This window comes from Shewanella sp. POL2 (assembly GCF_000282755.1).
In the GTDB taxonomy this organism is placed as follows: domain Bacteria; phylum Pseudomonadota; class Gammaproteobacteria; order Enterobacterales; family Shewanellaceae; genus Shewanella; species Shewanella xiamenensis.
On record NZ_AKZL01000038.1, the window covers coordinates 1 to 44,241 of the forward strand.

At 47.2% G+C, this 44,241-nt stretch carries 43 protein-coding genes, 1 other RNA gene and 2 pseudogenes; 14 read left to right on the forward strand and 32 right to left on the reverse strand.

Annotation, left to right across the window (positions count from 1 at the left end; all coding sequences use genetic code 11):
• The 6 genes from gcvP to SHEWPOL2_RS11820 form a co-directional block, all read right to left on the reverse strand.
• Positions 1 to 2,036, reverse strand: a 2,036-nt coding sequence (gene gcvP / locus SHEWPOL2_RS11795; protein ID WP_037428459.1) for an aminomethyl-transferring glycine dehydrogenase, incomplete at its 3' end; no start/stop codon positions are given.
• A 122-nt stretch (positions 2,037 to 2,158) separates the two neighbouring features.
• On the reverse strand, positions 2,159 to 2,548 hold the full coding sequence (gene gcvH / locus SHEWPOL2_RS11800; protein ID WP_011071083.1) for a glycine cleavage system protein GcvH: 390 nt from the start codon (positions 2,546 to 2,548) through the stop codon (positions 2,159 to 2,161).
• A 25-nt stretch (positions 2,549 to 2,573) separates the two neighbouring features.
• Positions 2,574 to 3,668: a glycine cleavage system aminomethyltransferase GcvT gene (gene gcvT / locus SHEWPOL2_RS11805; protein ID WP_037428462.1), complete on the reverse strand. Its 1,095-nt coding sequence runs from the start codon at positions 3,666 to 3,668 to the stop codon at positions 2,574 to 2,576.
• Positions 3,669 to 4,066: 398 nt separating this feature from the next.
• On the reverse strand, positions 4,067 to 5,284 hold the full coding sequence (locus SHEWPOL2_RS11810) for an FAD-dependent monooxygenase (RefSeq protein ID WP_037428463.1): 1,218 nt from the start codon (positions 5,282 to 5,284) through the stop codon (positions 4,067 to 4,069).
• Positions 5,285 to 5,320: 36 nt separating this feature from the next.
• A complete protein-coding gene (gene ubiH, locus SHEWPOL2_RS11815; RefSeq protein WP_037428466.1) occupies positions 5,321 to 6,544 on the reverse strand; it encodes a 2-octaprenyl-6-methoxyphenyl hydroxylase in 1,224 nt (407 codons plus the stop codon).
• 106 nt (positions 6,545 to 6,650) lie between these two features.
• Positions 6,651 to 7,226, reverse strand: a complete 576-nt coding sequence (locus tag SHEWPOL2_RS11820) for a UPF0149 family protein (protein ID WP_037428468.1) — start codon at positions 7,224 to 7,226, stop codon at positions 6,651 to 6,653.
• Between the two features lie 225 nt (positions 7,227 to 7,451).
• Between SHEWPOL2_RS11820 and zapA the strand changes: the two genes are divergently transcribed.
• The 3 genes from zapA to SHEWPOL2_RS11830 all read left to right on the forward strand — a co-directional run bounded on the left by zapA (position 7,452) and on the right by SHEWPOL2_RS11830 (position 8,761).
• The gene (zapA, locus tag SHEWPOL2_RS11825; RefSeq protein ID WP_037414335.1) at positions 7,452 to 7,754 is read left to right on the forward strand and encodes a cell division protein ZapA; all 303 of its coding nucleotides are present in this window, start codon (positions 7,452 to 7,454) and stop codon (positions 7,752 to 7,754) included.
• A 114-nt stretch (positions 7,755 to 7,868) separates the two neighbouring features.
• Positions 7,869 to 8,049: non-coding RNA, 6S RNA (gene ssrS, locus SHEWPOL2_RS22485), on the forward strand.
• A gap of 7 nt (positions 8,050 to 8,056) precedes the next feature.
• Positions 8,057 to 8,761 (forward strand): 5-formyltetrahydrofolate cyclo-ligase, encoded by a 705-nt coding sequence (locus SHEWPOL2_RS11830; protein ID WP_037428521.1) that lies wholly within the window; start codon positions 8,057 to 8,059, stop codon positions 8,759 to 8,761.
• A gap of 143 nt (positions 8,762 to 8,904) precedes the next feature.
• Here SHEWPOL2_RS11830 and folM read toward each other — a convergent pair whose 3' ends face one another.
• A complete protein-coding gene (gene folM / locus SHEWPOL2_RS11835) occupies positions 8,905 to 9,624 on the reverse strand; it encodes a dihydromonapterin reductase (RefSeq protein WP_037428524.1) in 720 nt (239 codons plus the stop codon).
• Positions 9,625 to 9,835: 211 nt separating this feature from the next.
• On the opposite strand from folM, the gene SHEWPOL2_RS11840 reads away from it, so the two are divergent.
• Positions 9,836 to 10,225, forward strand: a complete 390-nt coding sequence (locus SHEWPOL2_RS11840; RefSeq protein WP_037428472.1) for a DUF393 domain-containing protein — start codon at positions 9,836 to 9,838, stop codon at positions 10,223 to 10,225.
• Between the two features lie 95 nt (positions 10,226 to 10,320).
• Here SHEWPOL2_RS11840 and mdh read toward each other — a convergent pair whose 3' ends face one another.
• Positions 10,321 to 11,256 (reverse strand): malate dehydrogenase, encoded by a 936-nt coding sequence (gene mdh, locus SHEWPOL2_RS11845; RefSeq protein WP_037414331.1) that lies wholly within the window; start codon positions 11,254 to 11,256, stop codon positions 10,321 to 10,323.
• 290 nt (positions 11,257 to 11,546) lie between these two features.
• On the opposite strand from mdh, the gene argR reads away from it, so the two are divergent.
• Complete coding sequence (gene argR / locus SHEWPOL2_RS11850) at positions 11,547 to 12,017, forward strand: transcriptional regulator ArgR (RefSeq protein WP_011071072.1); 471 nt, start codon at positions 11,547 to 11,549, stop codon at positions 12,015 to 12,017.
• Between the two features lie 121 nt (positions 12,018 to 12,138).
• Here argR and SHEWPOL2_RS11855 read toward each other — a convergent pair whose 3' ends face one another.
• Positions 12,139 to 12,771 carry an NAD(P)-dependent oxidoreductase gene (locus SHEWPOL2_RS11855; RefSeq protein WP_037428474.1) on the reverse strand — a complete coding sequence of 211 codons (633 nt, stop codon included), beginning with the start codon at positions 12,769 to 12,771 and terminating at the stop codon, positions 12,139 to 12,141.
• Positions 12,772 to 12,890: 119 nt separating this feature from the next.
• Here SHEWPOL2_RS11855 and SHEWPOL2_RS11860 point away from each other — a divergent pair, with 119 nt between their 5' ends.
• A complete protein-coding gene (locus SHEWPOL2_RS11860) occupies positions 12,891 to 13,793 on the forward strand; it encodes a LysR family transcriptional regulator (protein ID WP_037428477.1) in 903 nt (300 codons plus the stop codon).
• A 64-nt stretch (positions 13,794 to 13,857) separates the two neighbouring features.
• On the opposite strand, the gene SHEWPOL2_RS11865 is transcribed toward SHEWPOL2_RS11860, so the two are convergent.
• The 5 genes from SHEWPOL2_RS11865 to SHEWPOL2_RS11885 all read right to left on the reverse strand — a co-directional run bounded on the left by SHEWPOL2_RS11865 (position 13,858) and on the right by SHEWPOL2_RS11885 (position 20,604).
• Positions 13,858 to 14,799 carry a Dyp-type peroxidase gene (locus SHEWPOL2_RS11865; protein ID WP_037414323.1) on the reverse strand — a complete coding sequence of 314 codons (942 nt, stop codon included), beginning with the start codon at positions 14,797 to 14,799 and terminating at the stop codon, positions 13,858 to 13,860.
• 203 nt (positions 14,800 to 15,002) lie between these two features.
• Complete coding sequence (gene ggt / locus SHEWPOL2_RS11870; RefSeq protein WP_037428480.1) at positions 15,003 to 16,715, reverse strand: gamma-glutamyltransferase; 1,713 nt, start codon at positions 16,713 to 16,715, stop codon at positions 15,003 to 15,005.
• A 142-nt stretch (positions 16,716 to 16,857) separates the two neighbouring features.
• Positions 16,858 to 17,907, reverse strand: a complete 1,050-nt coding sequence (locus SHEWPOL2_RS11875; RefSeq protein ID WP_037428482.1) for an ABC transporter ATP-binding protein — start codon at positions 17,905 to 17,907, stop codon at positions 16,858 to 16,860.
• The gene (locus SHEWPOL2_RS11880; RefSeq protein WP_037428484.1) at positions 17,904 to 19,538 is read right to left on the reverse strand and encodes an iron ABC transporter permease; all 1,635 of its coding nucleotides are present in this window, start codon (positions 19,536 to 19,538) and stop codon (positions 17,904 to 17,906) included. Before SHEWPOL2_RS11880 ends, SHEWPOL2_RS11875 begins: the two co-directional genes overlap by 4 nt.
• 58 nt (positions 19,539 to 19,596) lie before the next feature.
• Positions 19,597 to 20,604 (reverse strand): Fe(3+) ABC transporter substrate-binding protein, encoded by a 1,008-nt coding sequence (locus SHEWPOL2_RS11885; RefSeq protein ID WP_037428486.1) that lies wholly within the window; start codon positions 20,602 to 20,604, stop codon positions 19,597 to 19,599.
• A 215-nt stretch (positions 20,605 to 20,819) separates the two neighbouring features.
• On the opposite strand from SHEWPOL2_RS11885, the gene SHEWPOL2_RS11890 reads away from it, so the two are divergent.
• Positions 20,820 to 21,239, forward strand: coding sequence for a hypothetical protein (locus SHEWPOL2_RS11890; RefSeq protein WP_037428488.1), 420 nt, complete (start codon positions 20,820 to 20,822; stop codon positions 21,237 to 21,239).
• 6 nt (positions 21,240 to 21,245) lie between these two features.
• On the opposite strand, the gene SHEWPOL2_RS11895 is transcribed toward SHEWPOL2_RS11890, so the two are convergent.
• The 3 genes from SHEWPOL2_RS11895 to SHEWPOL2_RS11905 form a co-directional block, all read right to left on the reverse strand.
• Positions 21,246 to 21,842, reverse strand: a complete 597-nt coding sequence (locus SHEWPOL2_RS11895) for a glutathione S-transferase N-terminal domain-containing protein (protein ID WP_037428490.1) — start codon at positions 21,840 to 21,842, stop codon at positions 21,246 to 21,248.
• Between the two features lie 71 nt (positions 21,843 to 21,913).
• On the reverse strand, positions 21,914 to 22,663 hold the full coding sequence (locus tag SHEWPOL2_RS11900; RefSeq protein WP_037428492.1) for a ferredoxin--NADP reductase: 750 nt from the start codon (positions 22,661 to 22,663) through the stop codon (positions 21,914 to 21,916).
• Between the two features lie 109 nt (positions 22,664 to 22,772).
• The gene (locus SHEWPOL2_RS11905; RefSeq protein WP_037414307.1) at positions 22,773 to 23,378 is read right to left on the reverse strand and encodes a DUF5610 domain-containing protein; all 606 of its coding nucleotides are present in this window, start codon (positions 23,376 to 23,378) and stop codon (positions 22,773 to 22,775) included.
• 183 nt (positions 23,379 to 23,561) lie between these two features.
• Here SHEWPOL2_RS11905 and SHEWPOL2_RS11910 point away from each other — a divergent pair.
• From SHEWPOL2_RS11910 to SHEWPOL2_RS11920, 3 genes and pseudogenes are all read left to right on the forward strand, one after another.
• Positions 23,562 to 24,156: pseudogene (locus SHEWPOL2_RS11910) on the forward strand (phosphoglycerate mutase family protein).
• Between the two features lie 11 nt (positions 24,157 to 24,167).
• On the forward strand, positions 24,168 to 25,658 hold the full coding sequence (locus tag SHEWPOL2_RS11915) for an FMN-binding glutamate synthase family protein (protein WP_037428495.1): 1,491 nt from the start codon (positions 24,168 to 24,170) through the stop codon (positions 25,656 to 25,658).
• Between the two features lie 145 nt (positions 25,659 to 25,803).
• Entirely contained in the window at positions 25,804 to 26,010 is a 207-nt protein-coding gene (locus SHEWPOL2_RS11920; protein WP_037414301.1) for a hypothetical protein, read from the forward strand.
• 23 nt (positions 26,011 to 26,033) lie between these two features.
• On the opposite strand, the gene SHEWPOL2_RS11925 is transcribed toward SHEWPOL2_RS11920, so the two are convergent.
• Both SHEWPOL2_RS11925 and SHEWPOL2_RS11930 read right to left on the reverse strand, forming a co-directional pair.
• On the reverse strand, positions 26,034 to 26,291 hold the full coding sequence (locus SHEWPOL2_RS11925) for a hypothetical protein (RefSeq protein WP_037414299.1): 258 nt from the start codon (positions 26,289 to 26,291) through the stop codon (positions 26,034 to 26,036).
• Between the two features lie 110 nt (positions 26,292 to 26,401).
• Positions 26,402 to 28,192 carry an ABC transporter ATP-binding protein/permease gene (locus tag SHEWPOL2_RS11930; protein ID WP_037428496.1) on the reverse strand — a complete coding sequence of 597 codons (1,791 nt, stop codon included), beginning with the start codon at positions 28,190 to 28,192 and terminating at the stop codon, positions 26,402 to 26,404.
• Between the two features lie 503 nt (positions 28,193 to 28,695).
• On the opposite strand from SHEWPOL2_RS11930, the gene SHEWPOL2_RS22725 reads away from it, so the two are divergent.
• Complete coding sequence (locus tag SHEWPOL2_RS22725; protein ID WP_011624090.1) at positions 28,696 to 28,872, forward strand: hypothetical protein; 177 nt, start codon at positions 28,696 to 28,698, stop codon at positions 28,870 to 28,872.
• Between the two features lie 50 nt (positions 28,873 to 28,922).
• On the opposite strand, the gene aroG is transcribed toward SHEWPOL2_RS22725, so the two are convergent.
• The 5 genes from aroG to SHEWPOL2_RS11960 all read right to left on the reverse strand — a co-directional run bounded on the left by aroG (position 28,923) and on the right by SHEWPOL2_RS11960 (position 33,657).
• Positions 28,923 to 29,981 carry a 3-deoxy-7-phosphoheptulonate synthase AroG gene (aroG, locus tag SHEWPOL2_RS11940; protein ID WP_037414295.1) on the reverse strand — a complete coding sequence of 353 codons (1,059 nt, stop codon included), beginning with the start codon at positions 29,979 to 29,981 and terminating at the stop codon, positions 28,923 to 28,925.
• Positions 29,982 to 30,288: 307 nt separating this feature from the next.
• The gene (locus SHEWPOL2_RS11945; protein ID WP_037428499.1) at positions 30,289 to 31,476 is read right to left on the reverse strand and encodes a hypothetical protein; all 1,188 of its coding nucleotides are present in this window, start codon (positions 31,474 to 31,476) and stop codon (positions 30,289 to 30,291) included.
• A 118-nt stretch (positions 31,477 to 31,594) separates the two neighbouring features.
• Positions 31,595 to 31,942 (reverse strand): hypothetical protein, encoded by a 348-nt coding sequence (locus SHEWPOL2_RS11950; RefSeq protein ID WP_037428501.1) that lies wholly within the window; start codon positions 31,940 to 31,942, stop codon positions 31,595 to 31,597.
• Positions 31,943 to 32,057: 115 nt separating this feature from the next.
• Positions 32,058 to 33,308: an ammonium transporter gene (locus tag SHEWPOL2_RS11955; protein ID WP_037414289.1), complete on the reverse strand. Its 1,251-nt coding sequence runs from the start codon at positions 33,306 to 33,308 to the stop codon at positions 32,058 to 32,060.
• Between the two features lie 10 nt (positions 33,309 to 33,318).
• Entirely contained in the window at positions 33,319 to 33,657 is a 339-nt protein-coding gene (locus SHEWPOL2_RS11960) for a P-II family nitrogen regulator (protein WP_011071066.1), read from the reverse strand.
• 326 nt (positions 33,658 to 33,983) lie between these two features.
• Between SHEWPOL2_RS11960 and SHEWPOL2_RS11965 the strand changes: the two genes are divergently transcribed.
• Positions 33,984 to 34,526, forward strand: a complete 543-nt coding sequence (locus SHEWPOL2_RS11965) for a hydrolase (protein WP_037414286.1) — start codon at positions 33,984 to 33,986, stop codon at positions 34,524 to 34,526.
• Positions 34,527 to 34,577: 51 nt separating this feature from the next.
• Here SHEWPOL2_RS11965 and SHEWPOL2_RS11970 read toward each other — a convergent pair whose 3' ends face one another.
• From SHEWPOL2_RS11970 to SHEWPOL2_RS23190, 6 genes are all read right to left on the reverse strand, one after another.
• Complete coding sequence (locus tag SHEWPOL2_RS11970; RefSeq protein ID WP_037428504.1) at positions 34,578 to 35,312, reverse strand: DUF1566 domain-containing protein; 735 nt, start codon at positions 35,310 to 35,312, stop codon at positions 34,578 to 34,580.
• Between the two features lie 97 nt (positions 35,313 to 35,409).
• Positions 35,410 to 36,219: a hypothetical protein gene (locus tag SHEWPOL2_RS11975; RefSeq protein WP_037428507.1), complete on the reverse strand. Its 810-nt coding sequence runs from the start codon at positions 36,217 to 36,219 to the stop codon at positions 35,410 to 35,412.
• A 134-nt stretch (positions 36,220 to 36,353) separates the two neighbouring features.
• Positions 36,354 to 37,058 carry a LysE family transporter gene (locus SHEWPOL2_RS11980; protein ID WP_037428509.1) on the reverse strand — a complete coding sequence of 235 codons (705 nt, stop codon included), beginning with the start codon at positions 37,056 to 37,058 and terminating at the stop codon, positions 36,354 to 36,356.
• 102 nt (positions 37,059 to 37,160) lie between these two features.
• On the reverse strand, positions 37,161 to 37,991 hold the full coding sequence (locus SHEWPOL2_RS11985) for an AraC family transcriptional regulator (RefSeq protein ID WP_037428512.1): 831 nt from the start codon (positions 37,989 to 37,991) through the stop codon (positions 37,161 to 37,163).
• An 858-nt stretch (positions 37,992 to 38,849) separates the two neighbouring features.
• Positions 38,850 to 40,544 (reverse strand): TonB-dependent receptor, encoded by a 1,695-nt coding sequence (locus SHEWPOL2_RS11990; RefSeq protein ID WP_239642759.1) that lies wholly within the window; start codon positions 40,542 to 40,544, stop codon positions 38,850 to 38,852.
• A complete protein-coding gene (locus tag SHEWPOL2_RS23190; RefSeq protein WP_239642760.1) occupies positions 40,519 to 40,932 on the reverse strand; it encodes a Plug domain-containing protein in 414 nt (137 codons plus the stop codon). The genes SHEWPOL2_RS11990 and SHEWPOL2_RS23190 overlap by 26 nt, the downstream gene beginning before the upstream one ends.
• A 456-nt stretch (positions 40,933 to 41,388) precedes the next feature.
• Here SHEWPOL2_RS23190 and SHEWPOL2_RS11995 point away from each other — a divergent pair, with 456 nt between their 5' ends.
• On the forward strand, positions 41,389 to 42,189 hold the full coding sequence (locus SHEWPOL2_RS11995; protein ID WP_037428515.1) for a hypothetical protein: 801 nt from the start codon (positions 41,389 to 41,391) through the stop codon (positions 42,187 to 42,189).
• 34 nt (positions 42,190 to 42,223) lie between these two features.
• Here the strand turns inward: SHEWPOL2_RS11995 and SHEWPOL2_RS12000 are convergent, their stop codons facing one another.
• Positions 42,224 to 43,174, reverse strand: a complete 951-nt coding sequence (locus SHEWPOL2_RS12000) for a hypothetical protein (RefSeq protein WP_037428518.1) — start codon at positions 43,172 to 43,174, stop codon at positions 42,224 to 42,226.
• Position 43,175: 1 nt separating this feature from the next.
• On the reverse strand, positions 43,176 to 43,532 hold the full coding sequence (locus SHEWPOL2_RS12005) for a helix-turn-helix transcriptional regulator (RefSeq protein WP_037414271.1): 357 nt from the start codon (positions 43,530 to 43,532) through the stop codon (positions 43,176 to 43,178).
• Between the two features lie 304 nt (positions 43,533 to 43,836).
• On the opposite strand from SHEWPOL2_RS12005, the pseudogene SHEWPOL2_RS23195 reads away from it, so the two are divergent.
• Positions 43,837 to 44,241, forward strand: a pseudogene (locus SHEWPOL2_RS23195) (cold shock domain-containing protein); the annotation flags it as partial.

Below are 44,241 nucleotides of genomic sequence, written 5' to 3' on the forward strand. Positions count from 1 at the left end.
ACTTGACCACCGTGCTGGTGCACAATGTTGCAGATTTCGCGGATAGATTCTTCGTACACACCGTGGGTCGATGGGTAAGTGATCATGATACATGACAGGTTTTCTGCCACTTCAGCCGCTTTGGCCTTCAGATCGTCTAAATCCACGTTACCTTGCTTATCACAGGCAGTCACAACAACTTGCATACCCGCTAATTGCGCCGATGCGGGGTTAGTACCGTGGGCAGATTGTGGGATTAAGCAGATGTTTCTGTGGGCCTGCCCGCGAGACTCGTGGTATTTACGAATCGCCAGCAGACCCGCGTATTCACCCTGAGCGCCTGAGTTAGGTTGGATACACACGGCATCGTAACCTGTGACATTCACTAACCATGAAGACAGTTCTTCAATCAGTTGAGTGTAACCCTTGGCTTGATCCAGTGGGCAGAATGGGTGCATGTTGGCAAATTCTGGCCAGCTGACTGGGATCATTTCAACCGCAGCGTTTAACTTCATGGTGCATGAACCCAATGAAATCATTGAGTAGTTCAGTGCTAAGTCTTTGCTTTCGAGACGCTTGATATAACGCATCATCTCGGTTTCGCTTTGGTAGCGATTGAAGGTTGGGTGGCTCAGGATGGCATCTTGACGCACTAAAGAGGTAGGAATCGATTGGCTACCTTGCGCCACGATTTGCGCATCTAATGCGGCAACGTCTAAGCCATGGCCAGCACCTAAAATCACATCGAACAGCGCTTCGATATCGCTGCGGATAGTGGTTTCATCTAAGCTCACGCCGACGATGCCGTCAGCATCGAAACGCAGGTTCATTTCAGCAGCCAGCGCGCGTGCATTGACTGCTGCAACGTCTAAGCCTTTGATGCTGATGGTATCGAACCAAGTTGTGTTCACTAAGCTCACGCCTTTAGCTTGTAAGCCCGCGGCTAAGATATCAGCAAAGCGGTTGATGCGTGATGCGATGGTTTTCAGGCCCTGTGGGCCGTGGAATACGGCGTAGAAAGACGCCATGTTCGCTAACAGAATTTGCGCGGTACAAATGTTTGAGTTGGCTTTTTCGCGGCGGATATGCTGCTCGCGAGTTTGCATCGCCATACGCAGTGCGCGGTTACCACGGGTGTCCTTTGACACACCGATGATACGGCCAGGCATAGAGCGTTTGTGCTCGTCACGGGCCACGAAGAAGGCTGCATGTGGACCACCAAAGCCCATTGGCACGCCAAAACGCTGCGCGCTACCGAAGACCACGTCGGCACCCATGGCACCCGGTGACTTGAGTAACACTAATGCCATGATGTCGGCAGCCACAGTCACAATCACGTTTTTCGCGCGTAATTCGGCGAATAAGTCGGTGAAGTCAGTGATTTGACCGAAACGGTTTGAATATTGGAACAAAGCACCAAACAGCTCGTGGTTTACCGCTTCATGGGCAGGACCCACCACCACTTCAAAACCAAAACACTCAGCGCGAGTCTTCACTACGTCTAAGGTTTGTGGGAATACGTCATCGGCTACGAAGAAAATGTTGGCTTTTTTGGCTTTAGATACACGCTTAGCCAGCGCCATCGCTTCGGCGGCGGCGGTCGCTTCGTCCAGCAGTGAAGCTGATGCTAAATCTAAACCGGTTAAATCCATCGACACTTGTTGGAAGTTTAGAATGGCTTCTAAACGGCCTTGGGCGATCTCTGGCTGATAGGGCGTGTACGCCGTGTACCAACCTGGATTTTCTAAGACGTTACGTAAAATCACATTAGGCACTTGGGTACCGTAGTAACCCATACCAATGTAGCTTTTGAAGACTTGGTTTTGTTTGGCTAAACCACGAATGTAGGCCAAACCTTCGGCTTCGCCGCAGGAATCACCAATGCTCAACTCTTGGCTTAAACGGATCGACTCAGGCACGATTTGCGCGGTCAGATCGTCCAAAGACTCAGCACCAACGTAGTTCAACATTTCTTGTTGTTGGCTGCTATCTGGGCCGATATGGCGACGTAAGAATAAATCGTGCTGTTCTAACTGAGTGAGGGTTTGCTTGGTCATGATAAACCTTGTTCCAGATTTGCCGTCGCTCAGGACTGTAGGGTACTGATAAACGGGCTATTGTTATGTCAAACTTGCGCTAAAACAAACGAAGCCCCTGAGGGCTTCGTTAGCGTCGACGATTATTCTTCGTCGATTACAGCTTGGTAACCTTCTGCATCGAGCAGAGCGTCAACTTCTGATTCATCAGAAGGCATAACGCGGAAGAACCAGCCTTCGCCGTAAGCGTCGCTGTTTACCAGCTCTGGAGAATCTTCCAGTGCTTCGTTGACGGCAATCACTTCACCAGAGATTGGCGCGTAGATGTCAGAAGCCGCTTTCACTGATTCCGCCACTGCACAGTCGTCGCCCGCCGTGACAGTGTCACCCACTTCTGGCAGCTCAACGAAAACCATGTCACCTAACAGCTCTTGAGCGTGCTCAGTGATACCCACAGTGTAGCTACCGTCTTCTTCCTTGCGGATCCATTCGTGTGAAGAGGCGTATTTCAGTTCTGTCGGAATATTGCTCATTGTTCTTGTTCCTTGTTCCGTTTTTTTAAAATGCTTGTTTACCGTTGCGCACAAAGTTTGGCGCTACTACTCTAACAGCCACGCGCTTTTTACGCATCTCGACTTCCGCCGTATCCCCAATTGAACTAGGAACACGCGCCATCGCAATAGAATAGCCCAATGTAGGTGAGAAAGTACCGCTAGTGATCACGCCTTGCTGCTCAACACCCGCTGCATCGGTGAAAAATACTGGCATATCATGGCGTAACACGCCTTTTTCTTCCATCACCAGGCCGACTAATTTGTCGGTTCCCGCATCGCGCAGGGCTTCAAGCGCCTTACGACCAATAAAGTCACGGTCGGTTGGCTCCCATGCAATGGTCCAGCCCATGTTGGCGGCCAGCGGGTTGATGGTTTCGTCCATATCTAAGCCGTAGAGGTTCATACCGGCTTCGAGACGTAATGTATCGCGGGCGCCTAAACCACAGGGTTTAACGCCTTGATCTAACAGAGCTTGCCACAGAGCTTCGGCTTCCGCTTCTGGCACGATGATCTCGTAGCCCGCTTCACCAGTGTAACCTGTGGTCGCAATGAACAGAGAACCCGCTTGCTTACCGAAGAAAGGTTTCATACCTTCGATGGCGGCATTTTGCTCGCTACTGAATACGGCGGCGGCTTTGGCCTTAGCGTTAGGACCTTGAACGGCGATCATCGCCAGCTCAGGACGCTCGGTCACTGTGACATCAAAACCTTGGGATTGTTTGGCGATCCAGGCTAAGTCTTTTTCGCGGGTCGCGCTGTTAACAACAACACGGTAGAAAGTGTCGGTGAGGTAGTAAGTGATTAGGTCGTCGATGATGCCGGCATTGTCATCTAACATGCCGCCGTATAAGGCTTTACCAGGAACTTTAAGTTTGGCCACATCGTTGGCGAGCAACTTACGGAGGAATGCACAAGCGTCGGTTCCGGTCACATCAACCACAGTCATGTGGGACACGTCGAACATACCTGCGTCTTGACGCACGGCGTGGTGTTCTTCGATTTGTGAACCATAGTTGAGGGGCATATCCCAACCGTGGAAGTCAACCATCTTAGCGTTTGATTCTAAGTGCTTGTTAAACAGAACAGTTTTATTAGCCATTGTTATCCCTTTTTTGCGGCCTTCTTCAGGTCTCTGCCTAGCGTAGGGTGATACAAATCCGGCTAAATATCTGGCTAATCGGCATTTCACTTCCACGATGCATCAATTTGAAAGGGGTTCTTTCGGTCTCAATGCGTCTGTCACTGCAACGCCTGATTCGCTCTGAATTAATCAGATATTTATCGTGATTGGTATAAGTACTAGGGTCTAAAATGCGGCGAAATTATACCTTGCGTCACAAATTTGTATACAGGAGATTTTTCTAATCCGAAGCCAGTGTCATTAGATTTTCTCATCTTCAACATGTAATTTTTTTACATGCGAAAGCGAGATTTGCGCAGCTTGCAATCAAATCGCTGATAATTGCGGCAATTCTGATCACATTAGCGCAACCGAGGCTAGCGACATAACTTGGGCAGCGACGACTTATTACCCATGGCCTGTTGCATGAACACTGTTTTCAGCCCAGCGACATTATCGACCAGATTCAGTCCCAGATCGCGAATGGCCTTTTTAACTGGGTTTGAACCCTCGAACAGGCGCTTAAAGCCTTCCATCGCCGCGATCATCTCCATCGCATCGGCCTTGCGCCAACGCTCTAGGGCGCGCAGCTCGGCATAATCGCCAATATCCTTACCCGCTTGCTGTAATTCGCTAATCACTTCGATAATGCTGGCGGCATCGAGGAAGCCAAGGTTTACCCCTTGGCCCGCTAATGGATGAATGGTGTGGGCTGCGTCCCCCGCGAGCACTAAACGGTGGCGGGCAAAATGGCGGGCGTAGCGCATCCGCAGTGGGAAGGCTTGGCGTTCACTCTCAAGCTTGCAAATCCCAAGGCGGCCATCGAAGGCGGCGGTGAGATTGCGCTCAAATTGCACTTTGTCCATTGCCAGTAATTCAGTGGCGCGCTCGGGCGGCACTGACCAGACGATGGAGCAGAGGTTTTCTTCATATAACGGCAAGAAGGCCAGCGGGCCATCCTGCAAAAACACTTGGCGAGCGGTGGCAAGGTGCGGCATCTCGCTTCGAATGGTCGCCACGATCGCATGGTGGCCATAATCCCAGAAGGTTAACGGGATCTTACATTGTTCACGCACCCAAGAATTGGCACCATCGGCGGCAATCACAAGTGCGGCGCTCACACTTTCTATCTCAGCACCATTGGCGAGAGTCAACCAAGCTTCACGCTCACCAAAGGCGATACGCTCTAAGCGTTGGTTTTCGATATGGGTGATATTGTCAAATTCACTGGCACGCTTGGCGAGGGCGTAGCTGATGGCGTCGTTTTCGATAATCGCGCCAAGGCTAGGTTCACTGATGCTACTGGCATCGAAGGCGATTTTGCCAAAACCGTCTTTATCCCATACCGCCATTTTTTGATAGGGCGTCGCGCGGCTGGCATCGACATAGTGCCAAGCGCCGAGGTGCTCCAGCAAACGTTGGCTCGCCTTGTTGATGGCGCTAACCCTAAGCCTTGGCTCACCGCTCACGGCCTCTGTGTGGCCCGCATCGATAACGACAACATTAAGATCGGCCTGCGCCAATCCTATCGCGGTGGCGAGTCCCACCATGCCGCCACCCACAATGGCAATGTCATAGGCTTGTGAACTTAACATGGGTACATCCTTTTCGCGTTGCGATACCAGTAATGATTATTTCCAGCCCATCGCTTTTTGAGCGACGGGGGTTTTCAGTGGCGGGAACCAAGACAACAGCCGCAATCCTAGATTACGCCCAAGGGCCAGGGGCCAATATTGGTTAGAGAAGCCACGGACTAAAAATTCAATATTGCGAATAGTGCTGTTTCTATCCGCCTCACGGGCCTGCAAATAGCCATGGGTGACGGCGACACCGCCGATATCTTCACCCTGCTCTCGCGCAGTGTTGAGCACTTCAAGCAGGCTCACCACATCCCGAAGGCCTAAGTTAAATCCCTGCCCCGCAATCGGGTGTAACGTCTGCGCCGCATTACCAATAAATACGCATCTATGGTGAATAGGCCTTGGCATATAAGACAGGTTTAACGGATAAGCATGGCGCTCGCTGACATCGATAAACTGGCCGGCGCGATAACCAAAGGCTTGCTGCAACGCAGCCAAAAACTCAGCTTTAGGCGCGGTGAGCATCGCTTGCGCGCGGTGATTATCGAGTGCCCAGACGAGGGATAAACGCGGCTGGCCTTGGCTATCTGCCATCGGCAATAACGCCAGTGGGCCTGTTTCAGTAAATCGTTCGTAGGCCCAATGCTGATGCGGCTTATCGGTTTGTAGATTGGCGATAATCGCAGTTTGCTCGAACGCCACTTGGGTAATGGGCAGATTAAAACTGCTGCGCACCTTAGACTGCAAGCCATCGGCGGCGACCACCAGCTTGGCACAAATCCGCTCGCCGGAATCCAGCACCAGCGTGTGGCTGTCGATATCGGGAATTAACGCTGACAGTTTGGCAGGGCAATAGCGCTTAACCTGAGTTTTGTTAAGCTCGCTAAACAGCACTTGGCCGACCCTTTCCAGCTCGACGACTTGGCCCAGCGCATCTAAATGGAACTGACTGGCGTTGAGTTCCGTCATGCCAAAATGGCCGCGATCGGACACATGGATATCTTTGATTGCTGTGCCTAAATGCGCCAATTTTGGCCATAAACCTAAACGGGATAACTCGAAGATAGAACCATGGGCAATGGCGATAGAACGGGCGTCAAAACCGGGGTGATTGTTATCGGGAAGATGCGCCTCGATTAAGGCAATTGATAACGGTTTTTCAGTACCAGACAAACGAGCCAAAGCTAACGCGAGGGTCGCACCCGCCATGGCGCCACCGACAATGGCAATATCGACATTTTGAACTGAATTATCCATGTGCTCTGCTACCGTCATGGGGTTCTCATTCAAGCTATGGCATGGCTAAAAGCGTTTCGCCATCAGGATGTTAGATTTGAAAAACAATAAAAGGCGGAATCGCTCCGCCTTTCTCTTTTAGGGATTAATGGATCACCGCAGGATCATCACTCTCTTCATGGCTCGGCTCTGGGCCAAACTCGGAGTAACACAAAATCGCAGCAATGCGCACAAATTCCAGCAATTCAATATAGGCGGTTTCCGACTCTTCATCGTCGGTCACATCGAATTCCACTTGAGCGATATCGGCCAGATCTTTAATCACTTCACGCACTTCAGCGGAGGCTTTATTGAGCTTAGGCTGGATAATCGCAATGCCCGTTAAAAAGCTTTGCGTCCAAAGCGATAGCGCCTCAACTCGGTGACTGAGGGATTCTTCCTCTTCGGGAAGCAACGGCATAAAACCAAAATCAAAGTCACTCAAACGGGCAACCGAGTCTTGGAACAACTCACACACCAATTGATGTAAAGGTGCAGGCAAAGGCTGACCATCGTTCATCAGGTCAAATAACGGTTTAATCCACAAATCACCAGTTTGATCTACACCGCCGCAGATTAAACCCACAAGAGCACCGTGAACTTCCACGGGATGCTGACCAATTTCAGCCGCATCGAGGGCTATTTTTAAGCTTTCGATACGTAACGAAGGAGGGGTCGCCATATCAGATTCCAATCAGAATTTTCCAGCAGCAATGCTAGCAGAGTTAAAGACTTGAACCAACTCTGATCCGGCATTCTTAGGGTTGAAGATAAAAATTCCGGCAACTGCTCACACAAGCAGCAAACAAAACGGCGAATGTGCAATCCATCAGCGGCTTACCTTGCACTTTTAATATCAGCCCTATATAGTCCGCCCTATCGATGCCAACGAAAGGATCATCTTCGAATGAGTAACAGTGCAGTTGAAATCACCCTGCTGGGGCGCACCTACTCTATCGCCTGTCCGAAAGGTCAGGAAGATGCCCTACGTATTGTGGCTCAAGGGGTTGAGCAGCAACTCACCACCCTAAAAAATCGCACTAATAGCTTAAGCCGCGAAGAAATTGCCATTATGGCGGCGCTGAATATTGGCCACGAGTTGTACCAAGAAAAGCAAAAGAATAAGCATTATATGAAACAAATGGATGACCGCATCAGCCTGTTGCAGTCAACCTTGGAAAACGCCTTAGTTGAGCGTTCAACCAAATAGTTTTAGACTGTGCACTCGGTGCCAAGCACCATCTATCTGAGAAGAGTTGCACAGTGAATGGCTAACTGGCCTATACTTTTTTAAGCCAAACGATTAGCGATTCAATACCGTTTTTGCTCCCTGGGATGCAGGCCAACTGGTAATGTCCCTGTGCCGATAATTTTGATCTCAGGGTGAATGCTTTACTGACATTGAGCATGCTCGGCTCGTACCGAGAAGCCTTAGGAGGTAATCATTTACCCGCCTTGAACCTACGGTTCAAGGGCTACACCGGTAGCGGCATTCTGGGGAGCATCTTATTTATGTCTATCACTTCACCTGTATCAAACACTTCGGCCCCAACAGTCAAGGGGCCACACGGCACTCAGCCTGAAATTGATACCAAGTCGCTAAGCCCAAATCTAAGTCCAACGCTAAGCCTAAGCCCAACTCTCAGCCGCGCCGAATTACGCAAACAAATACGTTTGGCCCGCCGCTCACTTTCGACAGAGGTGCAAACCAAGGCAAGCCTTGCCGCAGGTCAACGAATGCTCGAAAAGCTCAGCGCGCTGAAGGCCCAGCATGTCGCGCTTTACCTCACCCACGATGGCGAACTTGCAACCGCCCCGCTTATCGAAGCGCTTTGGCAACAAGGTATTCAAACCTATCTGCCACGGCTGCACCCCTTTAATGCAGGGCAATTATTGTTTTTGCATTACCACGCCGACTCGGTAATGCTACCGAATCAATTCGGCATTTTAGAGCCACGGCTAGATGTGCGTAACGTTATATCCGTTGAGCAACTCGATGTGGTGATCACCCCGCTGGTTGCCTTTGATATCAAAGGCAATCGCATGGGCATGGGCGGCGGCTATTACGACAGAACGCTAGCTAATTGGCACAGCAAAGGCAGACCACTGCCGATGGGTTATGCCCATGATTGCCAGCAAGTACCGAGTCTGCCATGCGAACATTGGGATGTGCCCTTGCCGACCATCATCACCCCAAGTCGAGTATGGGAGTTTTGAAAAGTAGGTGCAAGAAACTAGAAGCTAGAGCGCTTCGCTGCTAGAAAAAGCAGAGCGTCGCTCCATAAGGGCTTCTTCTTGAATCTAGAATCTAGAGCCATGCAATGGCGTTCTAGAGGCCGCAGGCCGTTCTAGATTCTTTTTTACCTTAAATGCCGCCCACCATCGACATTGTGGCTGCGCCCCGTGACATAACGGCTCGCCAATAGATAATCCACTAAGGCAATAATCTCCTGATTTCCAGCTTCTTTTGGCAAGATGGCCTTGGCTAAGGTCTTTTGTCGATAGGCTTCATCATCACTTGGATTAAAAAGGATCATCGCCGGCGCAATCGCATTCACTTTGACCTCGGGCGCTAATTTAGCCGCAAAGGATAAGGTTAAATTATCTAGCGCCGCTTTACTGGCCGCATAAGCCATGTGCTTGGCACTGCCCTTTTCGGCCACATAGTCGGTGAAATGGATAATATCGCTGGCGCCAATCTCACCCTCGGCTCCCGCACGTAATTGCGAGGCTAAGGCTAGGTTTATTTGATAGGGTACGCTCACATGCACCTGCATCATGCGCTGCATCACCTCATGGGGGGCAAGGCTTGGGCTGTTGTCTGGCAACCAGTCAGAGGCATTATGGATAATAGCGCGGATTTTGGGGTATTGGCTCAATTGCTCAATCAGGGTTTGGAGCTGCGCATTATCGTAAAAGTCGCATTGCATTAAGGTCGCGCCCAAAGACTGCAACTCATCGATGCTGGGATAATGGCTGCGATAGGTGCCAATCACCTTGTGCCCTTGGGCGAGCAAGTGTTTCGCGAGGGCGTAACCAATACGTTTACCCACGCCAGTGATAATAATGGGAGCTGTCATATCCATCCTGTTATTTGCCAAGCACTGATTAAAAGCAAACGCATTTGGCAGATTGTTAATCGCACAATCACGTAATCACACAATCACGTCACTCATCGCAATTGCTTAATGCCTCTAGCCAAGAGTGTATAATAATTAAAACCGTAAACATGTCGATCTAAATGCCTGGCAACTGCGTATACTCAGGGACACACTGTAAGAGGTAGACCTAATGGAACTGCGGATTTTTTTCGATGGCAATTGCCCATTATGTAGCGCCGAAATGCGCCAACTCAAAGCGCGCGATCCCGACGATAGAATTGAACTGGTGGATCTTAATGCTGACAATTTCAGCTCAAGATTCAGCTATATCGATAAAGACTACGCCAATACCATTCTCCATGGCGAAACCGCCTCCGGCCAAGTGCTGCTCGGGCTGGATGTCACCTGCAAAGCATGGGCGCTAACAGGCACTCGCCCTTGGGTACAAGCGCTACGCTTACCGCTTATCAAACCTATCGCGGATTGGTGCTACCTGAGATTCGCCAAGCACAGATACCGTATTTCCTATCTACTGACGGGTAAAGCCCGCTGTGACAGCCAATGCCAACTCCCCAAATAGCGAGACTCAAGATTAAGAACCCCTGTTTAGAGAACAAAGTTTAAAGCATAAAAAAACGGAGCCATTCGGCTCCGTCTTCTCATAATTCAGAAGAATTACTTAACGAAATCAACGCCTAGTTTGATATCGCCTTTCAGCGTATCTAACATAGAATCACGGGCGTTAGCTTCGAATGCGCTCACTTCACCGTAAGGCAGTACTTTTTCGATACCGTTTTTGCCTAACAATACTGGTTGAGCGAAGAATTCAGCGTGTTCGCTGCCGCCGTCAACGTAAGCACATTCAACGATGTTAGCTTCGCCTTGCAGACCACGAACCAGAGACATACCGAAACGGCATGCCGCTTGACCCATAGACAGGGTCGCGCTGCCGCCACCGGCTTTAGCTTCAACCACTTCAGTACCCGCGTTTTGGATACGTTTAGTTAAAGAAGCCACTTCTTCATCAGAGAAAGTCACGCCTTCAACTTGAGACAGTAATGGCAGAATAGTCACGCCACTGTGGCCGCCGATCACGTTGATTTTAACGTCAGCAACGTTTAAGCCTTTTAATTCAGCGATGAAAGTCTCAGAACGGATAACGTCCAGAGTGGTCACGCCGAATAAACGGTTCTTATCGTAAACACCTGCTTTTTTCAGCACTTCAGCAGCAATAGCAACTGTAGTGTTTACTGGGTTAGTGATAATACCCACGAGCGCTTTAGGGCAAGTAACAGCCACTTTCTCGATCAGGTTGCGAACGATACCCGCGTTGATATTGAACAGATCTGAACGATCCATACCAGGTTTACGTGCAACACCAGCAGAGATAAGCACAACGTCAGCACCCACGAGGGCAGGCGTTGGATCTTCACCAGCAAAACCTTTGATTTCAACCGCAGTTGGGATATGACTCAAGTCAACCGCAACACCCGGAGTTACCGGTGCGATATCGTATAGAGACAGTTGAGAACCCGCAGGTAATTGAGTTTTTAACAGTAGGGCAAGAGCCTGGCCGATACCACCAGCAGCACCAAGTACAGCAACTTTCATAGTTATCTCCGTTATTTCTCGGATATGTGTGACATGGATCTAATTTGCGTTGGCGTCACATTACTGGAATGTCACGCTAATTTCAATTATCCCTTAGTCGTTGATTCAAAGATTTACTAAAACAGCGCGTTGCAATGTTGAATATTTACTCTAGTTCAACAAATACATTTATAAATGAATTAGCATAAAGTGAGTTAACTGCATTTTTATTCAGTCATTATGGTTATTTGTTGACAGTTTAACCAAAACTATTCAGAATAAGCCTGTTTTTTTGAATAAAGAATAAGACTATGCAAACGACCAAGAATCAGGATGACCTTGTTAGAATTTTTAAGGCGATTTTAAAAGAGGAGCGCTTTGGCTCCCAGAGTGAAATCGTCACCGCCTTACAAGCAGAAGGCTTTACTAATATAAACCAATCTAAAGTGTCTCGTATGCTCAGCAAGTTCGGTGCCGTGCGCACTCGCAACGCTAAGCAGGAGATGGTTTATTGCTTACCTGCCGAATTAGGCGTGCCCACTGCGGGCAGCCCGTTAAAGAATTTAGTACTCGATGTTGACCATAACCAAGCGATGATTGTTGTCCGCACTAGCCCAGGCGCCGCACAATTAATTGCTCGTTTGTTAGACTCCATCGGTAAACCTGAAGGGATTTTGGGAACCATTGCGGGTGACGATACGATCTTTATTTGTCCATCTAGCATTCAAGATATCGCCGATACCTTGGAAACCATCAAATCTTTATTCAACTACGCAGAATAAAAAAACAGGTCAGCTTGCTGACCTGTTCTATTTCCACTGTACGCTTTTCAGTCCAGGATTACCCTAATTTCAGGGCTTGTGTCCCGCTTACGTTACAGTATTTAGCCGAAACTCCTCAGCCTTAGTAAGCCACACTGATCCTTTGATTGGGATGCGCCGCTTTTTCTGCTTCATCGAGCATGGCTTTGGCGTAATCACTCACCGAAATCCGGCTACGGCCATTTGCATCGGTAAAGAAGCTATCGCCACCTAAACGGTAAGAGCCTTCGCTTGCACCAGGGTAGATCTCTGCCGCTGGGCTGACAAAAGTCCAGTTAACAGTGGTGTTGGCGGCGCGAAATGCCTTTAATGCTTCACCTTGAGCCAGAGCTTCATCCTTATAAGCGGGCGGGAAATCTGGGCTTGAAACCAAGGTTACTCCCGGTGCCACTTCTAGACTACCAGCCCCACCGACCCACAATAAACGTGGCACTTTAGCCTGTGGCAATACGGCTAATAGATTATTAACTGTTTTCGCCACTAAGCCGTGATTCTGCTCGGCGCGGCCGCCCACTGAAGCAATTAACACATCCACGCCTGCAAAGGTTTCAGCGGTTAATGGCTGAGTCAGGTCAACACTACGCACTTCTGCCGCCGTTTCACCAAGCTTGCTTGGGTCACGCACTAAGGCAACGACGTCATGACCACGGCTTAAGGCTTCATTTAAAATGGTTCCGCCAATCCAACCCGATGCACCTAATACTGCAATTTTCATTTGATAAGTCTCACTGCTGATTTAAATTGAGACCAGTTTACTTGCGATACTTAGCGTGATAAATATCGATAAATGAGCAGGATTGTTTCAGATTGAGATACTAATGGGTGTAATTATATATGGATAAAATCGCCGCCATGCGTAGCTTTATCGAAGTGGCTAACTGTGGCAGCTTTACTAAGGCCGCAGAACACCTCGATCTCAGTCGTTTACAGGTTTCTCGCCATATTCAAGAAATTGAGCAGTGGCTCAGTTTACGCCTGCTACACCGCACCACCCGCAGCGTTAGCCTGACCTTACAGGGTGAAGAAGCCCTGCAATATTGTCAGCGGGTGCTGAGCGAAGTCGCCGCAATGGAAAGCCGCGCCCATAGTCATAACACTGAATTAGTCGGCAGTATTCGTATTGCCACACCCGTCGGACTTGGGCAGCACAGTCTGTTTGATGTGGTCGATCGCTTTATAAAATTGCATCCTAAGGTCAATATTCAGCTGTTAATGTCGGACAGTTTTGCCCAGTTGGTGGATGAGCGGGTGGACGTAGCACTGCGCTATACCGAGCAGCCAGATGAGAATCTAATCGCCCGTAAACTGATGAGCATTGATGCCGTTTTATGTGCTGCGCCCAGTTACTTGGCTCAAGCCGAGCCGTTAACCCTCCCTAACGATCTGCTCAGCCATAATTGCCTTATCCATAGTTCGCAGCAACATTGGCAGCTACTCAAGGAGCAACAGAGTGAGCTGATTAAACCTATGGGGAATCTGATGGCCAATGAAATGGGAGTGCTGGTCAGCGCCGCGTTGCGCGGGCATGGGATTGCCTACTTGCCCTGTGACTTAGCCAATCCCTATCTGGCCAGCGGTCAACTGCAAGAAGTGCTCCCCGAATACACGGCGCCAGGCCAAACCCTCTGGGCCGTGTACTTATCTCGCAGCTACCAACAAGCGCTAGTGCGCGCCTTTATCGATTTTACCGCTCAGCAATGGCAGCTCGATATCAATAAGTGGACAGCGGCGAGCTAAGCCCACAAACAAAAACGCACTGAGGTTTTAAGGCTCAGTGCGTTTAGTCGCGATTTGCTAAGGGTTAATTATCGAATTGCATCAAAAAATCTAAGCTTGGGGCGAAGAAAGAAGAACCCGTCAATGCGCTGGTGAAGTGCATCAAGTGATCGTGATTACCCGCACCATCGCCAAACACCATGCTATGGAGCATCTTCTCGAAGTGATCCGGTGTGCGGCAGGTTGAAATAAACATCAAACCTTGTTCTTTGAGCGAGCCGTAAGGCATGCTCTGGCGCAAAATCTCGATGGACTTGCCGTTTTCATCCTTGAGGTTTACCCGCTTGATATGGCTGGTTAATGGCTTATCTTCCGACTCGTATTCGATGTTGTCTTGCTTGGTACGACCGATAATATCTTCTTGCTTTTTAAGCGGTAATCTATGCCACTTACTCAAGTTGTGGGCGTACTTTTGTACGTGAATATAGCTGCCGCCCTTAAATTCAGGGTCTTCATCCCCAACCAAGGCGACCTCTTGGCGATGACGCCCTTTCGGGTTTTCGGTGCCATCCACAAAGCCCGTTAAGTCGCGACTATCCATAAATCTAAAGCCGCGCTCTTCTTCCACTAGCTCGACTAAGTCTTCGAACATTTGGCTGATTTCGTTGGCGACTAAATGCAAAATGTCGTAACGATCGCAACGAAGATGCACAAACAGATCGTATTCGATAGCAGGCGCCTCGCGGTTACCCGCCTGCATCGCCGGGAAAGGCTTAAGCATTTCTGGGCGAGCATCGGGATAGAGACTGTCCCAATAGTTGGCGCCTATGGCCACAAAACCATTGAATGCACTGTCGGAATACTGATCCGTCAACTCATAAATATACTGCGCAACGTTGGCAATACAGGGACGCAATTGCGATTCAACGTTATCGTTGTCGCTCGCATTAAACATCAAATAGACGCTATGTAAGTTTCCCTCTGCACACACACCTAACTGTTCACGCGGCATATTTTGAATATCCATCTGGTTATCACCCTGTTGTCGATTCATTTTCGGCAATATTATCCGCAACTTTACCTGAAAATGACATTAAGTAACGCACAGTTTGTCCGTCTTTGTGATGTAAAGGCCTTTTGAGGCTGAAATATAAAAATTGACGAGGCCATTACGCCTCGTCAATGTTGTCTATTCTGCATTCGCTTCAGTAGAGCAAAACGAGTGATGCGTTAATATCCTGCAGCATAACCATCCTTTCGGCTTTCGGATGCACCGCGGTAAACGCCAGTTTCAGCATTAAAGCCAATGGCTTGATAGCCACCGAAATCACCGAGAACATCGCGAAGCACATGGCCTTTCTTCATCAGCTCACGGCGAGTTTCGACGGGGAAGCCTGATTCAAGGCTCACATAGCCACCGTCATTCATTATCTCCCCCGTAGGCTCAGTCGAACCTGAGTGTAAAATTCTGGGGGCATCACCTGCTTCTTGCAAGTTCATTTTAAAATCAATCAGATTGATAATAATCTGCGCATGCATTTGCGGCTGTGTTGCACCGCCCATCACCCCAAAACTGAGCCAAGGTTTACCGTCTTTGGTCACAAAGGCGGGAATAATGGTATGGAAGGGCCGCTTACCCGGCGCATAGGTATTAAATCGACCTTCGGTGAGATCGAACATCTGCCCGCGATCTTGCAGCACAAAGCCGAGATCCGGCGGCGTCATACCTGAGCCCATGCCGCGGTAGTTACTCTGGATCAGCGACACCATGTTGCCGTCTTTATCCGCGGTAGTGAGATACACAGTATCCCCATGTTGCAGCGCAGGATTGCCCGCATCGACACTCTTAGCCGCCTTGTTTAAATCAATTAACTTGGCGCGATCGTAATTATACTGCTGCGAGATCAACTCTTTTACAGGCACCTTGTTAAAGGCCATATCGGCATAAAATTTCGCGCGATCGGCAAAGGCGAGTTTTTTGGCCTCTACAAATAAGTGCACATATTCGGGACTATTAAAGCCCATGGCGGCGACATCGAAGGGTTCCATAGTTTTTAAGATCTGTAGCGCGGCAATCCCCTGACCATTTGGCGGTAGCTCCCACACATCGTAACCACGGTAATTGACCGATACGGGTTCAATCCAGTCACTGGTATGGCTGGCTAAGTCTTCATAACTTAAATAGCCCCCTTGAGCCTTGATGTACTTATCAATACTTTTGGCAATGTCCCCCTTGTAAAAGGCATCGCGGCCGCCTTTAGCAATTTTCTCATAGGTGTTTGCCAGTGCAGGATTTTTGAAGATTTCGCCCACCGCAGGCATCTTGCCATTGGGCATATAGGTTTCTTTAAAACCGGGGAATTGAGCGAGCTTTTTACCGCTGCCCTCAAGGTAATAGGCAATCAACTCGGAGACAGGGAAACCTTCGCGGGCATAACGAATCGCTGGGGCTAAATTATCGGCCATTGGTAACTTGCCGAACTTATCGTGCAGTTCGAACCATCCATCCACCGCACCAGGAACGGATACGGGTAGCGGCCCCAAAGGAGGCAAGTAATCTAATCCGAGGGATTTTAGCTTCTCTAGCGTTAAGGATTTGGGGCTGCGACCAGAGGCATTAAGGCCATAGAGCTTTTTATCTTTAGCACTCCAGACGATGGCAAATAAATCACCACCAACACCCGAGCCAGTCGGCTCGACTAAGCCCAGCATGGCATTCGCTGCAATGGCTGCATCCACAGCGCTGCCGCCCTGTTTTAATACATCAATCGCGACCTGTGTCGCCAGCGGTTGACTGGTCGCCGCCATTCCGTGGGTGGCATACACTTCTGAGCGCGTCGCAAAGGCTTTACCCGTGATCCTATCCATGGCTAACACTCCCGATGACGACATTGCTGTCGCCACTGTGACTAAGGTACAAATTGATTTTATTGTTTTTATCATAATTCCTCCCACTCTGGAGGAATTAAGGTAACAAGGAAGGCTGAAAATATCAGCAATCTAGGTGTTTTTTACCCAAGTTAAACGTAAGCAAAAATGTCATGCTTTCTGCTGAGACACTGGCATATCGAGTTCGGCCTAGGCATTAAGACTCAAATAGCACTAGGGAATGTGGCTCAGTATTTAAGCCCACTCGCTGACCAACATTGAACTGCATAATTTGGCTACGCACTTCAACATAATGGGCGTGGGATGCCGCCTCGACTTTTACCCAATAATGGCAAAATGCGCCGAGGAAGCGCCGCTCGGTAATTGTCCCTACGCCCGCATCATCGGCACTGAGCGCCAATTGCTGTGGCCGCAAAAACACTTGGCCATTAAATGCATTAGACTTTGACAAGGGCGTGAGGCTTCGCAGCTCACCAATAGGAGTGACAACACGGTGGCCATCAACGACCTCGGCGGGTAAATAGTTGCCACTTCCCAGAAAATCAGCCACATAGCGGCTATTTGGTGCGGCATATAAGTCTTCCGCTCGGCCATGTTGTACTATCACACCTTGATTAAAAATGGCCAAGGTATCGGCAAACACAAAGGCCTCATCTTTGCTATGGGTAACAAAAACCGCACTAACATTACGCTGCTTTAGAATGCTGCGGATCTCCGCCATCATACTGTGGCGCACCTGTGCATCGATATTCGAAAAAGGCTCGTCGAGTAACAGTAATTGCGGCTCATAGGCTAATGCGCGGGCAATCGACACCCGCTGCTGCTGACCACCTGACAACTCATGGGGATAACGCTTGGCTAAGCCTTCAAGTTTTACTAGGGCGAGCATGTCATCTAACCGCGCCTTGCGCTGCGCTGGCGTTAATTTTGCCACACCAAAGAGAATATTCTCGGCGACGGTCAAATGGGGGAACAAAGCATAGTCTTGGAAAATCATCCCTATGCCCCGTTGCTCACTCGGCACAAATTGCCCTGCGCCGCTGACCGTCTTGCCATTGATTTGGATCTCACCTTGGCTAATCGCCTGCAATCCTGCCACCGCCCTCAGCAAGGTGGTTTTGCCGCAGCCACTTGGGCCGAGCAGCGCAAGGATTTCCCCTTGTGCCAGGGTTAAATCTAAGCCTTTGAGTACCTGTTGGCCCTGATAATCGCTATGAACTTGATGAAGATTGAGCGTACTGGTCATCGGCTATCTTGCTCCAAAGAACGGTTTAAATAAATCAGCGGGACTAAACCCACGAGCACAATCACAATGGCGGGCAAGGCGCCATATTCAAGCTTTTCGTCTGAGACAAACTGGAAGACATAGGTCGCAAGATTCTCAAAACCTATGGGACGCAGCAACAATGCCGCCGGTAATTCTTTCATACTTTCGATAAACACCAGCAGCGCCCCGGCAAATAATCCCTTAGTGAGCAGCGGCAGATGCACTCTTTGGAGCAAACGTCGAGGGCTTTGCCCAAGTGTTAGACTCACCATGTCTAATGAGGGCGAGATGCGTTTATAGCTAGTCTCAACACTGCCAATCGCAATGGCCACAAAGCGCACACAAAAAGCAAAAACCAGCGCAGCCGTACTGCCAGTGAGCAAGAGCCCAGGGCCTGCCATCCCCAACCAATCGGCGACGTCGTTAATCGCAAAATCGAGCAGGGTTAATGGCACCAATACACCAATGGCAAGTACCGTTCCGGGTAAAGCATAGCCAGTTGAAGCCAAGCGCGATGGCAATGCATCACTCGTCCTTGGGCTCACACGGCGAATAAACATCAATATCAATGCAATCGCGCAGCACACTAGGCTAGTAATGAGCGCGAGGCTCAAGCTATTCACGCTCAATTGCCAGAAAATCGAATCCCAGCTCTGCTCAAAATAACCGATAGCGTAGGAGAGTAAAATTCCGCTTGGCAGCACAAAGGCCAGCAGTAACAAGGTGATGCAATAACCGAGGGCAAACAGGGTTTGCATTGGTGAGAGCCGATATAAATCGCTCGCTTGAATGCGGGACTGTTTTTGGAATAACTGCTGCTTACGGCGGGCAAAACGCTCAACGCCAATCAAGCTAAACACCACCAGCAGGATAATGGCCGAGAGCTTTGCCGCGGCGGTTAAATTGCCATAGCCCAACCAAGTGTCATATACGGCTGTCGTTAAGGTTGGCACGGCAAAGTAGTTAACTGTGGCAAAATCCGCTGCGGTTTCCATCGCCACTAATGCCACACCCACGGCCAAGGCGGGCCTTGCCATTGGCAAAGATAAACGCCAAAAACTCTGCCAAGGCGAGCAGCCCATGATCCTTGATGCATGCGCCAAACTTAAGGATTGCTCCATAAACGCGGTACGCGCTAACAGATAAATATAGGGAAATAACACCAGCGATAACACACACGCTGCACCACCTAAGGTGCGAATATCAGGGAAAAAGTAATCCTGCGGTGAGCTCCAACCAAAGAGCGCGCGCAAACTCCTTTGTACTGGGCCGGCGTAATCAAATAAATCCGTATACACGTAGGCAACAATGTAGGCTGGCATGGCCAAGGGCAATAACAAAGCCCATTGCAAATACCGTCTACCGACAAATTCACAGCGCGCCATTAACCAAGCGCAGGGCAACGCTAGCAAGAGTGAGCCAGTACTCACCCACAGGATCAACCATAAGCTATTAGTGATGTATGTCGGTAATACAGTAGAAAGTAGATGACCAAAAACGGCCTCATCGGGCTGAGCCGCTTGAAGAAGTAACGCAACGAGGGGTAACACCAGTAGCACAGCTATGGCATAACCAGTAAGCGACCAGCTTCTGGCTAATCCTAAAATCATGTGGCTCCTTTAAACAAGTGCGCCAATTAATGGCGCACTTATCGATTTAACTGCCTAACTAGAGGTCAAACTGCACTTCATCTAACAATTTCACTGCTGCTTGGTGATATTCGGCCAGCTTGAAAATCGGCAACTTATCAGATTTAAACTCGCCCCAAGAGGCCACTAAGGTTGAAGGTGCAACATCGGCTTTTACTGGATATTCCATATTCACTTCGGCATAGGCTTTTTGCGCCACATCGCCAGAGAGGAATTCCATCAACTTGATAGCATTGTCTTTATTCGGCGCGTGGCGAGTAAGCACCATACCTGAAACATTGACATGGGCACCGCGGTCAGCCTGATTCGGGAAATTAATCACCACGGCTTCAGCCCAGCTCTTTTGCTCCGGATCTTGCAGCATATTGCCATAGTAGTAGCTGTTACCAATCGCGATATCACATAGGCCTTCTTTTACCGCTTGAACCTGTCCGCGATCGTTACCTTGAGGCTTGCGGGCTAAGTTAGTTTTCACGCCCTGTAGCCACGTTTTCGTGTCCGCCTCACCGTGATGAGCAATCATCGAAGCCACCAAGGCGATGTTGTAAGGATGCTTACCGCTGCGAGTACAAATCTTACCTTTGTATTTAGGATCGGCGAGTTCTTCATAACTAATCGCTTGTGGGCCTAAGCGATCTTTTGCCGTATAGAGGTTACGAACACGCATCGTCAAGGCATACCATTGCCCATCCGGATCGCGGTATTGCGCGGGAATATTGCTATTGAGCTGCGAACTTTTCACTGGAGAAGTCAGATCTTTTTCGACTAATTCGACCAAACGAGAAAAATCTGAAGTTAACACTAGATCGGCGGGCGATAAGCGACCTTCACGGGCGATACGTTCGGCAATCCCGTCTTTGGCAAACACCACATTCACGCCAATGCCTGTTTCTTCAGTAAAGCGCTTCAAGATGGGCTCAACCAAAAATGCTTGACGATAGGAATAAACCGTTAATTTTTCATCCGCATGTGCAGACTGTGCAACCGATATTAACCCAATTAAAGCGGCACAAGTTACCCATTTCATTCGCGATTTCTCCTCAAAATGATGACGTCAAACGTGAGTCGTTCTTAGATTAAAAATGATAATAGTTATCAGTTTCGCAAGAGTAATTGATCGACTTGAGGAGAGCAATAGTTAGTATAACTTTTTGTTTTTAATGAATTTAAGATATAAAAAGGCGAATTATCTCAAACCAAACTAAACTGAATCTTAATTTTTAAAAATAGTTGGGAGGTATTATGTTTAGCATGCTACTACTCTTCATTACTATTCTTGGACTAGTGATATTTATGACCTACCAAAATAGTCAAAAGCAGCACAAGTCGTTTGCCAAAACCACGAGTTTGGCAAAACGAGCAAAGCACGGAACGACGATATTGAATGCCTTCCACTGCGTGAGTATTGAAAATGAAGCAAATTGCTGCAAACAGGTCGATGCAATTAAAGGAAAACGCTTCCTGTCAAAAGAAGCGCCTGAAATTCCAATCAAAGGCTGCACCCAAAGCCAATGTCAGTGCCACTATAAACACTATGACGATAGGCGCCAAGCTGGTAACGATCGCCGAGTTGACTACGGCATGACTAAAGAGCTCTTCGGCGCATTTGGTGAACATAATCGCCGAGATAAGCCTAAAGGCCGGCGCTTAACCGACCATTGACAATATTTATTGTGGGCGAGTATCTACAAACGCAGGTAAATCACGCATTTCGCTAAACCAGATCGCAGTCGCTGGAGCAACTTTACGCCAATCGAGTTCAGGGTGTCTGAAATCCATATAATCCAACAAACAGATTAACGCTAACTGTGGTGCTTGTATGGTTGCTTGAGTAATCACGCTCTGATGCTCCATCTGCATCAACCCACGCAGCAGAGCCTGCTCAAAACGTGATGTCCAAAAAGCTGATCTCACCCCCTCATCTTCACGCATTTGCTCTTGGCGCAACTTCACCGCGCTATCAATTAATCCCTTGATCATCGAGTACTGGCACTGCAATACCCAGTTATAAGGTTGACCGCCAAACATTTCCTGTGAACCTAATTCTGCGTCCAGATAACGCATAATCACTTCGCTATCGAAAATAGGCACGCCATCATTCGTGATCAGGCAAGGAATCTGACCTAACGGATTAACATCAAGCAACTGTGCCGTATTTTCCATTGGATTAACGAGAACTTCTTCAATATCTTTAATCCCTAAATAACGGATTAAGCTACGAACACAGCGAGCATAGGGTGACGCAAGGGAGCAGAGCAACTTCATCAAAAAATCCTTCTAAACGACAACTATAAAGCAACGAATACGTTGGTAACGGATGCTAAACACTCTCATTATTACCAATATTTTTCTACGGTAATTTGCCCAGGAGCACGGCGTAAATTTTTCGAGAGCCCCTTATCAAGCAATGCCGCTTGGGCGCCGCTAATCATCCCAGGATTACCGCAAATCATCACCTGGGAATCCGCAGCACTTAAGGTTAATCCGACTTTCCGCTCGATTTCACCCGAGACTAAGCCATCGGGGATACGACATTGCAATGCGTCATCAAGCTTTTCACGGGTCACAGTTAAACACAGGATAAACTGATCTGGATATTGCATCGAATAAGCCTTTAGTTTATCGAGGTAGGCTAAATCTTTAGCTTCGCGCACACCATAGACAAGCACAATTTTCTCAAAACGCTGCCAAGGTTCGGCGGTATCCAGCATGGATAAGAATGGCCCGATGGCCGTACCTGTGGCTAAAAACCATAAATGCCGACCTTGTAATTCTCCCTTTGGGATCTCATCTAAGGTCATAAAACCCGTTGCCGTTGGAGTGATTTCTATTTCATCACCGATGGTAAGATTCTGTAATTGTGGGGATAACTGGCCATCCTCTACAGCAACAGCCAAAATCTCGGCATAGGGTTTATCGGGAGAATTAACAAGGGAATAAGCTCTAGCGATACGCTTATCATCTTGCAGTTGACTGAGTTTAATAAATTGACCGGGAATAAAGGGAGCTAACTCGACCGCTATCCGCAGTGAAAATAACTTGTCGTTCCAATCAATACGTTCAATAACGCGTCCCCTAGTCCACATAACTCGCCCTCAAGCAAAACGTTAAATAGGCTCCTAGCATAGACGGTTATTCACACAACAAAAACCCCTTATTGTAAGGGGCTTAAGAGTTAAGATATGCAGGATTAAATTAAGTGTTAGTCGCTTGAGTCTCATTTGATTTTTTATTAAAACTGTCCCTAAAGGCCTGTAATCCTTCTTGAACGAGCCCATAGGTTTTATCCACACCATCGGCAATATCGCCCTGCAACACTTTAAGACCAGATAAAATATCCCTCGCCTCTTTAAAGCCATTATCGATAGCGCCACCAATGATGGTCATAAAGCTGTCGAGCTGTTCGTCAAAACTCATATTCGAATTTTGCTGCTGATGAACACTAAAAAATTGCGTCGCGAAACTCACAATACGATCGGCAGTGGCCTCGGGGGACGTATCGACACCGTTATCATAGGCGGTTTGAATCGCGTTCTCGCCCATAGAAGGAGCTAACTCTTTGTTTATCGCTTCGATTGCTGCGCGATAAAGCAAGGTCATAGATTGATCACCCGACTTTAGGCTTACATCTTCCTGCGCCGATAGAATTGCTTGATTCATTAACTGCTTACTAGTTTGCTGCGCCGTCTGTTTAGAGGTGGCATCCACATTTTTCGTCTTATCACTATTTGCCGCGTTTTCAGCATATTTACTGTGGGTCGAAGAAGTGCTCTGTACCTGTGCAGGGTTATTGATTTCCATGATGCTAGTCCACTCAACTTGGGGAGACTTAATTATCGACCAAAATTTGAGCAACTTTAGCAATTTTATAAATTGCAGTACCATTCATACTTAATGCGATGATACAAATAGAGAATAGGTTTGTTTATTCAATACCATCCTAACCCCACTCTTGCACACGCCCATAAAATAAGGATATAAGGCATGGCAATCGCCCAGTATGTACATGGTTTTTTGCGGCATAATCGAAGAATCGGTTTCAATTCAGGAACGCTAATACAATCATTACTGATAAGTCTGCTATTCTTCGCCAGCATTGGACTTAGTCCGATCAATCAAGCTATTGCCGATAATCGATTAATCATTATCGTAAGACATGCAGAAAAAGCTGATGAGCCCGCAGGCGATCCTCCCCTTTCAGCCAGTGGCAATATACGTGCTCAGGCGCTTATCAGCGCCTTAAAACGTACCCCCATTTCACAGCTGATTGCGACTCAATATCAAAGAACTCAGCAAACCTTATTACCGATTTCAACGGAACGGCATTTACCGATTACTGTGCTCGAGGCAAAAAAACCTACTCGAAACCCATATCCAACATATTGTTGAACAAGTACATGCGGTTAAAGGTAACAGCTTAATTGCAGGGCACTCCAACACCGTGCCACTTATCATCAAGGCTCTCGGTGGACCAGACATTCCCAACATCAGTGAAGATGATTACAGCCAGTTGTTTTTACTTTCTATTAATGATGGACAAGCTGCCAGCTTGATCTCCACCCGCTACGGCAATGAATAGAGGATAACAAGATGCACGAATTGAATTGGTTTATGTGGGGACTAGATCTCTTATCTGGGCTGTTTTTAATCATTATCGGTTTTGGCGCTCTAGCCATTGTCTACATGTACTTTGCTGACAAATTGCAAACCAAACAGGCAGTACGCCATAACTATCCTGTGATTGGTCGTTTTAGATATTTATTTGAGAAACAAGGTGAATTTTTCAGACAATACTTTTTTGCCCAGGACAGGGAAGAACTCCCCTTTAACCGCGCAGAACGAAGCTGGGTATATAGAGCGGCTAAAAATGTCGATAGAACGATAGCATTTGGCTCGACCCGGCCCTTGGACACGACAGGTACGATTATGTTTATGAATACCGCCTTTCCGACCCAAGATGAGGACATTACACCCATTCATCCGCTAACTATTGGCGCCGATTGCCGCGAACCTTACACCACAAATACCATTTGCCACATCTCTGCCATGAGCTTTGGCGCTCTGTCCCGCCCCGCTATCACCGCCTTATCCCATGGTGCGGCGCAGGCAGGTTGTTGGTTAAATACAGGTGAAGGCGGTTTAAGCCCTTATCATTTAAAGGGCGGCTGTGATTTAGTCTTTCAAATCGGCACCGCCAAATATGGCGTTCGTAACGAGCACGGCCATTTAGACGATAACAAACTCAAAACAATTGCAGCGCACCCTCAAGTCAAAATGTTTGAAATCAAAATGAGTCAAGGTGCAAAACCCGGTAAAGGTGGCATCCTACCTGGCGTAAAAGTGACAGAGGAAATCGCCCATATTCGCGGTATTCCACAGGGACAAGATTCCATCAGTCCCAACGGTCATATCGAGTTTAAAAATGTTGGCGATATTCTGGATATGATTGCCAGAGTGCGCGAAGTAACGGGTAAACCCACAGGAATAAAAGCCGTACTCGGCGACATAACATGGCTTGAAGATTTTTGCGATGAAATTGAACGTCGTGGAGAAGCATCTGCTCCAGACTTTTTCACCTTAGATAGCGCCGATGGTGGAACAGGTGCCGCGCCGCAACCTTTAATGGATTGTGTTGGCCTACCGCTAAAAGAAAGTCTACCTATTTTGGTCAATATATTGATTCAACGTGGACTGCGTAAACGTATCAAAGTGATCGCCTCTGGTAAACTCATCGTCCCTTCACGGGTTGCTTGGGCACTCGCCTTAGGCGCCGACTTTATCGCCTCAGCCCGTGGGAATATGTTCGCCTTAGGCTGTATTCAAGCATTGCAATGCAACAAGGACACTTGTCCCACTGGAATTACCACACACAATAAAAAACTTCAGCAAGGACTTGATCCAAAAGATAAATCTAACCGAGTTGCCAATTATAACCATAATCTACACCACGACTTGGCGCTAATAGCCCATGCATGTGGGGTAACAGAACCAAGGCAGCTCAAACCTTCCCATGTGCGGATTGTACTTGAAAGTGGCTTGTCGGTTTCACTGGATAAATATTATTCCCATATCAATCAATAATTAATAAATTTCCAGCGCATAACATACGACTTTCATCTAAAGTTAATTCAGCAATAACTAATTTGAATGTGTATCACAAAAGGAGTAAAATCCGTGATACACGCATTGAATTAAACCATTTCATATTTATTGTTAAGGAAACACTGTGAAATCTAGCTTTGTAAGCCAAATGTCTGACAGCAAAACTGCCAGCACAAGCTGTAAGAGCTGTAATCGCTTAACAGAGATCGAAGGCGAGCTGTTGTGTTTTCGTGAAGGTCAAGTCATTCGTCTGAAACGAATTGACGACTCGACCAATAAATTCAATCTGCTGTGTGAAGGTTGGAAGGCTGGAAAACCCAAGGGGATATAATTTTATATATCCTATTATTCTGCTTAACAAACACCATGAATATCAGCGTTATATTCATTCGTTCCACGAATAATCCCAGCCAGTCCCATATCTAGATTCAGTTTGGCCAGCGTTAACCGTCTTGTTGTCACTTTCAGACCTGCATTGAGCTCAGCATGAATTCGTTGTAGCGAATCATAATCTACACCGCGCTTTTGAAGCGTTGCCATAATCGCAAACCAGTCTGTGCTGACTTTCTCTTCTCTGCCTTCAATATTGACTCTTAATGCCATATTTTCCATGCCAAGCACCTCTTATGATTATTTGCTTGGATTCGAGTATAGAGAGCCTTAGCTGAATAAAAACTGAATTGTCGCAACGCTATTAGACTTACAGCAAACGCTTTTGATAATTACACCAAGAGCTGTTGTTGTTCATTTTGTATCCGCCACAACTTAGCGTAAAGGCCGTCCTGGGCTAATAATGCTGTATGATGTCCCTGCTCAACAATTTCGCCTTTGCTTAAAACAACAATCTGATCAGCATCAACAATAGTCGATAATCGATGTGCAACCACTAAGCTGGTGTGTCCTTTGGCCACCTCGCGAAGGGCCGTTAAAATAGCCTGCTCGGAGCGACTATCGAGGGATGAAGTCGCCTCATCAAATACTAACACTGGCGATCCTTTTAAGATCGCGCGAGCAATCGCAACTCGTTGTTTCTCGCCACCTGAAAGTTTTAATCCCCGCTCACCCACTTTGGTATCCCAACCCTGTGAAAGTGAAGCAATAAAATCTTCTAAATGAGCGAGTTTAATAGCATCGCGCACTTCGTCATCACTCGCATCAGGGCGACCATAACGAATGTTCTCAACTAAAGAATCATTAAATAACACTGTATCTTGTGGCACTATCGCAATCGCTCTGCGAAGCGCATCTTGTGTTAACTGGCGAATGTCGTGTCCATCAATCAAAATACGTCCTTGCTCTACATCGTAAAAGCGGAACAATAGTTTGATTAATGTGGATTTTCCCGCACCGCTATCCCCAACCACAGCGACCTTTTTACCCGCTGCAACTTTAAAACTAACATTACGCAGTATGGGTCTGTCATCATAGTTAAAACTGACCTGCTCAAAACTGAGCTCGCCACGGGAAGGGTGAAAATCTAATGCATCAGGTTTATCTATAATACTAGGGTGTTTATCCAGCAAACTGAACATCCGCTCGATATTGGCTAAAGCGCCACGGATTTCACGGTAGACAAATCCCAAGAAGTTTAGCGGCATAAAGAGCTGCATCATAAAAGCATTGATCAGCACAAAGTCACCTATGGTCATTTCATTGTTGGTCACTTTATAAGCCGCTAACGCCATCATCGCCGTCATCGCTAAGGCAATAATCAGCGCCTGCCCGCCGTTGAGGGCAAAAAGCGATAAACGATTCTTACGCTTAGCGACTTCCCATTGTTCTAGGGCCTGATCGTATCTATCCGATTCATATTTCTCGTTATTAAAATACTTCACGGTTTCATAATTCAGCAGACTGTCGATAGCGCGGGTATTCGAGAGGGAGTCGGCCTTGGCGGCATCGCGCACATATTCGGTACGCCACTCGGTAGCAATGACCGAAAACCAAATGTAGGCCATCACGGAGGTAAAAGTGATAGCTGCAAAGGCAAGTCCATAATTAAAAAAGAAAATGCCAATGACCATGGCAATTTCTAACAGCGTCGGCACTATGTTAAACACCATAAAACGCATCAAAAAGCTCACACCACTGGTGCCACGTTCAATGTCTCGCGATAAACCGCCCGTGCGTCGCTGTAGGTGAAAATCCAAATCGAGTCGATGTAGGTGATCAAACACCGCAAGGCCTAAACGCCGAATAGCCCGCTCTGTTACTCGACCAAATAAGGTATCGCGGATTTCCCCCGTAATGGCAGTTAACAGTCGTACTGCGCCATAGGCCAATACTAAGCCGATAGGCACACTCAAGGCCTGCGCTGTTTTATTAACATCTAAAGTATCGACTATATCTTTGAGAATAAACGGCAAACCGACACTAGCAAGCTTAGCAACAATAAGGCAAGACATCGCCAATGCCACACGCCCCTTATATTCAAGCAAATAGGGCCAGAGCAATTTAATCACATGCCAATTGAGCTTATCGATGGGACCTTCAAAGTACAGTGTTGGACGCATATATCTAAACCTTTGCCTAAGTCGGTCAATTGTAACAGCATGGCGAATAATAAAGTGAATCAAAGGATAAAGTTTTAATAAAATCAATCAGATTTTTCTGACAGACAAACCACTTATCACTTGGCACAATTACCACTTATACCAGCTGCCAGTACTGAAGTAATGAGACGTCTTTAATTAGATATCCGCATAGAAGTGCCTCGATATAAAAATGTCACACTAACGACTTACCCTAGGAGAAATCACTAAGGGCTTATTAACGATAAGAAATGCCATAGTTGCAAGGTTTTATCCGAATAATGAACGCTAAAATAGGCTGCGATAACATGGATTGGAGTGTTGATTATTTTGCCGGTTTTACCCAAAATGCCCCATGGACTTAAGTTCACTAGCAGCAGGATTTGCAAACCTCTGGCCGCAGCAGCGAGCGAAGCAATATGCTCTGTACTCGTTTTGCGATAACACTAAGATAACTCAAATAAATCAAGATCGAAGGATGCTTTATGTTGGATTCAGCCAAAGTTCAATACCCGCCGTTACCACTGATCCAAACTTGGGTGTGGATGATGATCGAGTCAGGGAATCCAGAAATTCAGGACAAAGGCCGAAATAACCTGATTGCCGCTTTTGGTAGCTTAGCCAAAGCGAACGAATATTTAGCCGAAATGAGCAAAAAATAATAAAAATAAAGGCGCTGGGATAGCGCCTTTGTTTTTGATCTTTATGCGTATTAATCGCGCTGACGACGCTCAATTACACTCTGATTTAACACCGCTAACAAACGTTCCGTATCTTCCCAGCCAATACAAGCATCGGTGACACTCTGACCATAACATAAGGCTTGACCTTCGATCAGATCTTGGCGTCCCTCGACTAAGTGACTTTCAACCATCACACCGAAAATTGCCTTATTACCCGCCGCTATTTGCTCAGCAACCTCGTTCGCAACCTGCATTTGACGTTGATATTGTTTACTGCTGTTGGCGTGGCTAAAGTCGATCATGATGTTGTCGACTAGCTTAGCCTTTTTCAACTGCTCGCTGATTTGCGCCACATGGCCTGCGCTATAATTTGGCTCACGGCCGCCACGCAAAATGATATGACAATCAGGATTACCTTTGGTCGACACAATCGCCGAATGGCCAAATTTAGTTACTGATAAAAAGTGGTGCGGCGCATTCGCGGCGCCAATGGCATCAATCGCCACCTTAATCGTGCCGTCGGTACCATTTTTAAAGCCTACTGGACAAGATAACCCCGAGGCCAACTCGCGATGTACTTGTGATTCCGTAGTGCGTGCACCAATGGCGCCCCAACACATCATATCCGCCACATACTGCGGGGTAATCATATCGAGAAACTCACCCGCGGTCGGCATGCCAGAGTCATTCAAATCGACTAAAAGTTTACGCGCAGTACGCAAACCATCGTTCAGTTTGAAGCTGTTATCCATATAAGGATCGTTAATGAGGCCCTTCCAACCCACTGTGGTACGCGGTTTTTCAAAATACACACGCATCACCACTTCGAGCTGATCTTGATAACGTTCTCTTAGCGCAACCAGTCGCTGGCCATATTCCAATGCGGCTTTAGGATCATGAATAGAGCAAGGGCCAATAACGACTAACAAACGATCATCTTGACGAGCAAGAATGTTATGGATGCTTTGGCGGGCGTTAAACACAGTTGCAGCAGCGTTTTCGGAAGCAGGAAATCGTTCAAGAATCGCAATCGGTGGAAGTAACTCTTTGACTTCATTAATGCGAACGTCATCATTTTGGTAATACATAATTTACTGCTCCAACTCTCATGTTTAGGCTATTTTTATCGCTGCAATAGGGATCTCGACTGCAATACTGAATTCAATTTATCCAGTCTGAGCCGCTAATGCAACCAAGTTGTCTCCATTTCAAAAAATCAGCTATAACATCTTGTTTTAACATATTTTTAAAAAGTACAAATCCAAATATTTCAATGTGATATGCAAACTAAAGCCAAGCAAGTGTTGGGGTTGGAAGCAAGCGGTGATGAAAGCGGAAATAAAAAACCTCCTTTATCAGGTATTAAGCACAAACAAAGGAGGTTGAGTTAAGAATTTAGTGTTGCTGCATGGCCTGTAACTTGGCCTGATAACGATGCTTATCTGTGGCTTCGCGGCTCAATGCCACCGCCTTTTCCATATTCTGTTTAGCGCGTTTTTCATCACCCAGCGCCCAATAGGTGCGTGACAGACCAAAGAAAAACTCATGGCGATAATCGGCCTTATCGACCGCCCTTTGATACCAAGCGAGCGCCTCACGGTATTGATGCTCATCGTAGGCCTGCTCGCCCATATCATAGTAGTAATAAGGGTTACGAATGCGCGCTAATTCAAGCACTTTATGGATCTGTGCCCACTCATCTAAACGCCCCTGTTCACCTAAGATCACCGCTAAGTTATAGAGGGTCGTCATATCGCTAGCATCAAACTTAAGGGCGTAGCGATAAACTTGCTCTGCACGTTGCTCATCGCCCTTGTGGCGATAAATCACGGCTAAAGTGTTGAGTGCAGGGATAAAGTGTCCAGATTTTAAACCCGCTTTAATCAGCGCATAGGCGCGGTCTAAATCGCCTTCGACTAAAGATTCGGCGGCCATATTGTTGTAAAACATAGTCGTTAAGGTCTGGCGATTGATTTGCACTTTGTTGTAGCCTCGCAGGGCGCGCTCGGGCATAAAGTCGACCAAAATGGCATGGGTCGACACATAAACTGCATGCACGCTTGAAGCGGGTAGCAAGCGTAGATTGACATGGCCATTGATCAGATAAAACTCTCCCTGTTTATCCCAAACGGGTTCAATCGCAATATCCTGAAACTCAGTGCCAATCTTAAAAATATCCGCTAGCGCCGATGTCATGACCACCAACGACATACAATTTCCCGCACGCTGGGCGAAGGTTTCGCTGGCTGTTTGAGTCAGATTATCTTGATAGTGAAAGTCGCTGTGGCCACCATCTTGGTTAGCATTGATATAACTGGCTAACCATTCGTGCACCGCGACGGGATTTTTCGTCGAGAAGCTATAGCGATCGTAGGCACGCCGGACATCGGCTATCACAGAGGGCGGAAGACTAAAAATATCCTCGACGCGAGGAATATTATTAACCGGTGTAAACAACGAATCGGCAAACAGGGCATCTATCTCATTATCACTAGGTTTGGGAGCTGTCGAGCTGCAACCCAATAATAGTAAAAGTAATAATGAGTAGAATATACCGCTAGAGATGGTGCGCAGTTGTATCATGATACGTCCCCCAGACCATAAGGCTCCTATTTGAGCTTATTACACTTGGCCAAAAAGACGTCATTAAATGGTTACAAAAAATAACGACCTGTCGCATAGGATTGCGGCAGTTTGAGAGTTAACGCTGCGCCGGAGGGTCAACCTTGATATACACATCCTGCTGCTGATAACGGTAAGGACGATAGTTATCTTGGCCACAGCGAAAGTAACGGTATGGCTGCATCTGCACGATACACCCAAGGGGCAAGGCTTGCAGAATTTGAATTTGCTCCTGTCTTCTCAAAGACTCCTGCCATTCATTATCTTTCAGCACTTGGTCGCGAACAGCAAAAGCATCGAAAGGCTTATCCGAGCGAGTCACCACAACTTGCCCCGCAAAAGTGGGCAAGGCTAAGAGAGCACTCAGAATACCCCCAAACAAACAGGTGCGTCTGAGTTGTCCAGTGGAATCAAAGATTAAGCGCATCATTCGCTCCTTGTGGTATCAGCATGACAGTCGAAGACCCATAAAAAAAGCAGAGCACTTGGCTCTGCTTTACTATCCTCTTATCCCTTAGAGGCATCAAGTGTATCAGCGCGAGTTAGCCCGCACTTTTTACAGTTACAAACTCTGGGTAAGCATCGATACCACAGTCAGATGCATCCATACCGTTATATTCTTCTTCCTCAGAAACACGGATACCCATGGTCATCTTCAGTACAAACCACACCGCAAACGACGCGCTAAATACCCATGCGAAGATAATCGCTGCACCCGTTAATTGCGCCGTGATAGTAGCGTCGGCATTTGATAACGGCACACACATTAAACCGAGGAAACCCGCTACGCCGTGTACAGAGATTGCGCCGACTGGGTCATCAATCTTAATTCTGTCCAAACCCACGATAGAGAACACCACTAAGCCACCGGCAACAAGGCCAATCACACCCGCCATCAGCAGTGAAGGCGACAGCGGATCGGCGGTAATTGCCACTAAGCCCGCCAGAATACCGTTGAGGATCATGGTCAAATCAGCTTTACCCCAAATCATTTTGCACACAACGAGGGCAGAAATAGCACCAAAAGCGGCCGCAGTGTTGGTGTTCACAAAGACTTTAGCGACAGAGCTAGCGTTAGCCGCATCTGAAACCATCAACTGTGAGCCACCGTTGAAACCAAACCAGCCCATCCATAGAATAAACATCCCTAAGGTCGCCATTGGCAGGTTAGAGCCTGGGATTGGGTTGACTTGGCCGTTAGGGCCATATTTGCCCTTACGAGCACCGAGCAGTAACACCCCAGCGATAGCCGCCGCAGCACCTGTCATGTGCACAATCCCGCTACCCGCAAAGTCCACAAAGCCTAAGCTAGAGATAAAGCCTTTACCCCAAGTCCAGTAGCCTTCTACAGGGTAGATAATGCCTGTCATCACCACGGAGAAGAACAGGAAAGCCCATAACTTCATCCGTTCAGCGACGGCGCCAGAGACAATCGACATCGCCGTTGCCACAAACACCACTTGGAAGAAGAAGTCTGATTCTAAGGCATGGTTTGCATCGCTAGCTTGTGAGCCAATCAGCGTACCGAGTGAAGGCAACCAGCCACCTTCAGCATTGTCGACATACATAATGTTGTAGCCAACCAATAGATACATCACACAGGCAATCGCATATAACACCACGTTTTTAGTTAAAATTTCGGTGGTATTTTTAGAGCGTACCAAGCCAGCTTCGAGCATGGCAAAACCCGCTGCCATCCACATAACTAAGGCGCCAGAAATCAAAAAATAAAAGGTGTCGAGTGCAAAGCGCAGTTCAGAGACTGTCACGCCTAATTTTGTTAGTTCTTCCATCTTCCGCCCCCTATAGCGCTTCAGTGTCGAGTTCACCCGTACGAATACGGATGGCATGTTCTAAGTCGATAACGAAAATCTTGCCGTCACCAATTTTTCCCGTATGAGCCGCAGTGGTAATCGCCTCAATCAGCATGTCGAGATTTTCTGCTTTAGTGGCAATTTCTAGTTTGACTTTTGGCAAAAAATCCACCTGATACTCAGCGCCACGGTACAACTCTGTGTGCCCCTTTTGACGGCCAAAACCTTTAACCTCGGTCACCGTCATCCCCTCAATACCAATTCCGGCGATAGCTTCACGGACATCATCCAATTTAAATGGCTTGATGATAGCGCTGACTAGTTTCATCCTGACCTCCAAAAAAACGCGATTGTTATTAACTTGTAGCCAAGATAATTCAATCATTAGGCCATAATTTTAATTAATTGATTTAAAAGAAATAATAAAGAATACACTTGAATTAACCGATTAAAAATGCACCAGACTTGTGCAAGCGTCGAGGCAGCGCACTCTTTTAGTGAGCAATTTAAGTGCACGGCATATTCGACTTTTGCCCTATTGGTGAGGCTGCTCAATTAGGGTTTACTAACAGTGTAAAAAACACACAATTCACAAAATAAGCAGAGCAAACGCTAAACGATGCCTTTATTCCACCCGCGCAGAAGGAATACCCGATGTTAAAACCCGAAGAATGTGTACTCGTTATCGTCGATGTGCAGGGAAAGCTCGCTCAGATCATGGATAACTCAGCCAAGCTTCATCAGCAGTTGAGTACACTCATCCAAGGCGCGCAGCTGTTTGAAATTCCTATCCTTTGGCTCGAACAATTACCCGCCAAACTAGGCTCGACCACTGAAGAGTTAAAAACCTTACTCGAAAAAACCGGCTCACCCATTGCCAAGCAACACTTTAGTGGTTGGTATTGTGATGAATTTGCTAATGCGTTAACCCAAACTCGGCGGAAACAGGTGTTGCTCGCAGGGATAGAAACCCATGTTTGCGTATACCAGACTTGCCGTGATCTGCTCGATCAGCACTACTCAGTGCATGTCGTCGCCGATGCAGTTTCTTCCCGCAGCGTTGACAATAAACAACTGGGCATTCAAATGATGACCGCCAAGGGAGCCACGCTGACCAATGTGGAGTCACTATTATTTGAACTGCAACACGAAGCCCAAGGCGATAGATTTAAGGCGCTGATAAAGTTGATTAAATAAGGTTGATTAAATAAGACGAGAAGAGAGCTTGTTCAAGCTCTCTTTAGCGGGTCAAAACGCGGCGACACAAACAGCAAATTTGGCACTATTGGCATAACTGCGAAAACTATAACCGCTGGGGGCGACCGAGATAATGCCGACCTCGAATTCGGTCTCATACACTGTGCGAGACCAAGAAGGGATTGTCGAGCTCCACTGCGCACGTTGATAGGCTGCGCGACTCTCGCCATCCCCATAGAGGGTATTTAACTCCTGCTCCGTTGGCCTGCGCCAATTGTCTTTACCAGCAAACTCGATTGAGGCCAATTTTTGGCACCAGCGGTCAAACTGACCGTTAACACCAACCTTGGCCTCATTGCCCTTGGCCGCTTCGGTGCCGGGTAAGATAACGCCCTTACCGTCCTGACGAAACTGCACATATTCTCCTCGGCTTGGGCCAAACACAAATTCCTCCTGTACATTAAATGTCATCGCATAGGAATCGCCACTGTTGTCGGCATCATCTTGTTTTAAGTAACCCAAGGCGTTCATCACAGCGATAGAAGGCGAACTGCTAAACCATTTAGTTTGGCGATCACTTTTATCGTAAAGTGCTTTGATTTTTAAGCAGTTGGTTGATGCCAGAGTGCGGTCGTTATTGTCTAGGCCGCCATCAAAGCTAGTATCGATTGGCGTACCTTCGACATGGCCGCACAGTGGAATTTGCTCTTTTTGGCGACATTCAGTTAGTAAAAACAACAGCACTATGGCAGTGCCGAAAACGGCGATTTTGGCGGGATTAATCATCACAACAAACCTAAATCCTGTGTTGATAAAAGACAGCTACAGGCAACCTCGATGGCATTCGCATCAGGGAATTGCCTTAAGCGAATGACCAATTAAGCTATAACGCCTTAATCACAGGCTCCTGCACTAGCAATTGATCGTTTTTGTAAACATAAAGTCTACCCACTGGACTCTCTTCGGCGCTGAGCACTATCACATCGCAAACATAGCGATAGGGACCACTTTTAAACTGGAAGGAATGATTACCGCCAGTACCCTCGCGCACCAATTGACCCTTTTTGAGGACTAAATCAGGTTTCTCGCTCAGGGATTTACCCTTTGCCCAAGCGGCATAACGATATTGGTTATTATCGATGGCATCGACACGTATGGTAAATCGCGCGGTTTCCCACGCGAGTACTGGGCTAGCAAATTCGTGCACACTCTCGTGTAGCATCAATTTTTGCTGCGCGATTAGCTCGTCTCTTAATTTGGCTTCCTCTGGGCTTTGATAATTAATGCTCGAGATTTTGCCATCAAAGTCCAACCAAACACTGCCGTGATCGAGCATAATGCCGCGCCAGCCCATAGTCTCCCAGTTGTTCTCTGTGGTCGAATTGGCAATTTGACTCAGCAACTTGCTATCAAAGACTTGCTGGAATCTCGTCAGCATTTGCTGTGGATTTTGTATATCGGGGAGCGGATATTCCCGCTTGAGAGGATAAGCAATCTGCTTGGCAATCGCCTGACGATCACCCGCCTTGGCCGCATCAATCAAGGCTTGCACCTGCGGCACATATTCCGCTTCTAGTGCAGCCAAAGCCTGTGGCGCAAGGCTTAGACTCCCCAGCAGCAAGCCTGCAAAAAGCCCTAAGCGCGAAAGTCGAAGAATAGCTGAATATGTTCGAGAAGACAGAGCATGAGGCATGGCTTATTCCTTTAAAGTCAAAAACATCCAAATTAAGACTTGGCAAGGATAGCATAGCTAAGATGGGATAAACATAAACAATCCCATCCAAGACTATGTGTTAAAAGCCGAATCACAGCCTCGCTCAGTTCTCATTAAGCCAACAGCAAACTAGACACTATCGCCACTGCGACCGACATAAAGATCACCCCAATCACCCCATCGATGATAGGCGTCAGTCGTTGCAGCTTTTGCTGCACCTTGGCCTTAGAGAGCATCAGCGCCAAAAAGCCAAACCACAGCAGTGACAACACAAATAACAACAGCGCGGCGGCGACTTTAGTCACGGGCGTCACGCTGGGAGTGATCAGTGCGGAGAATAAGGTTATGAAAAACACTAAGGCTTTAGGATTCAATAAATTGGTATAAAGCCCTCTCATAAAACCCTGTTTAGCTGACAAAGCGTCGACCGCGCCCGCCATTGACATATCAGCGCTGTTTTCCGATGTCGTTGTGAATCCAGAAGGATCGGCGCCCTCACCGTTCAATACGGTTTTGGGTTTACTGAAAAAAGCCACCGCGGCCTTTAGTGCGCCAAATCCCATCCACGCCAAATACGAAGCGCCCAGCAATTGCACTAAGAGATACAAGGTATGGGAGCTTTTAATCACTAAACTAACGCCGGTTAAACTCAAAATGGTATGGGCTAAAATCGCCGCCGATATCCCGACCGCCGTGGCGATTGCGGTGTTTCGCGGCTGTGAGGTGGCAATCTTCACCATAATGGCAAAATCCGGCCCGGGGCTCACTAAGGCAACACAATGAATAACAGCTAAAGTGACTAACAGGGATACATCCATCAATACGGCTCCGCAAAACAAGAAAAACAGAAAGTCCAGTATGACTAAATCGCCAGAGCTTGCATTGTAATAAATTGCACGCCGCTAATTTACCGAGACAAATTAAAGCATGCGCCGCTGGAATTGGGCGGGAGAGAGTAAAAAAGCCTGCTTAAACGCCTTATTTAGATGACTCTGATCGAAAAAGCCTAACTGCTGTGCCACATCTACCACCAGTGCGCCATCGGTTAAGGACTTTTTCGCTAACTCTAATCGCACCCGCTTAACGTAGGCATGGGGCGTCATCCCCGTTGCCTGTTTAAACTGCCTTAAAAATTGAAACTTACTCAGGTTGACCTCATTGGCTAGACCTTCAAGCTGAGTGTTTTGCCAAGGTTCATCGTGGATTTTCTGTTTGATTCGATTTAACTGCTGCCATGATAGCCCCCTATCCTGCTCAAGTTTAAGCACTCCTGCCGGATGGCGCGTTAATAACAGCTGCATAAAATTCAGCAGATGGGACTCGGCCGCAAGCTCAGAACATTGGCCTTGGATAAGCAAATCATGCAACTGGATAAAGTACTGATATAACGCGGGGTCATCCACCATAGGTGCATTAAAGAAATGGGCCTTCAGCCCTAACTCTAGGCTGATACCATTCATATATTCCACGGGGATCGACATCACCTTAACCCGATAACCTTCGGCGTCGCGGCTTTGTCCATCGTGGGTTTCATCGGGATTGAGGGTCGATAGCCCATGTCGTCCTAGCTGATAATGGCAGCCCTTATTGATAAATTGCTGTGCCCCTTGAGTCACCACGCCTAAGTGATAATCCAGATGCACGTGTTTATCAAAACTGAAATGGGTAAATTCCGCCTGACTCAGTTCAATGCCCGAGAGACTGGGATGGCGCCAGTAATTGATATTTTCAACGGGAGTCACACGGCTCATAGGACAAGCTTCATCTCACAGGGCAAACACAACTTTAGATACTACTCATTCTAGCCGCCGAGCTCTTGGTCGGAATAGTAAATTATTGCAGCGCCCTCCCAAAAAATGCCAAATGGCGGATGAGTGCGAATGACTGCCGTGGCCGTCTTGTGCCTCAATGGCATGGCCTTCGCTATTTATAGAAGCCACTGCGACCGTGTTCGATAACGCTTTAAACCACAAAGCAAAGTAATTGTGTTAGTTCAATAAAGTAGTGTTTTAGGTCAATGTTAGTTATATCAGCGGGCAATACCAGTGAGATCACATGGTATAACAGCTCACGATCGTGCTTGATGTTTAACGCCCGAAAGTCACCCTTGCGCTAAGTGACAGAGCACTTTCAACGGAGAAATAATGCAAATACTCGCCATTGGGAGCCTATTGTTCAAAGGTGGTGTTATCCCTTTAAATAATAGAATCTTGTCCGTCTCTTAGTAGTGTCATCTGCCAGCGTTGCCCCTTATTAGCATTGTTCACTTGGTATTGGGCTGTTAAGTGGCTTGCCTTAAACGTTGCCATTCACCTCGTTGGTAGAAGAAGCGGTAACGGAAGTGGCTAATGCCATGATTAAACTTCAGGAGATAACGGCAGCGATCCGTTTAATATTCATCACCAATTTTAGTATTGAGTGTTTGAGGGTATTCCCTTAAAGAGCGCCTACAACCCCAATGTCTAACATGACTAACTATCTTGATTTTAAAAATATTTTATTTGAGCTAGATGTCGAAATGATGATGTTAAACAGAATAGAAACGCTAAGTTTATCCTAGGTGCAGAATAAACTTAGCGTAAGGCTGGCGCTAGCAATGGTCACTCAAGTTAGAAACGATAACTGACACTCACCCGTACCATACGCGGCTCAACGGGATGATAATGCAAGTCTTCCACACCTTCAGCTGGCTCACCCGCTAGACGAGACTCGTAGAAATAATCGATATCGTGGTCTTTGCTATCAAATATATTCAATAGCTCCAGCTTAGTATCGAAGCCCGATAACTGATAACCCAGGGCAAGGTTAACTAAAGTCGTGTCATCGGCTTTATGCTCATCAAAACTATCGAGGATCCGCTCACCTAAATATCTCAGCCTGACACTGGTATACCAACCATCGCCATCGGGACGGTAGGTAATGCCCGCACTGCCAACAAAGGGCACGGCACCATCGACATATTTGCCTTCATCGAGTTCATTTTCGGTAAAACGGGCACGAGTCCAGGCCAGTTCCATATCTAAGCTCACATCATCGTTAAGCCAATAATAGGCCGTGATTTCAGCGCCGTAACGCTCAGAGGCGCGGCTTGGTTCGGTATTGCCCGCATCGCCAACGAAGAGTAGTTCAGAGTCGAGTTCCAAATACCAAAGCGCGGCAGAGAAGTTAATAAAGTCGCGATCATAGTATTTGACCCCAAACTCGCCACCATTGGATCGCACTAACAAATCGACCTTTTCAACCGGATCGCCCGTGACTGGGTCGACCTTAATGGTTGCGCCGCGGGCATCGTTAGAATGCAATCCCTGCCCCGCATTCATATAGAGTTCCAGATTATCGTTCACTAGGTAGGAAGCGCCCGCCTTTAAGCTCAACATACCATCGGAAGCATCGCCGCTGTTGAGGGGATTATCACTATCGACCTGCACATCGAAATAGTCGTATCTCAAGCCTAAATTCAAACGCCATTGGTCAGCAGGCAACCACTCCAGCTTGCCAAACAATCCCGTAGAGAGTTCCTGCACTTCATCGAGTCTCACAGTGCTGAGGCGTTCCCGTGCTTTGGTGTTATATAAACCCACGGCACCAATATCGTCGTAGCGCACATCGGCACCTAGACTGTAATTGATTTGTGTCCCCGCCAGACTCATTTGCCAGTCGCGTTTAATATCGCCGCCCCAAATGGTGCGCTCATCGACCTGCTCAAATTCATCGCCATTGATGGGATCGTTTAAGAAGTAGGTAAAGTTTGAAAACAGATCCATGGTCGAGCGAATGGCATAGGCATTGGCCTGCCAGTTGCCAGCGTCATAATTCGCCGAAATACTGTAACGACTGGCCTCTCCGCCCACATCGGTATCGAGTGAACCGTAAAAATCAATCAGCCCAGACTCCACCGCCCGCGCCGGAATTTGATCCGCCGAATTCCAGCTGTTGTCGTAGGCCATCATAGTGAGGCTAAAGTCCCCGCCATTAAGCTTGGTAAGATAGCGACCTACCACATTGATCTTGCTGACATCCTCCTTAATATCACTCCAAGGACCATCGTAAGCCTGTAATTCTGTTCCTAAAATAAATCGGCCAACCTCGGTCTTCATATCCTGAGTCGCCACCAGCCGTTGATAACCGTATTCCCCTAAGGTCACCCCAACTTGGCGATAAGCGAGTTCATCGGCGAGCAGAATTTGCGCCGCACCCGCGCCAGAAAAGTCTGCCACTTCAGGATAATAAGCTCCTTTGGCATAACGTATTTCCCCTAACAGCTCGGGGATTAAAAAGTTAACGATCCGTATACCCTTGCCCATGCCCGTGAGTCCGCATATTGACCGGCATACCTTCGACGCGAGTATTAAAATCTGTGCCATGGTCTAAGTTAAAACCTCGTAGAAAATACTGATTCGCCTTACCCGAACCACTGTGCTGAGTGACTATCATCCCGGGGACAAACTCAAGGATCTCCCCCGTGCGCAGCAGCGGGCGACTCTCGATCTCCGCCGCCCCCACAATCCCTTCAGACGCCGAAGTACTATGGCCTAAGGTATTAATTTGCCTGCCACGCACTTCTAAACGCTCGATTTTATCCAGATCATCAGCAAGTGCTGTGGCCGATAAGCCGCAAAGTGGCAATAAACATACGCTGGTTAAATAGGCTTTAGCTGACCGTGTTTTTAAAATGTGTTGTTTTAGTTTCATTGAGTGTTTCCCGAGTCAACGAGTTGATGACGCGGATTTAACACTGTATTCACAGCACAAAAGCGGATCTAGCTCAAACTCCAGTGAGAGAAAAATCGCCAACAACATTTATCTGTCAAATTTATGTGCTGAGTCGCACATTTTTACTGACAAAAGGACAATTTGTCCGCCATCAGATCACATTTTGTTGCCGATATTGAGGTTTTTCACCGTTCGAAGAACAAGGGAGAATAAAGCTAAGCCAGTGAATTAGGATGGCTATACTCTATATAACCAGAGCTCACTATGCGTACGACAGAGTGCCTTGATATGCGCAAAAATCTGCGCATTCAGTCAGAAAAAATTTTTCTTTTCAAAATAATCATTTATAGCATTTATTTAGTTTGTTGAGTTTAGATTTTTCGACACTCGTTACCCCGAGTTCAGGTTATATAGTCAATATTAAAGGGAGTGAGCATGCCGTTTAGGAACCTTGCGGGTATATCCAATATATTAATTGGAATCGTCTTTTGCTTAAGCGCCCAAGCGAGTGAAACCACACCGTCGCCAACAGCGGCGAGTGTAACGGATAAACCCATATTTACTATGGCGTTTTATGAGGATCCTGAACATAGCTTTTACTTTAAATGGGCCGAACTCATTTACAGCCATGCCTTAGACCAACTGGGTTATCAATTTAGTTATGAACTCGTACCCGCAATTCGAGCCAGCAAAATGCTGGAGTCAGGTAAAGTCGATGGCGAACCCGGTAGAGTGTTCACCTATGGCGATAAAGTACAACATGTGATTAGGGTTGAAGAACCCATTATCGAAACACATTTAATCGCCTTTAGTAATAATCCGAATATCAAGCTTACTGATTGGCAATCACTAACCACAGCAGACTATAAGGTTGAATATTACCGAGGCATATTGCGGGTTGAACAAATCCTTACAGCGCTTATACCAGAAGCGCGGCTTAGTGAATCATCTTCACCCATTAACTCATTTCGAAAATTACTTCACGGCCGGATAGATATCTACATCGATTCAGAAATAAGTTCACAACTCCTTCAGCAAACTCCTGAGTTTAAAGACGGCCTAATAAAACCGATAGCGACATTAGAGGCAATCACAAGCTATGGGTATTTAAACGAGCGCCATAGCCAACTGGCTATAAACCTTGCTGCACAACTCAAAAAAATGAAGCAGCAGGGTTTATTTGAACTGTACAAGCAACAAGCGCAAGCAAGTATTAGCAGTAAGCAAAACAAATAATCCCTCACCACGAATCACGCCACGATTTAAGCCTCTAGCTTGCAGTTAACTTTCGCCACCTCAACAGATCACGGATACATTCATAAGTGGGGAATAATGCGGTAATCAACAGGACATGGCTTAACCATTTATCTAACTGTTCTACTGTAAAAAGACCATTTAAGTCAGATCCTTGAACCTGTAACAATGGCGAGTTAAACGCCAGAAAGACAAGCAATAACGCATAGGCTAGATTCATCCCCATATTCGTTAGCAATAATGTTGCCGTCCACACCTGACGGCGCAGTTGCCAAAGACTATTGAAAATAGACAGCAAGATAATGGGGCTAAACCATTGCAGCAATTGCTGTGCATTAACACTGAAGATAACTGAACGTGCCACCAGTTGCTCGGCGCTCATCCAGACACTATTCCAAATTACCAAGAGTAAAAAAAGATAAGTCGCTAGATCGAAAAACACATCACTAAAGCGGATTTGCTGCCAAGAAGGCACCACTTTGGGCAGTTGTTGCGGTTGCCAGTCTTTACTACAGCCAGCGGAAATTGATTTTCCCTGAATTGAAAAACTCCAAAATGACAACACAATTACGGTAAATGCAAAGCAAGCATCACCGATAAAGCCATGGACAATATGCAGCAGAAATCCTAATAAACTCCCTTCAGTCGCACCAAGCCATTGGGTCGCCCCACCAATCACCTGCAATACAAATAAGACGCCCAGCACCATATACAAGGTGTACTTAAACAAAGAGATATCTTCATTAGCCACTATGGGGCTTGGTGGCACAAATTGCCAGGCGACCTGTGCCGGATGTCCCATTTGCTTTAACACTGCGGCGATTTGTGATTCCGACAGCTCACCTTGTTCAGCAAGGGCATCCAATTGATCACAGATATTGGCTTTGAGTTCACGACTAATTTCCTGACGTTTATCTTCGGGCAATTCCCGTTGCACAGCGGCAATATAACGGTCAACTAATTCCATATCAGTTTTCCTCAGTATTCTCATCGGTAACCTGCCCTAGCAAAAATGCCAAGGCACCATTAAGTTGCTGCCATTCCTCGGTTAGTTGGCTAAGTAGCTCAGCCCCCGATGATGACAATTGATAGTAACGGCGTTCGCGCCCTTCGGCCTGTCGCCACTCACTTTCTAACAATCCCTGCTCGGCTAAACGGCGCACTAAGGGATACAGCGTTCCCTCGTCGATATCGATACCGCCGTCCTGCAACTGTTTGCGAAGCGAATAACCATAATGGGGTTGTTTTAACAATCCCAATACCGCCAACACTAATACGCCACGGCGTAACTCGAGCCGCATTTTGACTAGCTGTGAACTTGTCATACTCAATTCCTATAATTAACACTGTGCCGTACATACTATGTGGCACACAGCAAATACTATGCGACACACAGTAATATGGCAAGTTTTTAGCGCAAAATTTAGTCAAAACGGTTTGGTGAGTTGTTTTTCAAATCAAATAAACCACAAGGTACTGAGGCCATCGCCCGCACAAAGCAAAGTGCATCAATCGCGATGCAACCCAGATACAAATTGCCAAAAGGCTGTAACTTGAGTAACTTAGCTGGCAGCCTTTTATGCAAGTAAATCCAATTAGGCGCAGAATCAACTCATAAGGAAACTATCAATGCTCATGGAGAGAGGCGTTTTAGTACGCTGGAACGATGAAAAGGGATTTGGTTTTATTCAGCCCGATAAAAGTGGTGATCGCGATGTGTTTATCCATATCTCAGTACTTAAGAAGATGGCGCGAAAACCGAAAGTCGGCGATAGCATTTTATACCAAACAGAAGTCCAGAATGACGGCAAAATTAAAGCTGTAATCGCTTCAATAGAGGGCGTTGCGGTACTGGCAGCAACCCCCACATCAACAGCCGCAAGCCGAACGCCGCAGGTCAATCGAGGCAACAAAAGCGCCAATACCAAGAGACCCCAGACCTCACTCAACCGTTTGATTTCAATATTATTACTTGTTGCCATTAGCGGGAATTGGCTATAAGGCATTTCAACAAAGGCAAGAAACTATTATTGA

Coding starts and splice junctions, on each gene's coding strand:
- SHEWPOL2_RS22725 (WP_011624090.1), top strand. CDS start 28,696: ATGTTGGATTCAGCCAAAGTTCAATACCCGCCGTTACCACTGATCCAA.
- SHEWPOL2_RS11905 (WP_037414307.1), bottom strand. CDS start 23,378: ATGGAAATCAATAACCCTGCACAGGTACAGAGCACTTCTTCGACCCAC.
- gcvT (WP_037428462.1), bottom strand. CDS start 3,668: ATGGCTAATAAAACTGTTCTGTTTAACAAGCACTTAGAATCAAACGCT.
- aroG (WP_037414295.1), bottom strand. CDS start 29,981: ATGTATTACCAAAATGATGACGTTCGCATTAATGAAGTCAAAGAGTTA.
- SHEWPOL2_RS23190 (WP_239642760.1), bottom strand. CDS start 40,932: ATGAAACTAAAACAACACATTTTAAAAACACGGTCAGCTAAAGCCTAT.
- SHEWPOL2_RS11975 (WP_037428507.1), bottom strand. CDS start 36,219: ATGCCTCATGCTCTGTCTTCTCGAACATATTCAGCTATTCTTCGACTT.
- gcvH (WP_011071083.1), bottom strand. CDS start 2,548: ATGAGCAATATTCCGACAGAACTGAAATACGCCTCTTCACACGAATGG.
- SHEWPOL2_RS11970 (WP_037428504.1), bottom strand. CDS start 35,312: ATGATTAATCCCGCCAAAATCGCCGTTTTCGGCACTGCCATAGTGCTG.
- SHEWPOL2_RS11840 (WP_037428472.1), top strand. CDS start 9,836: ATGGAACTGCGGATTTTTTTCGATGGCAATTGCCCATTATGTAGCGCC.
- SHEWPOL2_RS11895 (WP_037428490.1), bottom strand. CDS start 21,842: ATGAAGTTGCTCTGCTCCCTTGCGTCACCCTATGCTCGCTGTGTTCGT.
- SHEWPOL2_RS11990 (WP_239642759.1), bottom strand. CDS start 40,544: ATGGGCAAGGGTATACGGATCGTTAACTTTTTAATCCCCGAGCTGTTA.
- SHEWPOL2_RS12005 (WP_037414271.1), bottom strand. CDS start 43,532: ATGACAAGTTCACAGCTAGTCAAAATGCGGCTCGAGTTACGCCGTGGC.
- SHEWPOL2_RS11855 (WP_037428474.1), bottom strand. CDS start 12,771: ATGAAAATTGCAGTATTAGGTGCATCGGGTTGGATTGGCGGAACCATT.
- SHEWPOL2_RS11810 (WP_037428463.1), bottom strand. CDS start 5,284: ATGTTAAGTTCACAAGCCTATGACATTGCCATTGTGGGTGGCGGCATG.
- SHEWPOL2_RS11890 (WP_037428488.1), top strand. CDS start 20,820: ATGTTTAGCATGCTACTACTCTTCATTACTATTCTTGGACTAGTGATA.
- zapA (WP_037414335.1), top strand. CDS start 7,452: ATGAGTAACAGTGCAGTTGAAATCACCCTGCTGGGGCGCACCTACTCT.
- SHEWPOL2_RS11860 (WP_037428477.1), top strand. CDS start 12,891: ATGGATAAAATCGCCGCCATGCGTAGCTTTATCGAAGTGGCTAACTGT.
- SHEWPOL2_RS11955 (WP_037414289.1), bottom strand. CDS start 33,308: ATGGAAGAACTAACAAAATTAGGCGTGACAGTCTCTGAACTGCGCTTT.
- SHEWPOL2_RS12000 (WP_037428518.1), bottom strand. CDS start 43,174: ATGGAATTAGTTGACCGTTATATTGCCGCTGTGCAACGGGAATTGCCC.
- SHEWPOL2_RS11900 (WP_037428492.1), bottom strand. CDS start 22,663: ATGTGGACTAGGGGACGCGTTATTGAACGTATTGATTGGAACGACAAG.
- folM (WP_037428524.1), bottom strand. CDS start 9,624: ATGACAGCTCCCATTATTATCACTGGCGTGGGTAAACGTATTGGTTAC.
- SHEWPOL2_RS11960 (WP_011071066.1), bottom strand. CDS start 33,657: ATGAAACTAGTCAGCGCTATCATCAAGCCATTTAAATTGGATGATGTC.
- SHEWPOL2_RS11865 (WP_037414323.1), bottom strand. CDS start 14,799: ATGGATATTCAAAATATGCCGCGTGAACAGTTAGGTGTGTGTGCAGAG.
- SHEWPOL2_RS11930 (WP_037428496.1), bottom strand. CDS start 28,192: ATGCGTCCAACACTGTACTTTGAAGGTCCCATCGATAAGCTCAATTGG.
- SHEWPOL2_RS11915 (WP_037428495.1), top strand. CDS start 24,168: ATGCACGAATTGAATTGGTTTATGTGGGGACTAGATCTCTTATCTGGG.
- ggt (WP_037428480.1), bottom strand. CDS start 16,715: ATGATAAAAACAATAAAATCAATTTGTACCTTAGTCACAGTGGCGACA.
- SHEWPOL2_RS11980 (WP_037428509.1), bottom strand. CDS start 37,058: ATGGATGTATCCCTGTTAGTCACTTTAGCTGTTATTCATTGTGTTGCC.
- SHEWPOL2_RS11985 (WP_037428512.1), bottom strand. CDS start 37,991: ATGAGCCGTGTGACTCCCGTTGAAAATATCAATTACTGGCGCCATCCC.
- argR (WP_011071072.1), top strand. CDS start 11,547: ATGCAAACGACCAAGAATCAGGATGACCTTGTTAGAATTTTTAAGGCG.
- SHEWPOL2_RS11965 (WP_037414286.1), top strand. CDS start 33,984: ATGTTAAAACCCGAAGAATGTGTACTCGTTATCGTCGATGTGCAGGGA.
- SHEWPOL2_RS11925 (WP_037414299.1), bottom strand. CDS start 26,291: ATGGAAAATATGGCATTAAGAGTCAATATTGAAGGCAGAGAAGAGAAA.
- SHEWPOL2_RS11880 (WP_037428484.1), bottom strand. CDS start 19,538: ATGATTTTAGGATTAGCCAGAAGCTGGTCGCTTACTGGTTATGCCATA.
- SHEWPOL2_RS11950 (WP_037428501.1), bottom strand. CDS start 31,942: ATGCGCTTAATCTTTGATTCCACTGGACAACTCAGACGCACCTGTTTG.
- SHEWPOL2_RS11830 (WP_037428521.1), top strand. CDS start 8,057: ATGTCTATCACTTCACCTGTATCAAACACTTCGGCCCCAACAGTCAAG.
- SHEWPOL2_RS11945 (WP_037428499.1), bottom strand. CDS start 31,476: ATGATACAACTGCGCACCATCTCTAGCGGTATATTCTACTCATTATTA.
- SHEWPOL2_RS11875 (WP_037428482.1), bottom strand. CDS start 17,907: ATGACCAGTACGCTCAATCTTCATCAAGTTCATAGCGATTATCAGGGC.
- SHEWPOL2_RS11820 (WP_037428468.1), bottom strand. CDS start 7,226: ATGGCGACCCCTCCTTCGTTACGTATCGAAAGCTTAAAAATAGCCCTC.
- SHEWPOL2_RS11885 (WP_037428486.1), bottom strand. CDS start 20,604: ATGAAATGGGTAACTTGTGCCGCTTTAATTGGGTTAATATCGGTTGCA.
- SHEWPOL2_RS11995 (WP_037428515.1), top strand. CDS start 41,389: ATGCCGTTTAGGAACCTTGCGGGTATATCCAATATATTAATTGGAATC.
- ubiH (WP_037428466.1), bottom strand. CDS start 6,544: ATGACGGTAGCAGAGCACATGGATAATTCAGTTCAAAATGTCGATATT.
- mdh (WP_037414331.1), bottom strand. CDS start 11,256: ATGAAAGTTGCTGTACTTGGTGCTGCTGGTGGTATCGGCCAGGCTCTT.